Origin of the sequence: Legionella resiliens, from assembly GCF_021344005.1 — a bacterium.
Classification (GTDB): Bacteria; Pseudomonadota; Gammaproteobacteria; order Legionellales; family Legionellaceae; genus Legionella; species Legionella resiliens.
This window is the reverse complement of record NZ_JAJTND010000004.1, coordinates 460,539-518,209: the sequence shown is the minus strand read 5'-3', so window position 1 is coordinate 518,209 and position 57,671 is coordinate 460,539. Positions and strand designations below refer to the sequence as shown.

Here is a 57,671-nt window from a genome sequence, read left to right as displayed (position 1 = left end):
ATAGGCTGGCAAATTAAATAATTGGCGTTGCTTGTTTTCAAAATCTGTTTTTAAAGTAGCCTCTTCCCCTTTTAGTTTATTAAACTGAGTGAAGTTGTCTTGTATGATTAGCCAATAACCCAGAGCAATAATTAAAATACTCACTCCCATAAGAACACAACTTTTAACCACTACCGGCCATTGCCCAACATTTTCCAGAGTTAATTCATTCAGGCTAAGGCTATTCATAGTATTATCCCGATCTGGAATTGAGGAGCAAGCACAAAAGTTAATTTAAATTCATGCAAAGCAGATTGCTGTTTCTTTTTTTCATTACTTTCTTTCTTGATTTCACTCAGAATAGGATTATGAACCCATTCATTATTTTCTATGTTTCTCATTAACATAGAAACAAAAGTATTTGATTCAGTATACCCGGAAACGGTAATAACATCGTTTTTCCCTTCTACCTGAGTTAAATAGACTCCTGACGGGGTTATATTGATCAATTCATCAAATAAATGAACCATTAATGTTCGCGTGGATTGTAAATGCTGGACTACAGACATTCTGGAAATGATCATTTCTCTAGCCTTCTGCAAATTTTTTATTTCTTTTATTTGCGCATCCATAGTATTAATTTCTTTCTGAAGCATTTGATTTCGCGTGACTTGATTGCTCACCAATCCTGAAGCATACGAATTAATTAAAAATACAATAAATCCCGAGGCTACAATGCACACCAGCAGCATCATTGTAAACAGCTTTTTTTCCTGCTCCCGCTTTAATTCTCGCCAAGGAAGAAGGTTAATTTGTGTCATATAGTCTCACTTAATATTCCTTAATGCCAGACCACACGCTACCATGAGTGCAGGAGCATCATTATTTATAGAGTCCAGATTCACCATTTTTCCTGGAGTCATATACGAAAAAGGATTGGCAATCGTGGTACTCATCCCTAATCGCTCCTGAACCAAACTTACTAATCCAGGCAGCTTGGCTAACCCTCCAGCCAGCAAAATATGATCTACCTCTCCATCCTGGCTTGTGGAATAAAAAAACTGCAATGTACGTTTGATTTGCAACAAAATATTTTCTTTAAAAGGCTCCAAAACCTTTTTTTCATAATCTGCAGGTAATTCTCCATTTTCTTTAGCCAGAGCAGCTTGCTCCAAAGACATTTCATAATATTCAGCAATCGAGTCTATTAATTGTTTGCCTCCAAATTTTTCTTCTCTCGAATAAACCAATTTCATGCCTTGCAATACAAATAAATGTGTATAGCAGGCACCAATATCAATGATGGCAATGGTTTTATCTTGTCCCGATGCAGGTAAATCCTTAGCAAGTTGTTGTGCTGCTCTCTCCACCGCATAAGATTCTACATCAATCACTACAGCATCTAAACCTGCGTGAATGGACGTCTCAACACGTTGATTCACATTTTCTGCTCGTGATGCAACAATAAGTACATCTAACATGGTTGAATTTTTTTCAGACTGCCCCAAAATTTCAAAATCAAGGTTAATTTCATCTATGGGATAAGGAATGTATTTATCCGCTTCTGTAACAATGAGTTCTTCCATCTCCTCATCATTTAAACCTTCATTGATTTGTATCACTTTGCTGATTATTGATGAATCAGGAACAGCTAACGCAGCTTGCTTACATGTTGTTTGCAAGCGGTCAATTACTTTTTTAATGCACTGGGAAACAGCATCAACATCTTTAATTGTGTTCCCATCCATTGCATTTGCTGGTAATACTTCCCGTCCATAATTTTCAACAACAAATGCACCTTCCTGACCTGAAATTTCCAAGACTTTAACCGCTGTTGATGTAAGATCTATTCCGAGAATTGAACGATGCTTAGACTGAAACAATTTGAGCATGTTTCTTATTCCTTTGAATCTTCCATGCATTCAAAAAAACTCCTTTAGGATTATATGGTGATGTTAACGTAACCTCTTAAAAAGTTACAATGTTTTTTGCTTTATTAAACTTACCATAATGATGTCAAGTTGTCATTTTCACCATTTAGTTATAACAACTTGCGCCTCCCAAAAACATTTAATATAGTGAAAGACCAACTTGTAAGGGGATTTCGCATTTTATGTATTGAAAAAGGAGATTTTCATGACTAGGTTAGAAGAGTTAATTTATGCATTGACAACCGTCATAGTTCGTTATCATGACAGCCAAGATAATATAGCAACCAAAGATAAACTTGTTGCTGCACTGGAACCTACAACGCGTAGAAAAAAATCTCATGAACGCGCAGTAGAAATAATTCAAGATACAAAGATCAATTTTGCTCCATACTTAGAAGGCAAGATCAATGCGTGCACAGGAGGTTATCAGGCTCGCAAGGAATTCCTTTCTTTCATTTTAAATGAAATTTCCTATCTAAAAGAACAACTCGATAGAAAAACTCCGCTCAATTCTGAAGAGCTTCAGACATTGCAAGAACAATTAACTCAATTATTCATCGATTTTCGCCAATTATTAAATATAAAAAAGGGATTCAAACATTCAGTAACTTTAAATAATTCCAAAGGTTCTCTAACTCGAGAGTTATTTGGTTTATTGAATGATCGGTATGTGGGAGGCAAATATTGTAATTCAGGCCAACTGCTCATCGATGAGGTTCTTTTTGTACTTCATATGACTACCGATGACTCTAATGATGAACTCAAAGATATTGCTACAAACATCTGTTTGGAACAGCAACTATTTCTAGAGTCTCAACGTAATAAATTAAAAAAAGCTACCGAAGAGTCAGGGAAAGATAACTTAAAATTAGAGACAGAAACTCTAAAATTAGAGTCAAGTGTTCAAAAATCAAAATTAGAAGCACAACAATTGGAATTAGAGAGTCAAAAATCAAAATTAGAAGCACAACAATTAGAATTAGTGAGTCAAAAATTAAAAATAGAAGAGCAACGATCAGAGTTAGAACAATTGGCAGATAAACAAAAATCTGGACTAGAACCCCAGTTACAGGAGTTAACCGAAATAAATAAAGTACAGCAGGCAACTATTGAAGAATTAACTAAGGACCTGGAAAAAACTAAAGCGGAATTGCAAAAAGCTAAAGAAGCCAGACGTTTCCCTCCTTACACCCCATTCTATGGAAGTCTTGCTGCATTAAGTATGCTTCAATCAGGAACTAACCCTCGATTTTTTCAACAGCAACCTACGACTACTTCGTCACAAAGTATACCGAAGCCGGAAAATTTTGAGGACAACATGCATAATTTGTCTATAGAATAACGATACAATTACTGTGTTTCATTGAATTTTTCTCTTTAAAATTCAATGAAACACCAAAAATGACCCACTTTTTTGCACAAAACTCGCAATCATACAAAAAATCACTGTATAATACACGCCAAATTTCATTAAAACACTATGAACTCTATGAAAATGGCATACTTCTGGCGTAAAGGTCTATGGGCGCTGATGAGCCTGTTTTTTGTTTTAATCGTGGCAGGTAGTCTATTTTACCTCTATCTTGAAAGCCAACTCCCCAACGTAGATTCGTTGAAAACAGTGCAATTACAGGTACCTTTACAAATTTTCAGCAAAGAAGGTTTACTTATTCAGGAATATGGCGAAAAAAAACGAATTCCTGTTACTTATGATGAAATACCGCCCATGCTGATCCATGCTTTAATTGCTACTGAAGATCAACGCTTTTTTGAGCATCCTGGTGTGGATGTTTTAGGTCTTGGACGTGCTGCAGTTCGTATGGTTAAAACTGGAACAAAATCTCAAGGTGGTAGTACCATTACCATGCAAGTTGCGCGTAATTTTTTCTTAAGTCGTAAAAAAACCTTTTTGCGCAAATTTAATGAAATTATGCTTGCTATTAAAATAGATAGAGAATTGAGTAAGGAAAAAATTCTCGAACTCTACCTTAACAGAATCTATTTAGGTAATCGTGCTTATGGAGTTGGTGCTGCCGCAATGGTTTATTTTGGCAAGTCGCTTAAAGAATTAAATCTGGCAGAACTCGCAATGATTGCTGGACTACCCCAAGCACCTTCAACTCAAAACCCCATTGCAAACCCCTTAGCTGCGAAAAAACGGCGCGACCATGTATTAGAACGCTTGCTGGAAGAGCATTACATCAATGAAGAGCAATATCAAAATGCGATAAACCAACCAATTACAGCGAAGTATCATGGCACTCCTATCGAAGTGAAAGCACCTTATGTTGCTGAAATGATTCGTCAATCCTTATACGATAATTTCGGCCCTGATGCGTATACTAAGGGTTATAAAGTTTACACGACTATTGATGGAAAGTTGCAAAATACAGCCAATGATGTAGTCGAAAAAAATTTAATCTCTTATGACCACCGGCATGGTTATCGAGGACCTGTTGCTACAATTGGTGAAAAAGACAGCAAATCCTTGCACTCAATTCAAAAAAACCTGGAAAAATATCCGGAACTTAACCATCTTCTTCCGGCGGTTATTACCGAAGTCCGGGAAAATGAGGCAACAGCTACATTGCAAAGTGGCCGAACCATTCTTATCCCTTGGGCCGGTTTATCTTGGGCAAGACCAGCACTTAAAAATGGTTGGGTAGGTAAATCTCCATCCAAAGCCATGCAAGTTGTTGCTGTTGGCGATATTATTTATGTTCATTCAATAAAAGACCATTGGGAATTGGCACAAATTCCTGAAGCTGAATCAGCAATGGTGGCACTTAATCCTAAAAATGGTGCCATAGAGGTACTCGTGGGTGGATTCAATTTCCAAAAAAGCAAATTTAACCGGGCAACTCAATCCAGCAGACAACCAGGGTCCAGCTTTAAACCTTTTGTCTACGCTGCAGCTTTGAATAATGGTTATACTCTGGCAACATTGATTAATGATGCGCCTATTGTCGTTGATGATCCAAGTCAGCCAAACTTATGGCGTCCTCATAATGTGAACCTGAAATTTAACGGACCAACACGGTTAAAACAAGCCTTGGTCCAATCTAAAAACCTAGTGTCCATACGCATCCTTGATGACATTGGCATCAATTACACCATCGACTTCCTATCTCGTTTTGGATTTAATAGGAAAGCACTTCCTAGAGGGTTATCCCTGGCTTTAGGCAGTTTATCAATTAGCCCTATGGATCTGACTGTTGCTTATGCTGTTTTCGCAAATGGCGGGTATAAAGTTGAACCTTACCTCATTGATCACATTACTGATACAGATGGCAAGATATTATTGCAAGCCAAACCAACCGTTGTTTGTAATAACTGCGACAACAGTGTGGACCATTCAACGCTAGCTCCGCGAGTTATTCCCGAAGACATTAACTTTCTAATGTATACTGCTTTAAAAGATGTGATTCAGCATGGTACTGCCCGTGCAGCTCGTGTGCTCAATCGCCAAGACATAGCAGGTAAGACGGGTACAACGAATGATCAAGTAGATGCCTGGTTTGCTGGGTTTAATTCCGACCTCGTTGTAACAACATGGATAGGTTTTGATAATCCCAAATCCTTACATGAATATGCTGCGGGGCTCGCTTTGCCATTATGGATCGACTTTATGAAAGTTGCATTGAAAGGAAAACCTGAAAGTGAAATGAGACAACCTGAGGATGTAGTCGCAGTTCGCATTGATCCAAATAGTGGTTTATTGGCGCGTCCTAATCAGGCAAATGGGATCATCGAGTATTTTCGTAATAAAGAAGTTCCTGCGGAAGAAGATCCAACACCTGTCTTTAATGCGAGTAATGATCAGCAACAACTGCCTGCTGTTGAGGATAGTTTATTCTAAATCTTTTGTTTCTACGTCCCGCGGCTTGTCCGCGGGATCCAGCGTCTATTGCAAATTTCCTAGATCCCGCGGACAAGCCACGGGACGTAGTAAGTACATAAAGTATTTCTTGAATAATAGTTCAATACATCTAAATCGCTAATCAAAAAAGTTGACGACACTTCAGGCTTGTCAACCAAGCCTACGGTACTACGAGCCGACCTGACTTAATGTTTCGATTAATAATCTTTAAGGTTAATTAAATTAGCAGCTTTGTTGATAGATAGATTGTTTTAATCGATGTAGCCTGGGTGAAGCGTAGCGTAACCCGGGAATTCCTGGCATAAATTTCCCGGGTTACGGCTTCGCCTCCATCCAGGCTCCAAAACTACGAGGCAATAAAGTTTAATGTTTCATTAATAATCTTTAAGAGTAATTGAATTTGCAGCTTTATTTATACGCTGAGTTGAACGATTAATAAAAAATTTAATTAAATAACCTGGTGCAATTTTCATAAGCCGTTCGAGTAACCAGGAAAGTAAATTACTCTTCTCTTGAGAACGCATTACTTGGGCAGCCTTAATCCCTAATTCCTGATTGAGCTTAACAAAAGGACGCATTTGATTTTCATAATTTTGCAACGCAAGCGGATAGTTACCTTTTGCTGCTGCCAACTCCCCAGCGAGAATGTAAGCACCAATGATAGCCAGACTACTCCCCTGACCCGACATAGGTGAAGCACAATAAGCAGCATCACCCAATAAGACTACCCTGCCCTGTGACCAATGATCCATATGGATCTGTGCTGCCGCATCAAAATAAAAATCCGGTGACTCAGGCATCATTTTCAGAAATTTAGGAATCTCCCAGCCAATCCCTTCATAAACAGTCCTAAGCACTTGGTGCTGCTGTTTTACATTACGAAGATCAACTTTCTCTGGAGAAATAAATCCAAAGCACGCCTTAGCATGCGGCTCTCCTGAAGCGCTCCAAACTGACGCAACTCTACCTAACTCTGAGTATTGCATTTCTAATCGATCCAAATTTAAATAATTGGGAACGGTAAATACACAGAGATATAAACCTAACTCCTGGGAAAAAAGTGATTCGTCACCAAATACAAGCTGTCTTACATTTGAATGAAGCCCATCAGCACCAATAACCAAATCGAATTCTCGAGCTTTATTATTTTGAAACTTAACTTCTAAATGATCAGGAAATTGAGATATCTCTTGAATACTATCCCCAAAAATAAATTCTGAATCAAGCACCTGATCCATGAGAATCTGACATAAAGTTCCACGAATAATTTCCACATCATCGCCAACTCGATGTCCAAACTCATTACCACTCATTTCCTGGATTACTTTCCCATTCCTATCAACCAGCAATGCACCTTGCATATCCGTACTTTCTGCTACAACCCCCTCATAAATATCCATTCGTCGCAGAACATGTAGTGCTGCTCCACGAACATCGATTTTATAACCTCCGGTGAGTAATGCTGGAGCACGCTCAACGATGGTGATCATAAAACCATAGCGTTTTAACCAATAAGCAACGGTCAATCCTGCTATACCCGCTCCAGAAATAAGTACTCTCATATTACTCTCATGCCTAGGAAAGAGAACTTGAGTTTATCAATTTATTGATAAATCATTAACATAAATTATAGGGTAGGAGGGGACGGAAGAGAAAATGTAATCCTAGGTATAATAAAAAACCGGACCACCATGTTAAATAAAAAGGGTCTATTTATAATCAAGGCCTTACGGCCAAGATTGTAGATAGACCAAGTCTAAAGTTTATCGACCCGCCAATGCGATTCCTGCAGGCGTATACTCATAGCCTAAATCACGGGCAACTGCATCAAAAGTAATTTTACCTTGGTGAACATTTAACCCATTAAGTAAATGCTTATCATTCAATAAAGCCAACTTCATGCCTTTTGTTACAATGCTTAAAACAAAAGGTAACGTTGCATTATTCAAAGCAAAGGTTGATGTTCTTGGCACTGCACCCGGCATATTTGCAACACAATAATGCACCACATTATCAACAACATATGTAGGTTCTTGATGTGTAGTAGGTCGGCTTGTTTCGAAACATCCACCTTGGTCAATAGCTACATCCACCAGTACCGAACCAGGTCGCATTGATTTAAGCATTGAGCGCGTCATTAATTTCGGAGCTGCTGCTCCAGGTACTAATACCGCACCAATGACTAAATCAGCGCTGGCTGTATATCTTTCTATGGCATCCGCAGTAGAATAAACGGTATTGATCTTAGATCCAAATTGGAAATCCAACTCGTTTAAACGTTGCAAGGAGCGATCGAGTACTGTCACTCGAGCTTCCATACCCATTGCCATACGTACGGCATTAGTACCAACTACTCCTCCACCAATGACTACGACATTTGCCGCAGCTACTCCAGGAACTCCGCCTAGTAAAACGCCGCTACCACCTTGAGCCATCTCCAAACAATGCGCTCCTGCCTGAATCGACATACGTCCAGCCACTTGTGACATAGGTGCCAGTAAAGGCAGTCCCCCATTGTCTTCAGTCACTGTTTCATAAGCTATAGCAGTAACTCCAGATTCTTTAAGCATACGTGCTTGGTGAGGATCTGGGGCCAAATGCAAATAGGTAAATAAAGTTTGACCTTCGCGAAGACGCTTGCACTCAATGGGTTGTGGTTCTTTTACTTTTACAATGAGTTCAGCTCTAGAAAATACCTCATCCGCGCTATCAACAACCTCTGCACCGGCATGTCGATAATCATCATCAGAAATCCCAATTCCCAATCCAGCACCTTTCTCTACAATAGCAGAGCTGCCTACTCGTATAATTTCCCTAATACTAGAAGGAACAAGACCTACACGATTTTCTTGAGGTTTAATTTCTTTTGGAACACCTACTAACATACTTTCTCCCTCTAACGGTTTTTTAATTGTGCGATTAACTGTGGCACAAGTTCAAATAAATCACCAACCAAACCATAGTCAGCGATTTGAAAAATAGGGGCATCTTCATCCTTATTAATTGCAACAATAATCTTGGAATCTTTCATCCCTGCCAAATGCTGTACCGCTCCAGAAATTCCCACAGCAAAATAAAGCATTGGTGCAACTATCCTTCCGGTTTGCCCCACCTGGTAATCATTAGGAACAAACCCGGCATCTACAGCAGCACGGGATGCTCCAACAGCAGCACCAAGTACATCAGCTAATTCTTCAATCAACTTAAACTTCTCGGCACTTTGAAGTCCTCTTCCCCCAGAAACAACAATTTTAGCGCTTCCTAGGTCAGGGCGTTCAGACTTACTTAGCTCATGTTTAACAAATTGGCTATTTTTTGCAATAAATTCTTTATCGATTTGCTCAATGCAACAACTCGCCTGATTTGTAGTTACTGGATTAAAAGCCGTTACTCTAATCGTCAACACCTTTATTGAATCAAGAACTCGTACAGTCTCTATCGCATTACCCGCATATATTGGATGTTCGAAGGTATCTTTATCGAGAATTTTACTCACATCAGAAACTTGAGACACATCCAGTTGTGCTGCAACACGTGGAGCGATATTTTTACCGAAGGTACTTGCAGGCATTAATATGGCTTTAAATGAATGCGCAAATGAAAGAACTAAATCACTTATTTGCTCTGCCAACGGATGTTCATAACACGGTTTATCAATGCACCAAACAGCATGCGCTCCTGCAAGAATTGCCGCTTGTTCTGCTACCGTTTTGCATTGATGTCCTATAACGAGTAAAGTCGGTTCGCCACCCAGTTCCAATGCCGCAGCTAGAACATTACGAGTAGATGGATGTAATGTTTGATTATCATGTTCAACGAGTACTAAAGTGCCCATCACGTTCCCCTTATCAAAGCACTTTGGCTTCATGCTGTAGTTTATTCAATAACTCAGCCACTGATTCAACTTTCACTCCTGCACTGCGAGCATCAGGTTCAGCGACTTTTAATACCTCAACGTGTTTTTTAAGCGACAGCCCCAGACTATCCAATTCCAAGTTTTCTAAAGGTTTCTTTTTTGCTTTCATAATATTGGGAAGGCTTGCGTATCGAGGTTCATTCAAACGCAAGTCCGTGCTCACTACCGCTGGCAAATTCACGCGAATTGTTTCAAGCCCCCCATCAATTTCCCGGGTTACCTGAAGGTAGTCGCTGCCTGCTTCAATTTTGGAGGCATACATTGCCTGGGGCCAATTTAATAGAGAGGCCAACATTTGGGGTGTCTGATTATTATCACCATCAATGGCTTGCTTACCCATTAATACTAAATCAGGCTTTTCATCATCGACAATTTTTTTTAATATTTTTGCAATATTAAGGCTTTCTAATGAATCTTGGGTGCGAATCAAAACTGCTCTATCAGCGCCTAAGGCTAAAGCATGTCGCAAGGTTTCCTGAGAACTCTCACCGCCAATACTTACTACTACAACTTCTGTAGCCCAGTTTTTTTCACGTAAACGTAATGCTTCTTCAACAGCAATTTCATCAAATGGATTCATTGCCATTTTAATATTTTGTGTTTCAACTCCGGAATGGTCCGATTTGACCCGAATTTTCACATAGGGGTCGATTACACGCTTCACTGCCACGAGAATTTTCATAATTCCTCACTGGATAATCAAAACTTACGCATCTTGCCAGAGATACCCTGCCAAATTCAAGGGGTATTTCAATTTTACCCTGAATTTGACAATGGTAAAGGCCATGAATATAACGCCTAAAATTTAGACATTAAACGAGATACCTGCCTATACAGCTGTTACGTTGTAGAAGGACATACTACTACAGCAAGTTGCATCCCAGAGTCATCTTTGAGCAGACTAATCACACGTTCAGCACGATCAACTGCCAAGGCAGTTTTTCCTCCTTGAGTGTAAACACTGGGATCTTTCTTAACTAATTCTAATGCTTTAGAGGCTTTTGCAATTTTTTCTTCGACTTTCAATTCATCGTCTTTATCAATTACACGCATTCTAAGCAAAAATGCATCTAATGCGCGATGTTTTTCCCCCCCTGCTCTCCAGTTTCTAAAAAATTGCTGTTCTAATAATCCGAGATAGGATTCAATTGGCGCTGCAATCATTTTTAATTCAGGCGTTTTAAAATTATCACTGATACTTTGATTCTGACTTGCAAGAATCAATTCGCGACATAAATTTTCATCTATTGCAGAATTGCCAGATTTCTCCTCTGAAGGGGCACAAAGTAATGGCGTAAGAAGTGTAGAACCTATTTGCAAGCTCATCTCATAGCACTGGCGAGATGCCCAAAAAGTCATTTCAACTAAACGAACTAATAAGGTAGTTGTGGTCGTGGCAGAAACTATAGTGATTTTTTGCAAGGTATTACCCAGCTTTTGCAACTCTGTTGAATTGCTGCCTGCCATAAATTGACCACTTTTCAATAAAGCAAAATAAAGCGCATAAACAGCAAATAATTCTTCGGCAAAGACAAAAGTGCTGAAACTAATAAAAATCATTGGGAGAAATGAAATTAACGCACGAATCCCCTTTGGCTTTATTTTCCCTACTTCATCAAAATATCCGGTAGATTGATCAAGTAATCCCAGAAGACTCACATAGAAATGACGCTCAGTAAATGTCCTGGAAGTATTTTTTAAGTTTTCCAACCATTTTTTAAGATCTTCGCGAGTAGCAATTTCATCAAATTTAATCGGTTTAAAATCCTGAGGCGAAATTAACTTACCATAGCAAAGCGATAATGTTTTAAAACAAGCTCCATCATTGCGCTTTTCAGACAGAGTACTCTCAATCCATTTTGCTTCCGAACTGAATTTTCCCATAAGGTCCGGATGAAAATTTAAAGATAAAATTTTATAATTTTTTTTTATTTTTCCTTTATCCGGACCATCTTTAAGCAATGATTTATTGATTAATTTAATAAAATCGGCGTCCAACCGTAAAAGAGCCTCCTGGTTCAAATCGCTTGTATAACAATCTTTTTCTTTATCATAACTGGCATAGATGCTAACCAGAGTTTTTAATTCAGTCTCTATAGTCATAACCTCTCCCTAGATTGGCTATTTAGGATCGATACTGCTAAAACTCGTTAACTTTCTGAAATCCTAGTTATCGCATAGTACAATCCATTTTATTAAACCAATTCTTCCGTTTAAAATATTCCGTAAAAAAGCCAACAACCAACAGACTAATATAAAATGCACTCATCACATCACTCAAATAATGGAAATATAACAAAATTCTTGAGGCAGCAACCAAAAGAGCAACAACAAGGAACACATAAAAACATCGAGGAAAGAGCACCCCTAATCCTGCTGCTAAACTAATAACCGTTGTCGTATGTCCTGAAGGCAAAGACCAATAATCTGAACTCAACTTAAACCAATAAAATCCAAATTCATTACTGGAAAATAACAACTCAGGGCGAGCACGACTCAACGCCACTTTCAAAATCAAACAAACCAAATTGGCTAAAAGTACACAACCCAGTAAATACCAAGATCGGGTTTCATAAACAGTATTAACTTGAATGTATCGAAAATACAATCCCGCAATAAAAAACAAAATACTATAAATGACCCATTTTCCCAAGGCGGTCAACAGGACCAAAATGGGAATATTGACTCTAAGATCCAACTGGTAAAAATAAGTTGCCAAAGGCTTGTCTACAAAATAATAGGCTAAAATAACCAAAAATGCATAGGGAATAATAACCCAAGGCTTTTTCATAAAATTAAAGAACTTTTCAAATTGCGACATCAATCAAATCCTCATTTTTCACGTAAGTACCATGGAATGGTAATAACAATCACATTAGGATCTCGCTTTAAAAACAGTAAAGCGCGTAATCCTGTGGCATGAATATTGTGTAATAAATGCTCATACCACCTTGGTTCTACTAACTCGGGTATAATAAGAGCAATCAGCCTATCTTTCCTCTCTTTTCTTACTTTATCCACAAAATTTAATATTGGCTTATAAATACGCCTATAGGGTGATTTAATAATTTCTAATTTAGGAATCCCTTTATCGGCTTTTTTAGCAGGCATTTCAATCAGTTCATGCCAAAGTTGTTGCAAACGTTCAACGTCTTCATATTCTGCATCAATAAAAATCGCCGTAATATCATCTGAGAGCAGTATTCCAAATTGAACTGCTCTTTCTGCGATTAAATCCAAACCATGTATTGGAATAATAACCACAGGGGACTTTAAGGAACGAGGATTTATCTTTATCGGATTTTCAATTTTACGAGCAATTTTTTCGTAATGATGTTTAATATGATACATTAAAACTGCTAATGTAGGCGCAAGAACAACAATTATCCAGGCACCTTCTATAAATTTTGTGACAAGAATAATAAAAAGTGCGAGTGCTGTGATTACAGCACCCACCGCATTAACTATTAATTTATATCGCTCATTTCGATTTTCCTTACGCGACCAATACTTTACCATGCCAATCTGAGAAAAAAGGAATGCACTAAAAGAACCAACTGCAAATAATGGAATCAGATTATTCGTAATTCCCTTAAAAGCAATCAGAATGACAGCAGAAAAAATTGCTAAAATGATAATCCCGGCCGAGAAAACCAGGCGTCTCCCACGCTCAGCAAAAAAATGAGGTAAATAATTATCTTCTGCAAGTAAACGACATATTCTCGGAAAGCCTGTAAAACTGGTTTGTGCTGAATAGGTTAGAACAATAAAAATACTGGCAATAGAAATATAGTAAAAAATACCTTTTCCTGTAACTGCCCCAACGAGTTGTGACAATACGGTTTGATAACCTGGCTGATTTTGATCCATGGCTTCAATATGATAAACAGGACAAAGATAACCTATGAATATTAAAAATAGTGCCAGGGTAACAACAATTATAGTCAACGTCCATTGCGCATTTTTAACTTTTGGTTTGCGAAATAAAGAGACTGCATTACTTACTGCCTCAACTCCCGTCATCGCAGTTAGTCCGTAGGAAAAAGCGGTTAACAACATCCAAAATGTTACTGCTTCAGTTGCACTCGTTTGCATTTTCCTGGGAGGATTTAAAGGTTGTGGGTGCCCACTACTAATCCAAGTATCGACTAATCCCATCGATAGAGCAATTAACATGCATAATATAAAAATTACTACGGGAATTAAAAAAAGTACCCCTGTTTCACGAGTTCCTCGCAAATTCAATACAGTGAGCATCAGCAAGATCACGAGACATAAAGTCAGTGTGTAGGGATGCAATGCCGGGATTGCTGACAAGATAGCACCAACGCCTGCCGATATACCGACCGTAACATTCAATAAATAATCAAGCAGCAATGAAATTGCTGCTCCTACACCATATTTCTTGCCCAAATTATCACTCGCAACAGTATATGCGCCACCTTTTTCGGGATATGCTGCAGCTGTTTGTAAATAAGATACATATAAAAACAAAAGAACAACGACAACTAATAGGGAAATGGGAAAAAAATAATGTAACCCGATTATTCCTGCTGGTAATAGCATAACGAGTGCGGCTTCTGGCCCATAGGCCGTTGAAGCTAATGAATCCAATCCAATTGCAGGTACCCCAGTTAATATGGACAATTCTTGCTGCTTCTTGGACTTCAAAGAAAGAGGTTTTCCAAAAATTCTATTTATAAATGACATGTCCTTATAACCTCAAAATTTTTTTCCTATTGTAACGATTCAATAAATCTTAATAAAGAATCTTTATCATAAGATAATTCATTGTAATTAGCTGTCTCGAGCTTAATTTGAAATCATTGATATTGTTGACACTAAAGCCAAGAAGGATAACAATTCAACATTTATTCTTAGCAGCAGGAAGGAATTAGCATGGATTTAACAAAATTTTTCAAGAGGTCAACCCAAGCGCTTATTTTTGCTGCGCTGGTAATTAATGGAGCGTATGCCCAGGATATTACAGTGGTTGGCACTCTGAAGCAGACCTTAAAGCAAGCACCTGCAAATTTGTCGCGCAAAAGTCTTGTGAACGAAGAAAAGAGCATCCAATTACTGCAAGTACATCTTTCTGACGAAGTGAGAAACCTGCTGACCAACCGTGCCCAAGATGCATTAGCACATACCCACCAGTTTGCTTATGCTTCCTCAAATAGAGCAGCCTCACCAATACCTAATCATGTTCAATTAGGTATGAATAATGTACCAGTCTTGGATCAAGGAATACATGGAACCTGTGTCACTTTTGCAGTAACTGCTGCGCTTGATGCCACCATGACCAAAGGTGATTATATTAGTCAATTGTGTCATTTACAGTTGGGTAGTTATTTGGAAAAACACGGTTACGGTTTAAGCGGCTGGGATGGAAGTTATGCGAGTTATGTAATTGACCAGATGGAACAGTACGGAATCGTTAACAAAATAAAACAACTAAAATTCGGTTGTGGTGGCATGAAATACTATCCAACATACACAGATCATGATCCCGAATCGTTTATGGATCCTGAACAATTTAGTTCACTTAGCGAGTTCATCTTTGGCAAGGAAGTCAATTGGTCTGATGTATTTCAAAAAACCGATCCAGCAAAGAACTTAAATGATGTCAAGCAAGCCCTATCTGCAGGTGACCGATTGGTTTTTGCGGTACTTCTTCCACGTACCGATTTAGGTACTGTAGGTGCAGTCGGCAAATATAAAACATGGATATATAAAGATACGTGGGTTTTAACGCCAGAAATAATTGCAGACGTTGATTATGTCGAAGCAGCTCATGAAATGGTCATTACTGGATATGATGATAATGCAGTTGCGGTGGATAATCACGGAGTGAAGCATAAAGGATTATTGTTCTTAAGAAACTCTTGGGGCACCTCTGTAGGGGACGACGGCGAATTCTATATGTCCTATGATTATTTTAAATTATTATCCTTTGATATAACCCGATTTTCTCGAACTTCGATATAGCGGCTAAGAAATCCTTCAAAAAACAACCTGGGGGAAGGCGCAGCCGTAACCCCGGGATCTAGATATAAAACTTCCCGGGTTATGGCTGCGCCTCACCCAGGCTACATTTTAAAACTTGAGTTGTAAACGATAAAAATCAACGGCATTTGTCAATAAAATTTTATTGGCTATACGGTCATCAAAGACATCCAAAATAAGGTTAATATCGTTTTTCTTAAAAGGTTGTGGTGCGCGCGTTGAGGGAAGATCGGTACCAAACATCAACGCATCGGGATTAATCGATGCAATTGTTTTCAGGATGCTTGCGACATCAAAATCAACTCTGCCAAACCCGGATGCTTTGACTTTGATCCCTTGTTCAACAAGCTTAAATAAAACTGGGAGTCCGCTTTTTGATAACCCAAGGTGGTCTATGCTGACTGCAGGTAAACTGAGTAGCAAATCAGTTAATTCCACGAGTTCAGAGGAATCAACATACAATTCTACATGCCATTTGGCAATCTCATAAACTCGATGTGCCATGTCAGTTAAATGCTCCATTTTTTCTGAACCACCACGTCGCAGATTAAATCGAATACCGCGAATTCCTTGCTGATCTAATTCAATAATTTGCTCGTTACTTGCTGTAGTAGGTAATTGAGTCACCCCAACAAAATTTGGGCCCAAGACATGTAACGCATGTACCAAATAGGTTTGATCAAATGCTTGGAAAGATCCCGATACCACTGCTCCACCAAGAATGTGCAGCGGTTTTGTAATTTTTAGGTAATCAACAACCGTAAATTCATCAGGTAAATAAGATTGATTCGCAACCAACGGGAAGCGGTAATCAATAATATGTAAATGCGCATCAAACAGATTAATCATGAAGTCCCTACTTTTATATATTTCCCTGTATTACATTGTAGCCTGGGTGCAACGCAGCGGAACCCGGGTTACTTATCATCAGTTTCCCCGAGTTCCGCTGCGCTGCACCTAGGTTACAAACGATTAACAAACTTCACTTCCTCGACAGGTGCGTGAGATTGCTGCTTTGTGTTTTCGGTAAAGAATCGACAACTTAAAGTATCTTCCTTGACTGATTCCATCAAAGTTGGGGTATCCCTGTATCCACCGAGACAATACCTTTGCCATTGACCATCCAATTCCATTTCAATAAAACAATGATCCGGATTAACATCAATAGATACAGGAATCTCAGGATACAAACGACTCATTTCTTCTTTAAAGGCAATTGCTCTTAAACGGCAACTTGCAACACCTAACTTTCTTGCCTCTTCAAGATACTCCTTGCCATTATGGACGGTAACTCCAATGGAATTGCGTAACTCTCCGCGATCTCTACCATACCTAAGGTATTTCATTAATAAACGATGTATTTCTTGATGCTCAGGGTGTGCGGTTAACGTGCTAAAAACAGGATGTGCCCTATAATGTTTGGGCATGCGTAACAATAAATTGACAAACGCTTCTCTAGGCTCTGCGGCAGGTTCCAGTAAGCGAATATAATACAAATGATTTTTATTAGAATAGTTTATTTCAAAATCATCCTTTTTTAATCCTTGAATTGTGATGTCTCGCAAGGTTTCACCAGGATGCAAGGAAGGTAGGGCTTGCCAATTTTCTGTCAAACTTAACCTTTTTTTTCCTTTAAAAAGGACACGATCGGATTCCTCTTTTCTTTTTTTAATGAGTTCTTCTGTTATTCCCTCAGCATGAAACTCATAGCGACACTTAACCAAGTTCTCCGTAGCATTCATGCCCGCTAATTCAAAATATTGGAATGGAGAAGATGGGTTTTCATGAATTACCAGATCAGGATAAACTTCATCACGATAATACTTAGTTGGTGGAGTAAAAGTCAGTGAATCAACTGGTGTAAATATGGGTTTTCTATATTGTGGCTGAGCGATAAAAGCTTTTGTATCAATACCGCTTTGATACGTTTTTTGTTTTATTTCTTTCTCGCTCATAATGCGTTTTTTTAGGCTTTGCAACTCCAATTGTTCTCTTTCAGTATATAAAGGATTTGCTATTTCAACTTCGAGAATAGCTTGTTTCGTTTGATTCAAATGATACTCGTCCAGTTTGGGCGAGAATATCGACGCTACCTGATTAAGCTGTGTTTCCATGGATTGATGGTCATCTGCCAAGTCTCGACAGACCTTATAATCCAGGAAATGTATCTGTTGTGTATCTAATTGTTGATGTTGTACTTGCTCAAGTACTGTGGCACGCGTTGCCGGTTTTAATTTAGACGCCAGTAAATCATCAAAATCCTCTCCATTTATGGCATTTTGTAAGGACTTTTTGTTCATTTGAACCAATTGTCCATTTTCCCAGGTATATAACGCATGCCCAGCAGCAAGCAATTCAATCATATGCGCTAACATCAACTCACGCTTACTTGTTGACCAGCTGGAAAATGACCAATCAGAAAAAATATAAATTTGACCGGTAGGCACTGGTTCAAGAACCTCAACTACTTCTTCTTGAGCTTTTCCTTGAATACTGGGATTACTCTTTAGTTTCTCTGTTGCTGCACAGATATCTCCATCAAAAATGCCTTGAGTACGAGCAAATGCCCTCAGATTAGTATAAGAAGTTGAGGGAAACCATTCGCCCAAAAATCCTGTTTTTGTTTGCAATGTAGGAAGTAATGTGGCGATAAGCTTTAAAGCCTCATCAACCTGTAATTCAATGGGATAATCCTGGAGTTTGGGATCACGAAAAGGCATAAGAAGTTTTTTCAAATCAAATGCTTTTTTTCTATTCTTTTGATTACTCCACCACCTGGATTCAATGCGCTGAATTTCATTATCTACCACATCTAATAAGGTACGCATCAATTCTTTGCCTGAGACGGGTAAAATTTGTAATTTAAATGGGGGGAGTTTTTGTGCTGCAATCATTGCTTCAAAATCATCGAATTGCTCTTGATCCACAGCATCGTTTGCTTGATTTATATTTTTTGTAGCTTCACGAAGACCGGCCTCCAAAGATTTGGGCAGAACATGTCTTCCTCTATTTACAAGATCGGGATTCACCTGATTTAAAACTTGCATCACATTGTGGGAGCAAAAAGTGTCATTAGAAGGAACGCGCTTTTCTCTATCTTTTTTATCCTGCTTATTTGACCATTGAAAAAGTGATTTAAGTACGGCCCAAAAGCTGGTGCGGCTTTTTCCTTGTTCAAGTAATCTTTTGGTAATATTCACTTGAGCCTTGTATGCTTCAAGGAATTGTTGTCTTTGTTTATTGTCGGTATGTTTGAATACCAACAAACTTGAATTAACTGTCAGTAGAGTTTCTGCTTGTCCCGATGCGCGCCAAAACGTAACCAATAATTGGATTAATCGTTCTTTATTCTCTTTGCATGCAACCAGAAATTGTTTGATGAGATCTTCTGCCTCCTCATTTCCTGTTATTTTGGAAGCCCAAAGTTTCATCCATTTAACGCCACCTTCAAGTGCGTTCTTCATTTGCACGGATGTGAATTCTTTACTGCAATAATTGAGGAGCAGAACCGTTAGTTCCTCTACGGTCTTATCTTGAAGATTTCTAATAAATACATCCGGTGACGAAGAAAGTTGTCGCTCATAATTGTGGCATATGATCCCGTGTTCATTCTTGCCAGTACAAACAAAGACTGTAACAACCTCCATATGCCCATGTTTGTTGCCAGGAGTCGTAATGGATTGAGCGGCCTGTTTTAGACGTATGAAAGGTTTTCTACTACTTGAGACGACAAACACTATATCGCCTGGATCTATAGCACAATCCTTCATCAACAACATGCCGCTCTCCTATTTTTAATTACCAGTGGCCGTGATGATGACTACCACCATAAGATGTCACTGTTGTGTGAGGATGGCCGTGATGATGACCATTATCAGAGCATGTTAACAAAGTTTCACTGGTTACTAATGATGATAAAAGAATCGCCACTAAATCATCATCACCGCCTGCTTGTTCTAAACCCTTAGTTATTTCATCAATCTTACTGGGCTCAAAATCCAGCTCTTTAAGTCGAGATGCAAGATCTCCAGGCTTAGAAAAAGCGAGTATGCCGACTTCAGCAGCATGCGCTTTCAATAAAGGTAAATAAGATTCTTTTTTTGCTTGTAAAACTGACGAGCTAGGGCTTGTTTTTTTAAGCAGATTATATCTTTTAATAACGTCATCAACATATTGGATTGCATTTTGATTATCTCTAAGAGATTCACTTTCGCTTTTTTCACCTAACGCCTCATATCGAGATACTAAATCGTTTATTTTCCCTAAAGCATCTTTAAGCTCGGGCGTTAATTTATTTAATGTTGGCATTTTGTCTCCTAGACTAGTTAAATTTCGGGCAAAATATATCATGCATAGACCAACCAATCAACTTTCTGACTCCAATTTAATCAACAATTAACATACTGATTTGACAAAAAAAATTAAATACATCCATCTGTAAGAAGGACTTTTAATTTCCTTTTTACTTGTTATTGGAAGCAACTATTCGCTAGAATCACGATACCTTCATTACTGCTTAGTTTTTCAATGATAGAATTTACCTTGATCCAAAAAATATGTATTTGGGCTATCCCCATTTTGCTTGCCATTACCCTGCACGAGGCAGCTCATGCTTATGTTGCATATCGATGTGGCGATACGACGGCAAAAATGTTTGGTCGATTAAGCTTAAATCCTCTTCGTCATGTGGATCCCATAGGTACCATAGTCATGCCTCTACTAATTGGTGTGCTAACACAATTTAATTTTGTTATAGGTTATGCAAAGCCTGTCCCAATTAACGCGAACCAATTTCACCATCCCCGGCGCGACATGATCCTGGTCACTCTTGCCGGACCATTTTCCAATCTTTTCATGGCATTTTTATGGGCTGCTTGCGACAAACTCGCACTCATTCTCAACCCGCGCACATCGATGGCTATACTTTTTCTTTATGCTACCTCCCAAGCAGGAATATTTATTAATTTGATTTTGGCCGCATTAAATTTACTTCCTATTCCACCTTTGGATGGTAGTCGAGTAGTCAGTAGCCTTTTACCTCCAAGACAAGCTATGGCTTATGCTAAAATAGAGCCTTTTGGATTTTTTATCCTTATTATTTTAGTGTTTACCGGAGTTTTAGGCATGATATTAACTCCGATAATTAATCTGGGACTCATCACACTCAGTGCCATTTTTAAAATATGAACGTCAACTTATTATGAATATCCTTGCTGATGCCTCTCTTCCAGGATTAGATCAGGCTTTTCCTATGCCCTTTCGCCTAACGCGATATCATCATTTTGATGAGATTGCGGGATTACTTGTGGGACAAGATGTTCTGCTTTGCCGTGCTAATCTAAAAGTAAACCAATTTTTATTAAAAAATCATTGTTTGCGCTATGTTGCTACTGCAAGCAGTGGAACGGATCATCTGGATCACTTTTGGCTAAATTCTCAAAACATTCAAATTATTGATGCAAAAGGCTCCAATGCACGAGCTGTTGCTGATTATGTCGTTGCCTGTCTTGCTTTTCTGGAGCAACAACAACCTTTTAGTGGGAATAAAGCAGGCATTATTGGCCTGGGAAAAGTAGGAGCTCAAGTTGCTGTACGTTTGCAAGCAGCTGGTTTTGAAATCTTAACTTACGATCCACTCAAAGCAGAACGTGATCCCGCTTTTCAAAGTTGTACTATCGAGGAATTGTATTCGGTTGATCTGCTGTGCATCCATGCTGAATTACATAATAGTCCCCCCTATCCCAGTGCTCATTTGATTAATCAGGATTTTCTTGCTCGATTAAAATCAGGCTGTGTCATTGTGAATGCCGCTCGTGGTGGAATTGTCAATGAGGAAGCACTCCTCCATTCCTCAAAACCATTAATCTATTGCACCGATGTGTATCTTAATGAACCGGATATCGATACACGGATTATTAATCAATCCACAATATGCACCCCTCATATTGCAGGTCATAGTGTTGAGGCAAAATACTCTGCGGTTGCTATGGTGAGCGTCGCTTTGCACCAAATTGCTGGTCTGACTCCCCCACAACTTGCAGTCCCCGCACTGCCCCGTGACTTGGTCTTGGAAAAAGACAACTTATGGCATGAGCTTATATTAAAAATTTATAACCCTCTTGAAGAAACATTATCCCTAAAGCATGCTTCAGATAAAAAAGTCGCTTTCTTAAATTTGCGTAAAAATCATCAAACACGTCACGATTTCTCTCAGTATTTCGAGGAGTCAATGTTGAATTATAAAACTAAATTATTATTGGGTATGTAAGAAATAAGACAACCAAATAATTTCAAATTGTTTACATAATAATACGCTTAAATCCAGTGCTTCTTTACACTTAGCAAGCTTGAGTCAAAATGGCCCAGGTTTTCGAGCATTGGAGCATGGAGAATCAGGATGGTTTGGCCAAGATAGCAGGAATGTAAATAGGTCCTAAACTTGTCCCATTGTAAATTAGTAAATCAAATGATACTCTTTTTCCGATTTTTACAAAAAAAACAAAGGAGTATGTAAATGTCTTTAGGAGTAAAATTTTCTACCTTTACAGTAGCATTGGTTCTTGCTGGTTCTGCCTTCGCAAATAATACCTGTCCCGATTTGAGTGATCTTCAAGCAGAAGGAATCTCAGAGGCTCAACAGATTGGTAATAACTATTTCATGGGATTCACTATCAGTCAATTCAATTCAGCTACCTGGGGCTTTGCTATCGGACCAGTAAAAGCAGATGCAGAAGATGATGCATTAGATGCGACAAATGCAATTTTAAATAATATGGCTACTCCTGGATTTCCTTTGGAACTGGATCATGACACATTGATTTGTTTGTATGACACAGGCAATCCCTATATTTATTCTGTTGCCATTAGAGATTACGCAATTAGCCCAATGAAATTAAAACAACACTTGCTAAAAGCTCATAAGTAAAAATAGATATTTGCTCGGTCTGGATAAAAAAATCCAGCTCGGGATCAACTTGGAATAATTAGATTTAACAAGGAGTTTTATTATGTCTTTAAAAACCAAATTAATTTCTTTTGCAGCTGCAATGGTCCTCACAGGATCTGCTTTTGCTGATGAACCAGTCTGTCCTAAACTGAGTGATATTCAAGCTGTAGGCATCACGATGGCTTCTCAACTCGCTTACAATTATTATATTGGCTATACAGTCAATAACTACAATACTTCTTCCAGCTGGGGATTCGCTATTGGGCCGGTAGAAGCTGACTCTGAAGAAGATACAATCGATATCACCAATGATATTTTAGCTGATTTAACATCCCCAGGGATTCCTGAGTCAGGTAAAGGCGATGATGATTTAGTTTGTATCTATGAGACAGGCGATCCGAATTTATTTGCAGTAGCAATCAAAGGCTATGAAGAAATGTCACCGATGAAGTTCAAACGATATATACATAAATAGAATGTAGCCGGAGAAGCATTCTGAATCTCCTACACATCGCTGAAAAACCAGTCCCGCGGACTCCGCGGGGCGTAGGCAGTGATGTGATCAAAAGACACGAGAAGAATCGCGGATGCCGGAACAATGTGTAACCATAACACCTCGTTTATAGTTTATCTAGGGTCTACAGGTAATTCGCTGGATTGAGCTAAATAATGCGTTTTAGAGTGCATGAAGTATGGGAGTATCTCAGCGCTTAAAATCCCACCATTTTGGCCAAGATAGTAGAATTGCCTCCAGATCTTATTTACCTCTGCATTAATTTTTTTACTACATCCTGATCTGAAAAAGCATGTTTTATCGTGCCAATTTGTTGATAGGCCTCGTGTCCTTTTCCTGCAATTAAAATAACATCATGTTCCTCTGCTTTATTTAAAGCATATGCAATTGCTTCTTCACGATTAACCAGTTGAATGACATTCGATGAATTTGAAATACCCTGTGCTATCTCATCAACGATAACCTGTGGATCCTCTGTACGTGGATTATCACTAGTAATGACGATTTGATCAGCAAGTTTACTTGCAACCTTTCCCATCACCGGCCTCTTGGTCTTATCCCTATCGCCACCACAACCAAATACCACCCATATTCGACCTTTTTTTAATTGATTTAAGGTAATTAAAGCATTCTCTAGAGCATCAGGAGTATGTGCATAATCAACAAGCACATAGGGCGCATTGGCCACAATTTCCATTCGCCCAGGAGCTGCTTTTAATTGAGTCATCACTTCGACAACCTGGGCAGGTGCATAGTCAGAAGCCAATAAACTGCTAAATATGGCCAAGCTATTATATATATTAAATTGGCCTAGGGACTTTATCCTGAATTGATGCTGTCCCCAAGGTGAATGCACTTCAATTTCGGTACCTTTTATATCCATAAGCCAATTTACAGCTTTCACATCACAATCTTGATGTATCCCATAAGTTAACTTTTTAGCATGGGACTTAACAGCAGCAGACATTATTTTTTGATATTCATCGTCTTGATTAATAATTGCCCATTTTAATGATTCTCTAGCAAATAATAATGCCTTGGCATTCGCGTAATTTTCCATATTGAGATGGTAATCCAGATGATCAAGCGTTAGATTCGTAAATATAGCCTGCTTAAATTCAACAGCATCTACGCGATGTTGTGCCAGTGCATGAGAGGACACTTCCATGCATACTTGTCTCAGACCTTGATTTTTATAGTGATGTAATAGCTTTTGTAAACAAAGTGAGTCAGGAGTTGTATTATCCAATAATTGAAGTTTATCAACATTGCCTTGACCAATAGTGCCTATGTAGGCTGCTCCCTGTCCTAATAAATGATGAGCCTGAGCTAATTGATAGGCGATGGTTGTCTTCCCATTGGTTCCAGTCACTCCAGTTACAGTTAAAAAACGACCAGGATCTTCATAAAACTGTTTTGCAATGGGTGCAAGTTGTGTCGCTAAGTCAGGGACAGGAACACAAGGAACTGATTCGGGTAATACGCAACTCTTGGGAAAATGGATAGGATCATAAGCAACAGCGACCGCGCCTGCAGAAACAGCCTTATTTATAAATAAACGACCATCAGCTGCTGCACCAGCATAAGCTACAAACAAATCCCCTGGTTGAATACGACGACTGTCATTTTCTAAACCGGCAATAGTACAATCTGAATTAATGTGTTGCATCCATGGTTTCAATAATTGTGAGAGTTTCATCACTTGATTCCTAATAATTCTAAAAATAGCCTGGGTGAAGCGCCTGAATCTTCTACACATCTCTGAAAATCCAGTCCTGTTCTGCTCTCCTACGTCCCGCGGCTTGTCCGCGGGATCCAGGAGATCTGCACTAAAACACTGGACCCCGCGGACAAGCCACGGGGCGTAGGCGGAGATGCGCTCAAGAGACAGGTGAAGCGCAGCGGAATCCGGAGATGCAGTATTTCCGAACCCGAGTTCCGCTGCGCTTCACCCAGGCTACATTATAACAAAACCTTTACCTTATGATCGAATTTTATCCTACCAACTCATCAGTTGGTATATTAAACAATCGTAAAGCTCCTGACATAACTTTAGCAAACAACGGAGCTGCAACTGCTGCAGCATAATAACTTTTACGAGAAGGTTCATGAATGATAACGACCACAACAAATTTTGGTTTTGAAACTGGCGCAATTCCTATAAAACTTGCGGTATATTTTCTATCTTTGTAACCATCTTTTCCTGCTACACGTGCCGTCCCTGTTTTTCCTGCTACACGATAACCAGGCACTCTTGCTGATTTTCCAGTACCATCTTTACCTAAAACAGCCTCCATCATGGATAAAACCTGTTGTGCTGTTTCGGGTTTCATTACCTGCACGCCTGGAGTTGGTGGATCATTATGCAGTAACGTTACTGGAATCAATTTGCCTAGATTTGCAAAAACCATATGCGCTTTGGCTAATTGTAACGCGGTTACCGACAAGCCATAACCAAAACTCACAGTAGCCAACACAAAAGGATTTGCATCTTTGACATGAACGATACCCCCTTCACTTTCTCCCGGACAAGTACTTTCAGTTCGTTGTCCAAAACCACAACGCTGCAGCAATCCAATTAATTGCTCTGGAGGACTGGCTAAAACCATTTTTGTTACCCCGACATTACTTGAATGTTGTAATACACCAGTTACATCAAGGATACCGTAATTATGAACATCACGAACTGTATGACCATGAACAATCATCCAACTCGGATTCGTATCAATAATCGTCGATGGTGTAAATAGACCGGTTTCCAAAGCGCTGGCGATACTAAATGTCTTAATGACTGAACCCGGTTCAAACGTATCGGTAACCGCCCTATTTCTATAAGTATCTTTATCGTAACCTCCCCGCGAATTGGGATTATAGGATGGAACATTCGCCATAGCTAAAATCTCGCCATTTTCCGTGTCAACAACTACAACAGAACCCGATTTTGCAGCAAATTCTTCAACTGTTTTAGTGAGTTCGCTATAGGCCAAATATTGTAAACGGCGATCAATACTTAAAGTCATATCACGCCCAGGGCGAGGTTGTTTTATTACACCTAATTCCTCAATAACTCTTCCTAAACGATCTTTAATTACCCTTTTCTTGCCAACAACACCCTTCAACCAATCTTGATAAGCAAACTCAACTCCTTCCAAGCCTTGATCATCGACATTGGTAAATCCGACTAACTGAGAAATACTGTCTGAATCAGGATAATAACGTTTGAATTCTTTTTGAAAGTTAACGCCTGGGATTTTTAATGCTTTTATTTTTTTAGCTAATGGAGGCGGTAATTGTCTTTGTAAATAGAGAAACTCTAATTCTTTATTTTCTGCATCTACTATTTTTCTGCTTAGCTGCTGGGGAGTTAAATTCAGATATTCTGCCAAGGACATAAATTGTTCTTTATCGGGTGAAAACTCTTTGGGATTTACCCACACCGATTCCACAGGAGTGCTAATTGCCAAAGGGGTACCATTCCTATCCATAATCATTCCTCTATGAGCAGGAATGTCTACAACACGTAAACTACGAGCATTACCTTGGCCTTGTAGAAATTGACGATGGAGTACAGTCAGATCCACCATACGCCAAATCAAAATGAATAAGAGCAATAAAAAAAAAGTAGATACTACAATCAGTCTGTTTAAATGAGTTGAGTTTTTCATGGATATTTATCCATCTGTAGCCAGGGTGGAGGCAAGTACCATAACCCAGGTTATATTGCACAAGAACTCCCAGGTTATAGCCTTGTCTCCACCTAGGCTACGTTACTAAAACTAAATGGCAATGGTACTCGTTTAAAACAAAAACTTCTACTGCTGTGCTTGTAACCAATAAGTATTTTTAGATGTTGGCAAAAGCATCTGTAATTTTTCAGTGGCCAGCTCTTCTACGCGCGCCGGTCTAGCCAGGCTTGCTTGTTCTAGAAGTAACTGCCCCCATTGCAGCTGTAAATAGTGTGTTAACTGTTCTTGTTGTTCCACCTTATTTAAAGTCACCCGATATGAGTTGGTACTGTATACAACCGCCAAAGCACTCACTAATACAGCAACTAATAATATAATCAGCATGTATAATGATTTTGACATATGCATATCTGCCAGTTGACCATTAAATAAAGTACCTTGATTGATTACTCTCGCTGCAGCGTTCATGCTAATTTCTCCCCTATTCTAAGTACAGCACTTCGAGATCTGACGTTCTCTTTTACTTCTATTTCTTGTGGCATAATCGCCTTACCTATTCTTTTAAAATTTGTCTTTAGGGCTTCGTAACGAATGGGCACCTCAGGAGGGGGTTTGGCTCCCTGTTCTTTATCGCGCATAAATTGTTTGACGATGCGATCCTCAAGGGAATGAAAACTAATCACCGCCAATCTTCCTTTGGGAGCCAGAACATTAACGCATTGCTCCAGACAACTCTTTAAATCGTTTAATTCTTGATTTATATAAATGCGTATTGCTTGAAACACGCGTGTTGCTGGATGTTTGTGTTTTTCCCATTTGGGATTTGCTTCCTTCACAATTTCTGCCAATTGCAACGTTGTAGAAATAGGCGCAATGTTTCTGGCAGCAACAATTGCCTTTGCAATACGTCCTGCAAAACGTTCTTCCCCATACAGCTTGAAAACAGAAGCCATTTCTTCTGCTTCGGCTTCATTAACAAACCGTGCAGCACTTATGGGTTGAGATAAATCCATACGCATATCCAAAGGTCCTTGCTGCATAAAACTAAAACCTCTTTCTGGATTATCCAATTGTGGTGAAGACACGCCCAAATCCAACAAAATACCATCTACTTTTCCCAAGACACCCACTTCAGTAGCAAACTCCTGAATTCGTGCAAATGAACCTTGAAATATATGAAAACGCTTATCTTGACTAAAATGATCTCTGGCGTAGGCAATCGCTTCCACATCTTTATCTATGGCATATAAACGACCTTGATCATTTAAATGTCGCAAAATTTCTCTGCTATGGCCTCCACGACCAAAAGTGCCATCAAAATAGATCCCACCGCTTTTAATGGCTAGACCTTCTATTGATTCATGAAGTAATACTGATTGATGCGTTGCCATTTTTGTTTCCATTACAAAGAAAACGTTTTCATTTCATCGGGTAACCCACCAGTTCCGGAACTTTCCTCAGCCAACCATTGCTCACGTCGGGTTTCCCAAAGATCCTTACTCCATACTTCAAATTTATTACCTTGACCTATCATCACTACATCTTTTTCCAATTGCGCATAATTTCTTAAAACTGTGGGTAATAACACCCGGCCATTTGCATCCACTTCAACATCGGTCGCATGACCAATTAGTAAACGCTGTATTCTGCGTGCCGCAGCATTAAAGCTAGGTAATTTTTGCAAATTATCTTCAATGATCTGCCACTGAGCTGCGGTATAGAGAAGCAAACATGTTTCCTCAGTATCAATAGTCACTACCAAAGGAGTTTTTTCTTCAGCTCCCAGCGCGGCTCGATAACGCGTAGGGATAGCTAAGCGCCCTTTAGTATCAATGGTAATGGCATTTATTCCACGAAACATGGTTTTCTTTTATGCGGAAGTTTTTATCTTCCACAATTCTCCACTTTTTTATTATTTTACCCCACTTTTATACACTATAGAAACACATTTCTCCATGCGTCAAGATAAAAACCCACTTTTTAGATAATTTATTTAAGGCGCATGGGAAAAATGATTAAAAACAGATCTTTATTTAAAAATAATGAACATATTTTGAAAGGCTTTTCGAAACTCGCTGGAATGAGCCAAGTACGAGGCGTCTGCGTATAAAGTACATTTCTTATGTTTTGTAATTTAATTTTTTTGAAATTATCTGTAACTTACCCAAGAAAAGAATAAAAAAGAAACAACAAAGATGAGTTTTCTTTCTGCTGATAATCTATTTAAAATTAATTATTCATTAAAGCAGCCAATCTTATCCCTTGCAAAACCAAATCAGGAACGAGGCGATCATATAATTCCTGTTTTTCAAATAAGGAAGCAAATCCACCTGTTGCCAAAACCAATGCTTTCTCCGCCTCAAAAGCCTCCTGATTCAAGCGTTGAATCAATTCGCGGCAAGCACCAATAGCACCGTAATAAACACCCGATTGAATGCTCTCTATGGTCGAGCGTCCGACTGAATTTTCAATTTTTATGATTTCTACAGCGGGTAACTTCGCTGTATTTTTGGATAAAGCATCGACTGAAAGTCTAACTCCTGGCAAAATAGCGCCTCCCATATATACTTTCTGTGCGCTAATGACACAAAAAGTAGTTGCAGTGCCAAAATCAATAATAATTACGTTTTGGTTTGGATAGATATGTGTTGCTGCAATTGCATTTGCAATTCTGTCAGCACCCACTTCTATGGGATTACGATATTTGATATTTAGACCCGTTTTAACTCCCGCCTGTAACAAAAAAGGCTCTAAAGAAAAATATTTAACACAGGCTGCACGCAATGAATAATCAATTTGAGGGACAACAGAACAAATACCAATTTGTTTAATTGCTTCAGGAGAACAATTATTTTCTCGCAAAACACTTTTCAAAAAGATGCCCAATTCATCAGATGTACTTATTTTAGATGTATGACGAAAACGAAGCTTGATCTCTTCTCCATCAAAAACTCCACCATAGATATGAGAATTTCCAACATCAATACAAAGAATCATAATGCCAAGCATCCAGTTTAAAAAACATGATAGTAAATTGCGATGTTCATATTAGCAAGTTGTTCGCTAGAAAAAATGAAATTCGCAAATTAAAAATTTTAGTAAAAAAAGAAAGTGTTTTGATTTAGTTCTACAATAGAATTTAGATGGGTAAGTTTTCTACGTGAGTGGCTATTGTTGCTGTTCCATATTAAATTGTTTGTCTTCTTCCGGCGATGCATTGTCTTGTTTTGGTGAAACTAAAAAGCTTAAATCGGTCAGTCTTTTACTTTGTTTTAAAATAGCTATTAAAGGTTCAGAAGCATATAAGGCAGCTTTTTCTTCTTTTGATATGATCAGCGTACCCTCTTTTACTTCATCAAGCGCTTCTTCAAGTAAGGGGAGTACTTTATCCATGCTAGAAAATTTGTCGAATAAACATCTTAAATCACCATGAGGACATTCCTCCATTTGGGCAATTACTGCTAAATTTTGAAAAAATTTTAAAGTTTCTCGATGATTCTGAGTTTCAACGATTGCTGATAATCGAGTATCTAGTTTTTCCATCTCAAGGGCATCGTCTTTTAATTCTTGCAACCTCTTGCTTGCGTGTATTCCAAATAGTTTCCTCGTTGCTTTTAAAGTAGAATCCTCATTTTTTGCTTCAGCTGATGGAGAAGTTTCATTATTCATAGGACCTTTGTATTCATCTGTTAATGATAATGAGGATTGATTTTCTAATGAATCGTCTGGGTTAAGAGAAGGCTCCGGGGATTCCTCATTTTCATTTGTTTTGGAATTCCACAGCCCTAGTTTTTTTATTTGGGAACTAACTATTGGAGCAAGCAGGGAAACAGCAACCCGCCCCACTACATAAAGAGCACCTAACCCTGCACTGCCAGCAACAATACCAAGACCAACAGGAGGGAAAAATAGACTCAGTGCTAAACCAATAATAGCCACGGAAGTAAGGGCTGCAGTGACACCTCTATCCATAAATGCAGCAGTTCCCAGACCTTTAAGTGTTTGCTCATCCTCCAGCTTTTTATTGTAAAGCTCCTGTAGTTCGTCTTTTGCAACCTGATGCTTAGCATTTAAGTCTTCAATCTCTTTACAAATAGCCTTGGCCCTTTCCTCATAATCCTGAGCATTTTTATCCAGCTTTTTTAATTTCAAGATCAACACTTGAGCATTTTTCCGCATATCCTCTAAATAGTCCTCCTTGGTCTTTATTTTTTCTGTAGTTTCTCGTAACGATTTTTGAATGGTGTAACGTTTATAAATCATATGCCCTATAGAAACCAAACTAAGTATCAAAGTTAAACTGGCCATAGCCAAGGCAATAGGAGGGGCTGCTGCAGGAACCAAAATAGCAGTTAAGGTCAAACCCAATAATAAAGCGGAATAAGCCCAACGCGCATTATTAGATAGCGTAAAAGGCGGGCGCTCTCTAGCAATAAGTGCAAAGAAATAAATCAAAGGAATACGAACAAAATTAACAGCTGCAACTCCTAGGCCGGCATAGTGGAAGCCAGCACTCGCTCCCTGCAAAGCTTGAGACGTATCACCCAGACTTTTGATTAGAGCTGTAGTTGCAGTCCCGGAACTTCCTAAACTTTGTAATAAACCAGAAAGCAATGGAATCTTCTCTATAAGTAATCTAAGTATAAATTTTTTTTGTTCCGGGGCCTCGGGCGTAATCTGCACTTTCTTTGACATTTCCTCTGCAAGATTTTGCCCTCTAAGAATCCTTTCTATCAAATCATCTGGTAATTTTTCTGTGCTCATTTTGATTTTACTTTATATGACTGTTTCTATTAAATATAGCTCAAATATTATGGCCCCATTAAATTACGATATAATTGATTTTCAGTTAGGATTTTATTTTTATTATTAAAAATTGGCATCGTCAGAGTATCTTTATAAAAAAAACCCTGCAAATGCAGGGCAGTAGTGGAGATTATCACCTTTATTAAGGTCAATTTTGCATCAAAAATTACTATCTAATGTCAAATTGACTAGTAAGGTTTAACAATAACTGTAGTACCAATATCAGCAAAATCCTGGTTTAACCATTTTGCTGCACTGGGTAAAACACGGATACAACCATGGCTTGCATTGTAGTTAGGTACTTCGTACGCTGCATGAATAGAATAACCTCCATGGAAATGCATACAATAGGGCATTTTTGCACCGCCGTTTGTTTCTAATGGATAAATACTGGAAGTACATTCTTCACCTTTTTTAGAATAGATGCGGAATGTTCCAGTTACCGTACGACAGGGTTTACCTGCATCTTCGCAAAAATCTTTACCCCCCGAAGCACTACCGGTATTTACCCTATTACCTTCTTTATCGTAAGCCGCCCACGCCGTTGCTCTAGGATCGAATACAATCACTTTTTTCCCTGTTGCTGGTCTTTTCGCAGGAAAGTAATTAGAACCCTTGTGGTCAGACTTCATACTCATCGTATAATGCGTGTGTCCTGCATCATCAACGATAGGGACTGATCTATCCATGGAAGCACAGGATGTTGCTAAAGCACACACTGGAACTAACACTAGATATTTTTTCACTTTATTTCTCCCTCTTTTTTTTATATTTATCGGGAGATTTAAAAATAGGTTTAGGTTTTTTTATAAATTTTTTTTACATTGTGTATTTTTTATTTACTCAGCGCTTATTTAATGATTACTTTTTTGGTTGTTTTGGGAGCATAAATTGGATAGCATTCATTAACTGTGCATCAGTACATTCAAAACATCCTCCCCGAGGCGGCATCGCGTTTAACCCCTCATCAGTATGTTTAAAGAGCGCGTCCATTCCCTGTTTTAAACGTATTTTCCAATCTGCTTTCTCACCAATTCTAGGAGCTCCTATAGGAATTAATGGTTTGCTCGCATGACAATTGACGCAAAAATGATTGTAAATTTGTTCGCCTTCATCTTTGGTACCACTAATTGCTTTCAAGAACTCTTGGGGGTGATGGCTTTCTGCATGAACCGGTGATTGGAATATCAATAAAATCACGGCATATACAATGAAATGAATCATCATGGAATACTCTCCTGAAAATTGGCATAATATTTGCAGTTGGAAGAAGTCATTTAAAAAGGAATTATTTGTGAAAAAGTGCATACTAAGTGTTTTACTATTTTTTGCAAGTACAGGATTACATGCTGAAGCAATGCAGTCTCCTGAAATACTAACGAACAAAATAGAACAATACATACGTAATGAGCTTTCTTCCTATAAAGAAGGAATAATTCGCGTTACAGCGGATAAAATTGATTCCCGTTTAAATCTCAAAGCGTGTGCTGATGAGCAATTAGTAGTTTTTAATCCCTACCAATCTCCTATTTTAAATACCCGTACTATGGGAATAAAATGCCAAGAAAATGACAATCATTGGTCTTTATACGTTCCTGTTAAAATAACAGTATTAAAAACGATCTACGTAGCAAAACGTGCTCTTATTAAAGGAACCCGACTGGCTAAAGATGATATTTATCAAGCAGAAATGGATGTACAAAGATTAAATCATGGCTATTTTACTAACCAGGATTTATTAATAGGACAAATATGCAAACAAAATATTGGCCCCAATAACCCGCTTAGCCCATATAATATAGAAGCAGCGAAATTGATTAATAAAGGAGAACATGTTTCTATTGTTGCTAGTGATAGCAATTTAACTGTAAGTATGGATGGTATTGCTTTGGAAGAAGGCTCGCTGGGTGAAACCATTAAAGTACGCAATCTTTCTTCTAAAAAAATTATTGAAGCTCAGATTACTGACTCAAAGAAAGTAAATGTTATTATTTAATAACTAGGGACCATTTGCATTTTGGTAGCTTGAGTAAAATGGGCTGATTCTGATCGTTGTAGCACACATGCGTGTATGAAGCAGCTGAGCACAAAAATCAGGAGAGTTTCGCCGAGATATTAGTAACGCAAACGTGCCCTTTATAATTAAAATTTACTAAAGATTTTTACAAAATAGCCGATACATTTAGAAGTCGAACGTGATTGAGGATAAATTATGTTTAATCAAATCAGTGATGCAGTTCCTGTAAAAACTCTAGAAACAGAAAATCGTTTAAAAATGAAACATCAAGAAAAAATCCAAAGTTTGATTGACGATCCCGCATCACATGTCAACATTAGTGATACGTCAAAACAATTAGAAGCTATAAAAAACTCCCTTAAGGAAGTTTCTGAAATCAATGAGGCTCGAGTTTTATATTTTAAATCTGAAATAGCGCTCGGAAACTATCAGATTGATAGTGACAAAATTGCCATGAAAATGTTAAATGTAGAACCTGCATAAATTCTAAGGGCAATTATTATATGGATCATAAGATAAAAACATTGAGTAGCCACCTGGATCAAGAAATTAATTGGATAGAATCACTCAATTCTTTGCTGGCCGAGGAGAAGGAAATACTAACATCTCGGGAATTTAATAGACTTGAAGAATTTGCCAATAAAAAACAGGAATTATCAAATAAGTTAGAGGAAAGTGCCAAACAACGCTTACAACTTATTAACTATACGAATCCTAATCAAGATATGAACTTAGTTTTAACTGAGTTTCTTAAAGAGTGTACCGTTGAGGAAACAAATCAAATCAATCAATTAAATACTAAGCTTGCTGAACTATTAACACGCTGCCGTGAATTAAATGCAGTAAATGGACAAATAATAGCCAACAACCTTTATGTTCGTCAAGAAATTGTCAATACACTGTCAGGAAATCAAGCGAATGCAATCAGTGTTTATACTTCCAATGGAACGATTCAATCAGCAAAAGAGAATACACATCATCAAGAAACTTAAAATCTTCAAAAACTCACCCCCTAAGGGATCGTCAGTTTTTTGATGAGAAACCTCCACTAATTTTTTCGCCTACGTACCGCGCTTTATGCGCGGTATCCAGGGATCTTGCTATAGAAATGCCTCAGCGGCATCTTAAAGATCGTTCTGGATACTGCGCATAAAGCGCGGTACGTAGAGATATTTAAAATGAAATAGTGACGATACCTCAAGTCGAACGACAACTACTCGTTGAAACCCCATTTAAAAATGAATGGTTACCTCATGCGAAGAGCACCATCCAAACGAATCACTTCACCATTTATCATTCCATTTTCAATAATATGCGCCACTAACGAAGCAAATTCATCGGGCTTACCAAAACGCTTGGGAAAAATCATGGTTCCCACCAGATTATCTTGTACTTCTTGTGGCATGTTCAACAGCATTGGTGTCGCTATTAATCCAGGTGCAATGGTATTGACGCGAATGGCAAACTGAGCGAGCTCTCGCGCAGCGGGTAAGGTCATGGCCACAACACCACCCTTGGAAGCACTATATGCGGCTTGACCAATTTGTCCCTCAAATGCTGCAATAGAGGCTGTGTTAATAATCACACCGCGCTCCTGGGAACTATGTACTAATTCCAAAGTACTCATTGCATGCGCTGCAACTCTCATCACATTGAAAGTACCAATAAGATTTACATCAATCACTTGTTTAAAGGCAGCCAAAGGCATAGCACCATCTTTCCCAACAATACGCTTAGCTGGAGCAATGCCTGCACAGTTGACACAAACTCTCGGTGCTCCTAATTGCTCTATTGTTTGTTGCATTGCCTTTTCGACCGATTCATCACTGGTTACATCACAACTGATAAATAAATCAGCGTCGCTTTGGTCCTCTGTATGCTTATCCCATACCACAACCCGCATTCCACGCTTCTGTAAGTATTGAGCACTTGCTTTTCCCATACCAGAGGCACCGCCTGTAATCAAGGCGATTTGATTCGTAAAATTCACTATGATTCTCCCTAAAATTATAGATTTGAAGCCTTGGGTTGTTTACATTTCGCTGGCTTGAGCCAAAATGCGCTGATTTTTAAGTACCGAAGCGCAGCATACATGAAGTATGTGAGCATCGGAACGCAGATAATCAGGGCAGTTTGGCCAAGATAGTAGAAATGTAAGCAGACCCTAAAAAAACTCCTTGCTCAATTGCTTGAATTCAGAAGTCCCTGCCTTTCTTAACCATTCGAAAAACACCATTTCTGTGGTAACCAAATGAATCCCTGCTTGTTTCATTCGTTTCAATCCATATTTCATATTTTGTTCACCACGACAACTTACTGCATCGGCAACAACAAAAACATCATATCCAGCATCTTTCATTTCCAGCGCAGTTTGTAAGACACAAACATGAGTTTCAATGCCGATAAGAATTAATTGTTTTTTATGAAATTGTTTTAAGCGCTCCACATATTTAGGCTCACCCATACAAGAAAAGTTTACTTTATCAACAACACCATTTTGTTGATTAAAATAGGATTGAAATTGGTTCAAAGTTGCACCAAGACCTTGGGGATATTGTTCACTCACTAGAATGGGAACATTCATTCGCCGAGCTAATTTTAAAAGCCATTCACAACGTGCAATAAACGCTTCACTATCTAATACGGCTGGTGTTAATTTCTCTTGTACATCAATTAATAATAAGAGTGAATCCTCTTTATTAAGTAACATCCTTATTCTCCTTGGTGAATAATTTGAACATCTTGAATTTAAAGCATAGGGTCTGTCCCATTTCGCTTCCTTGAGCCCAAATGCATAATTTTCGTGTACCCGAGCGCAGCAGCGCAGAAAAATCACAGCAGTTTGGCTAAGATAGTAGCAATGCAAACAGACCCTAAGAAAAAATTACAGCCTGAGTGAGATGAATCACAAACCAGGCTGTAAGTACATCAGCAGAGGAATTTCACAGTAAATCTCTAAACCCCAGCGATATCAATCGTTTTCATTTTTACATCCATCTGCTTGTTATTTCGCTGAATGGATACCGTTATTTGCTCCCCAACTTTTATATCAGTTAGCATATTGTATAAAACATCATAATTAGGAACCGCATGTCCATTCAAAGCAACAATAATATCACCTAACTCGATATGCCCCCAAGCATCTCGGTGAGTACCCCGCAAATGAGCTTTGTCTGCAGGGGTATTGCGTATAACATCTGCAATTAATATTCCTTTGCGTATACCTAATCGCTGAGCAATACTCGGTGGAACACTTTGAATCCCAATCCCAGACAATACGACTCGCCCATTTTTAATAATTTGCGTCACGATACGATCAATATCATCTGCAGGAACAGCGAAACCAATTCCGGCAGACGAACCTGATTGTGAATAAATCATCGTGTTCATACCAATTAACTGTCCAGCACTATTCAATAATGGACCACCTGAATTGCCCGGATTAATTGGCGTATCTGTTTGAATCATATTACGAATTGTAACTCCGCCGATGCCAGGAACTTTTCTACCCAAAGCAGAAATCACCCCCTTAGATAAACTATGATCAAGACCAAAAGGGTTACCAATCGCAATTGCCTTTTGTCCTACCATGAGATCATTAAGATGTACAATTTCAAACGGTTTAAACTCTTTTAACAGAGCCAAAGCTTGCGGTGATTCAATCTTTAATACAGCAATATCTTTACGTGGTTCTGCTCCAACTACTTTAGCGGGTACAGTCAATTTACCTAAAGTAATTGCCAACTTATCTGCACCCTTAATCACGTGAAAATTGGTAACTATATACCCATTGTTACTCCAAACAATTCCAGAGCCGGCCCCATCAGGAACTTGTCTTTTCTGTAGCGAACCTCTATTGGTTACTGTTGTTAATCTGTGAACATAAACTACTTTTGGGGAAGCCTCATGAAAAACTTGTACCGTATTTTGTTCATCAGGAAGTAGTGAATTTACACTTGTACTATGTCCTGGTAAAGCCAGAATTGAACATAGCATAAAAGTAATAAACCATAAAAACCGTTGTCTTTCCATCAATATATCTCCACAAGTTAGGACCATAATCGTGCATTCCTCCCAAATGCAAGCGAATTGTAATATATAACCACAAAAATGTCATCAAATGAGTCAAAAGAATAATTTTCAAGCAAATGTCATTGAATTAGTTTTCTCATGATCTTTGTCTTTTTCCTCTTGATGAACATCATCATGCTGGTCCTCTTTGTGTACTTTATTTGACGGCTTAGCCTCTTTATGCGCTACATCTTCTTGTTTCTCAGGTACTGGATCATTTATTTCATGTTGAACTTTATCTACGTTTGCTCGCGCCACATTTTCTACTCGCGTTTGAATCAGCGAAATTCCGGGAGTTACTGATACTCCAAAATATTGCATCAAAAATTGTATTGGCATCATGAGCATGTCTTTAAAAGTTATGGTTGATGCTTCCATGCTTTTGACGGCCACAATTTCAGTATCATCGATATGACGTAAATATACTTTTTCTAAAAGTGCTGAATGCTGTTTGTATACACTATCCAAACTGGCATTTCGTGACTTTTCCTGGTTTAAAAGATATCTTTGAAAGTCAGTATGCGCATCCCATAGAGAACCTCTTCTTTCCTGTAATTCCTTGAGTTCACTATCATAGAATGCTATTTCACGATCTATTTCTTCTCTTAATCGATCACAGACGGCTTTACGCTCGGATGAAACTGCCCCGCTGACTATCGAGCCTGACTCTTTAACAATGACTTGGGCATAACGCTCAACCAACTCTGTTTTTTTGTGTAAAATCTCTTCTATTTTAGTATCTATATATCTAATTGCATCTTTATTCGCTCCTAGCACTTGGTAATGCGAATCAAATCGCTTCTCATTTTGCATTTGTGCGCGGATTTGCTCCAGTTCCTTTACTTCTTGGGTCAATGCCTTACTTTGTGCCTTATCATTTAACTGCTTGTCTCGGCTTAACAGGATTTGTCTTATAAACGCAGCCAAAATAACAACAGTTCCCAATGCTGCAGTACAAATAAGCGCTATACTGACTGGCTCCATAGTCAACTCCTTTAATTAGACAAATGAATCAATTGAGTATGAATTTCAATAGAAAAATACTGGCTAAAAGTTTGGAGTGAATCCATCTTTGGCCATTGATCGGGCTGACTTGACATGCGACTCATCGCTGCTGCAAAAATGGAAATATAGTTTTCTTTGATAAAAGGTTTTATGTCGGTTAAATTAGAAAAATTTTTCACCAAAGCAGTAGCATTTTCCTCCAGATGCGATAACTCTACTTTTTCAATAACACCAACCAAATTATCTTGGTCTTCCATGGTTTTTTTAATCCAGCTAAGTAAAGCCACACGCGGTTTAATGAACAATAATTGATGGCTTGTTTCTATTGAAGGATCCATCAACACAATATGGTTGTGCAATTCAAATTTAAAACAACAAAGAAAATCAAGAAATTTGGTTTCTATTTCATTGCGTGCTTTATCGCCTAGCCAACGACAAATTTCATGACGAAACATTATTGAAAAATGCTTTTCTATTTCATCCAGAGTTGCATCATCAGAGTTTTGTTTGTGCAACAGATATGCAGTGTTATCAATTTGCAATAATCTAAGATCCGGTAACTTGGTTTCAGGCAATTGCGAAGCAAGAAATGATAAAAAGACAGCTGTAGGTTTTAATACCACGATTTCATGTTGGCCGTAGTGCATCGATCTCTCCTTGATTTGACCTAAATCACTCACCAACAAATTACAGCACGCACTCATATGCATTGAACCTGCAAGCTTTTTTAAGATCTATTTTTCTTTGTGGCATTTAATTCTGGAGGGCTGTTACGTTTCTACTATATGAAAACCGCCCCATTTTTAGATTAAAAAAATCTTAAAAAAACTCACATCGTCAATGCATTAAGTGAATTCGCTACAATATTTAGCAAATGATTCAGCTGATTTTACTCATCCTGAGTACAGAAAGGACCCCTATTTAAAACGATAGACCATATATCGGCACTTAGCGAGTCAACTTTAATTTTTTCATAATATACATAAAGTTCATGGGCTATCTTTACCATCCATTTTTTATTTCATGGCAACACCGCATGAAAATCTTTGTCTCATCATTGAATTAACTTTCCATGTAACAACACACACCATCTTCGCAATTATTTTTCCACGAAAAAAGATACTCAAGTATTTAATTAGATTTAATTTAGATCGCTGTGTTTAATTTATGCGCCGACTGACATATAATATCCCCACTTGTTGGATTATTGGGGTTCACAAACATGCAGAGCAAATTACAAACAACTGATCAAATTGAAGAAAATCAGAAAAAACGAGTTCAACTTTTATCAAAAGTCAAACAACTACCGACTCAGGAATTAAATGAATGCTTTGCATTTTGGTTAGGAAATGATCCCATTAAAGAAAAAGATCTGGAACCGTATAAAACAGACAAGCCTTTTGTTTTTGTAGGAACTTCTATTTTTGGCGCTATTGCTTTGGCCTGTGATTTAGGAGAAAAAGTAAATAGTGTACCGCAAGTAATTATCGTCGACCTAAGTCCACAAGTTGCAGACTGTTGGACTTTAATTAAAACCTATTTTGCTTCAGATAGCGAAACTAATCCAACATCATTTGTCGATGGCTTTATTGACTTTTTAAAGAAAAAAAATATAAATCAATTTTCTATGGATATTTATGATGATGAATCATTTCAACAATTGCATGATTTACTTATGAATCTAATGAAGAAATATGGGCTTACACGTGTTAAAGAGATGATCAATGATGCAATCATTCTAAAGCAAAGCTGGGCGCATAAGGAAACGTTTCAACAAATTCGTGAAGTCTATGCTGATACAAATATTTATGCTTATCCTTCTAATATTATTCATAGTATTAGGGATTTAAAAACTCAAAAGGACGTTGCACAGTGTATTGAAATTCTGAGGCCGGTTTTATCAATTCAAACGAATCTAGATAATGGGGAACCCACAAAATCTCATTTGATTGAAAATAACACCGTATTATCAATTATGAGAGCATTGGGTCCTGGTATTTTTGTGAATGACGAGGAAAGAGTACAATTTAATAATGAGTTTTACACTACTGACCCAAGTTCTTTCTTTTATCAACCAGCCAAGAAACAAGAAACTGGACATTCTCCTCAACTCTCTGCACAAAACTAAAGATTCTGAATACAATACTGAGGTCAGACCACGAGTGCGGATCATTTAAATGGATATTAATGAACGCTACTCATTGACCTGCGCCATTACTTTTTTTACAGTACGCCAACAATAAACCATCAAGAATTACGCGCGTGGATAAACAAAATTTATACAAAAAAATGAGTCAACCCTTACTGCAGTGGTATGCCCTTTATGGACGGAATAATCTTCCCTGGCAACTTCCTCGAACACCTTACAGAGTATGGATTTCTGAAATTATGCTTCAGCAGACTCAAGTACAAACCGTTATCCCTTATTTTGAACGTTTTATGCAACGATTTCCTAATATAAATGCTTTGGCGAAAGCACATGATGATGAAGTACTTTCTTTGTGGTCAGGGCTTGGTTATTACAGCCGCGCCAGGAATCTTCATCAAACAGCAAAAATAGTGATGCAATCCCATGGTGGTGTTTTACCTGATGATTATCAATTATTAAAAGAGTTGCCAGGAATTGGCCCATCTACTGCAGCAGCCATTGTATCCCAAGCTTTTAATCAACCTGTCGCTATTCTTGATGGAAATGTAAAACGTGTTTTAACCCGTTTTTTCATGATTAAGGGGTATCCCGAACAAGCGCAAGTAAAAAAAACATTGTGGGAACTGGCAAATTCATGCATGCCACAGGAAAACTGCGCTGATTACACCCAAGCCATTATGGATTTAGGTGCCATGTGTTGTACCCCTAAAAATCCAAATTGTCCTAATTGCCCCTTACAGAATAATTGTCTGGCACTGAAATATGAAGAACAACATCTGTATCCCACGAAAAAAGTAAAAAAAACCATCCCCGTTCAAAACCAACAGTTCCTGGTTTTATACAATGAACAAGACTCCATCTATTTAGAAAAAAGGCCTCCTGTAGGGTTATGGGGTGGTTTATGGTGTTTACCCAGTGTGGACGAAGAAGATTGTCCACTTGACTTTATACGTCTGAACTATGATTTATCAGGAGAGCCGCCTCGACAACTCATGACATTTAAACATCGCTTTAGTCATTTTCATTTGCAAATTAATGCACTCAGCATAAAAACTAAAGCATTAGGTAATACATTGTCTGAGAAACAGGGGCAGTGGTTTGCAAAAGAACAAATAAATTCTTTAGGCTTAGCTCAGCCCACCAGCAAAATATTAACATTTCATTACAACATTGATGTAAAAAATGAGTGTTCCGTGAGATAGCTTTTAAACTGGAAGTCATGTGGCATTAACCCTATCTCAAACTGCTAAAAGACACCACACTAATCTGGGTTTCGCTATGCTCCATCCAGGCTACAAATTCATTTAACTTAATGAACCACCACTAGCTAATATTTGAATCGCTACTTTTGCATCGGGTTGGCCTAAATTAGCAGCGGCGTTGATCCAAAACCACGCTTTTTTCCGATCTTCTACTACTCCTTTGCCGTAATAATACATATAACCTACAGCGTATTGCGCATCAGGCTGCCCTTTCTGAGCTAATGGTTTTAAGCGAATAAAAGCCCTACGGTAATCTTCAACCCTGAAACTATCAATCCCTTCACGCAAATTCATCGCGCTAGTAACAGCACATCCAGCTAGAGCAGAAATAAAAATTACAACGATTAATCGATTAAATAAACGTCTCATAAATTTTTATTCCCCTTCCAAAGGCTTTGCTACTGGTTCAAAGATTAATTCATTTTTGGGTAAACTTAAACTCTCTAAATTACCATTACGTTCAACTAAAATCCCAGCAGCCATAATACGTTTGATCACAGCCCCCCCAGGTATCGTATCACCTAATTTATAAGTGCTTTCCTCCCCATTCGCAGAACGAATGATTACTTGGGAGTCTTCTATCTTATTAGCAAATAAGATCCCTACTAAAGTAACATTCAACATGGATTTTTTAATACTGGATAAATTATTTGAAACATACACACCGAATAAGGAAGAATGTAAAATCGCATCAAAGGAATTCTGTTTTGCTATCACCGGTATCTCTTTTGTGGTTTCAGGTACCGCTTGACGAGTTATAGGGGAAAAGATTAAAGAAGCGTACTCAGCGATAATCAGTATGGAAAATAGTGAAATTAAGGCAATAATAATCCATTGTGCGTATTTTGCTGAAAATAAAGCTTGAAGATCAAATTTCATTGTCAAAACGACCCCTGACACATTAATTGCCTGTACATGAACACTTCGCTATACCCTTTCTATACCCGCAAAAGTAGAACTTGCCTATACATACAACCCCCACTAGAATATCCTACATAAACCACTCTGAACAGATCACTTTATAATAAATGGAAGAAAGTAATCGACATAAGAAATTCACAGCCCTTAAGGATAGTCCAATGAAAAAGCATCACTTTGAAACTCGAGCCATTCATGCTGGCCAGGAACCCTGTCCAAGTACTGGTGCGGTTATGACCCCCATATATGCAACATCTACTTACAAACAAATTGCTCCAGGTGAACATCTTGGCTATGAGTACTCCAGGACACATAACCCTACGCGTGGAGCCTATGAAGGGTGTATTGCCAGTTTGGAGTCAGGTGAACGTGGTTTTGCTTTTGCTTCTGGAATGGCTGCAATCAACACAATTATTGATTTATTAGATGCCGGAGATCATGTCGTTGCCATGGATGATCTTTATGGAGGCACATTTCGTTTATTTGATAAGGTGAAAACTCGTACATCTGGATTATCCTTTTCTTTTGTAGACATGTCGGATACTCGCAATATAGAGGCCGCAATTACCCCAAAAACTCGTATGATCTGGGTAGAAACGCCTTCGAATCCCATGCTAAAACTGGCTAATTTACGTGAAATAGCAGTGATAGCCAAACGTCATAATCTCATAGCAGTTGCAGACAACACTTTTGCGACCCCCTGGATTCAGAAACCTATAGAATTAGGGTTTGATATAGCACTGCATTCAGCAACTAAATACCTTAATGGTCATTCAGACGTAGTCAGTGGGGTCGTAGTGGTTGGTGATAATCCTAATTTAGCGGATAAAATTGCTTTCCTGCATAACTCCTGCGGCGGAATTGCAGGTCCATTTGATAGTTTTCTTGTTTTAAGAAGTCTGAAAACACTTTCCTTACGAATGGAAAGACATTGCGAGAATGCGCATCATTTAGCAAATTGGTTGAGCACGCAATCCAGAGTAAAAAAAGTTATTTATCCAGGCCTTACAAACCACCCCCAGCATGGATTAGCTAAAGAACAAATGCACGGGTTTGGCGGCATGATTTCCATGGTAATTGATGGTGGTATCGATGGAGCCAAGCGTTTTCTTGCACGTTGTGAATTGTTTACTCTCGCCGAAAGTTTAGGTGGTGTGGAAAGCTTGATAGAGCATCCAGCGATTATGACCCATGCGTCTATACCTCCAGAAAAACGAAAGGCTTTGGGTATAGAAGATGGATTTATTCGACTCTCAGTAGGTATAGAGCATGTGAAGGATTTACAAGCTGATTTGGAATATGCGCTTGCATATTAAAGCCAGGATGCAATTGGGATCCTGGGTGCAGCGCAGCGAAACCCGGGCTCAACTGATTAAGAATTCCAGGGTTTCACTGCGCTGCACCCAGGCTACAAAAGATACAGGAAAAATAGATGCAAACCTTACAAACTCTAATTGAACAAGCTTTTGAGCAACGCCAAACATTATCAATTGATAATGCATCTCCCGAACTTACTGCGGCGGTGAATGAAGTACTTTCTTGTCTGGACAACGGCCAGTACCGGGTAGCAGAAAAAATAAATAATGAATGGGTAGTTAATCAATGGATAAAAAAAGCAGTTCTTTTATCTTTTAGGCTTTATCCCAATCAAGTGATTGATTCCGGTTTCTGTCAGTTTTATGACAAAGTACCTCTCAAATACAATAACTATACCGAAGAACAATTCAAACAAACAGGGGTGCGCGTGGTACCCCATGCCATGGTTCGCAAAGGGGCGTATATTGCAAAGAACTGTGTTTTAATGCCATCTTATGTCAATGTGGGCGCATATATTGATGAGGGCGTCATGGTTGATACCTGGGCAACTGTGGGTTCTTGCGCCCAAATCGGTAAAAACGTGCATCTTTCAGGCGGAGTAGGTATAGGTGGTGTTTTGGAGCCCTTACAAGCCAACCCCACCATTATCGAAGACAATTGTTTTATCGGAGCCCGCTCCGAAGTCGTCGAAGGGGTGATCGTAGAACGAAATTCCGTATTGTCTATGGGGGTATACTTGGGACAAAGTACTAAAATATATAATCGGCTCACGGGAGAAATTACTTACGGTCGTATCCCGGCAGGATCAGTGGTAGTCGCTGGTAGCCTGCCCAGTGAAGACAAAAGCTACAGTTTGTATTGTGCAGTCATTGTGAAGCAGGTAGATGACAAAACAAGAGCAAAAGTAAGCATTAATGAACTATTAAGAGCGAGTTAGCATGGCTGGGCAGAAAAATAGAGTATCACCAAATTTGGAGGCAGACTTACAAGAAATATTAACAAAACTTGTTCATTTTCCCTCTATTACACCTGAAGATGCAGGCTGCCAGGAGTTTATGATCCATTTTTTGGAACAAGCAGGATTTACTTGCCAACGTATGAATAAAGGGCCTGTTTCCAACTTCTTTGCTTCTTATGGAGAATCGGGCCCTTTTCTCGTATTCGCTGGTCATACCGATGTAGTTCCTGTGGGTGACGTAACAAAATGGTTATCTGATCCTTTTACAGTGGAAAATAAAAATGGAATGCTCTTTGGGCGTGGTGTTGCTGACATGAAAGGTAGCCTTGCATGCATGCTGCTTATGGCAAAACGATTTATAAACACTTATCCCAAATTTCAGGGAAGATTAGGTTTTCTTATTACCAGTGGTGAGGAAGGTAATGATTATGATATGGGCACACCCTATGTCATGCAACTCCTGGAGAATCAAGGCATTCACATTGATTATTGCATTGTCGGGGAGCCATCAAGTACTCATCGTGTTGGTGATGTGATCAAAATTGGCAGGCGTGGATCATTGAGCGCCCAAATTACCTTACATGGAAAACAAGGGCATGTGGCCTACCCCCATTTGGCGGACAATCCAATCCATAAAATTAGTCCCGCACTAGCAAATCTGACCGCAACGCTCTGGGATCAGGGTAACAATTATTTTCCGCCAACATCCATGCAAATTACTCACCTCCAATCAGGAGGTCATGCTGCAAATATAATTCCGGGAGAATTGATTTTACATCTAAATTTTAGATACTCAACAGAACACACACACCACTCATTAAAAGAAAAAGTGATTACTACTTTTCAAGAGCACGATCTGAATCCTATTATTGAATGGCGTTTAAGTGGTGAGCCTTTTTTGACATCCCAAGGTACCTTACTGGAACGCTGTAAGGAAGCAATACTCGAACTTATTGGAAATTCACCGGAACTTTCTACCAGTGGCGGAACATCTGATGGCCGCTTTATCGCACCCTATGGTGTTGAAGTAGTAGAACTTGGGCCTGTGAATGCCACAATTCATCAAGTGAATGAATGTGTTTCCTTAAACGATCTGTACCAATTAGAAATTTTATATTTTTCGATTTGTGAAAAATTATTAATTAATTAATTAATGTTGTAGTCTATACTTTGATAAAGGCAGTTGAATTTATTGCAATTTTGTAGCTTTGTAGCCTGGGTGCAGCGAAGCGAAACCCGGGTTTAGTAAATAAATTCCTGGGTTTCGCTCGCTGCACCCAGGCTGCGGTTTTTATAGGACGATACTATAAAAAGGAGACGAGCATGAAAGGTTGCAAATTAAGCCCTGTAGCTCTTGGCCTTGCACTTGGGGTTCTCTGGGGAATATCTATTTTAATAATAGGATTAATTGCTTACTATTATACCTATGGACATGGCTTTGTAACTGCTGTAGGTAGTTTATATCCTGGATATGAGCCTTCGATAATGGGAAGTTTATTGGGAGGTGTTATAGGTTTCATTGATGCCTTCATTACAGGTTTTCTGATAGGCTGGTTATACAACTTATTTAGTTGCTGCAAATGCGTCTGTTGTGATAAGAAAAAAGATGGGGAAGTAGAGGCTGTGGAAGTAAAAAAGACTAAAAAAGTAAAATAGTTGTTGTAGGCTGGTGCTGAGCTTGCGAACCCCAGCACGAAGCTCGAAGAATCTGGGCTGGGCTATGTTTAGCCCAGCCTACATAGGTATACGTGGTTAGTTTACCACATGCCATGTACCATCTGGCTGACGACATGCACTACCACGTAATGTTTGTGGTCTTCCATCAATGATTGCCTTAGTTAGATACTCACGGCAAGGCAAACGCTCACGATAATAAGTACGAGTAGGTTGTACTGTATAACTATTTCCAGTGTCTGGATTTGACCAATGTACTGATTTGCCAGTAGGTGCAGTTTCTAAGGCACGTTGCATTTCCATTCTATCCACTTTATCCATATATTTACCAATTTGACCACCTAAATAAGCACCAGCAATAGCACCACCTGCTGTTGCAGCCAATTTCGCTGCTGGGCCACCTCCAAATTGGCTTCCAATCAATCCGCCGATAACTCCCCCTGAGATAGTACCTACGTCTTCATGATTCATTGATGCACAACCAACCAATAATAAAGACAATGATGCAACAGCTATTTTTTTCATAACATATCACCCAATTAAAAGGTTATAGAAATCGGTTGTAATTCTAACATCACGCTCAGTTATTATCCATAGTTAAAGAAAATCTAAATATTTTAGCCTGGATGCAGCGAAATGAAACGCAGGTTTATGATAAATAAATAAACTTTCTCAATCCTAATTCCGCATCATTATGCCTTGGTACAATGCGTACGGAGTGCAATCAAAAACAATTCATTTAATCGTGACGCACTCGCTCTGAAATCTGACATAATAATTCATAACCCGTAGTTCCTGCTGCTTGTGCGATTCGCTCAACTAAAATATGCGTACCCCAAAGTTCCACAGGCGCTCCAGGTTTTACTTCCGGATGCTCCGTTAAGTCTACAGCAAGCATATCCATTGATACTCTCCCAACAATAGGAACCTCTTTGCCTTGAACCCAAACTGGGGTGTTTGCCGCAATATGTCGTGGATAACCATCACCATATCCCGCAGCAACAATACCAATAATGGAGGGCTTTTCACTTTTCCAAATACCGCTATACCCAACTTGAGCCAAAGGAGGATTATGATGAACGGCACTAATTGCTGAAACAAAACGCATTACAGGAAGTAAACCCAAATCAATTGCAGTCTGATTGGCAAAAGGTGATACACCATAAAGCATAATACCAGGTCTGACAACGTCCATATGAGTTTGCGGAAAAGAAATAATGGCAGCGGAATTGGCAATACTGCGTTGACTATACCCTGAGGCAGAAATACGTTCAAACAAAGAAATTTGCTGAAGATTTTCTATGCGTTCAGGCTCATCAGCACAAGCTAAATGGGTCATCAAGCCGATCTCTTTATCCACCCAAGGACAAGAGTGCAATGCATCCATTACTCCTTGCAGCTCATGAGTTTTAAAACCCAAACGATGCATGCCAGTATTTACTTTAACCCAGAGTTTAATTGGCGTATCTAGAGGAGTATTTAAAAGCCACTGTACCTGATGCGGTTGATGAACAACGCATCCAAATTGATGCTGTGCTACCGCCTTAAATTCATCAGGGCTAAATATACCTTGAAAAAGAATACAATGAGTCCGTATTCCTATTTTACGAAGAACCAGGGCCTCCTCAATACAAGCTACACCAAAAGCATCTACGTGTCCTTCCAATATGGGTGCTACAATATGTACCCCACAACCATAGGCATTAGCCTTAACCATAGCAATTATTTTCGTGCCTGGAGCAAAATGTCTTATTCGCGTTAAGTTATGATGCAAAGCGCTTGGCTCTATCACCAGTTTGGTAGGTCTGGACACCTTAATCTACCCCTTGATAACCATTATAAGCTAAATCTTCAAAACGAGTGTATTTACCAATAAAAGCTACACGAACCTTACCAATTGGACCATTTCTTTGTTTGGCCACAATGATTTCGGCTGTTCCTTTATCAGGACTATCTTCATTGTAGACTTCATCTCGATAAATAAAACAAATTAAATCAGCATCTTGCTCAATCGCACCCGATTCACGCAAATCAGACATAACAGGACGTTTATCTGAGCGTTGTTCCAAACTTCGGTTCAACTGGGATAAAGCAATCACTGGTACTTGTAGTTCTTTTGCAAGCGACTTAAGACTGCGTGAAATTTCAGATATTTCCGCCGTTCTATTATCCGCTGAAAACCCAGGCACTTTCATTAATTGTAAATAGTCTACCACAATTAGCCCCAAGTTACCTTGTTCCTTGGCCAACCGCCTGGCTCGTGCACGCATTTCACCAGGACTTAAAGCGGGTGTATCATCTATAAATAAAGGGGCTTCCGAAAGCATATGTACTGCAGAGGTCACGCGAGGCCAATCATCATCATCCAGTTTACCCGTTCTAATCTTATGCTGATCGATGCGCCCTAAAGAGGACATCATCCTCATTGCCAAAGAATCTGCCGGCATCTCCATAGAAAAAGCCAGTACGGGTTTTCCAGATTTAATCGCGGCATGTTCTGCCATATTCATGACTAAAGTCGTTTTACCCATGGAAGGACGACCAGCAACAATAATTAAGTCAGAAGGTTGCAATCCTGAAGTCATTTCATCCAAATCAGACAAACCTGTAGCAAGCCCGGTAATTGCATCACCATTGTGATAGAGTGCATCAATTTTTTCTACCGCACGAACCAAAATTGATTTTATATTTTCAGGTCCGCCATCACCGCCTGTTTGCTCACCTATAGCAAACACTTTAGTTTCTGCCATATCAAGAAGTTCAGGCACTTGCCTGCCTCCAGGATTATATGCTGAATCAGCAATTTCGGTGGCTACAGTAATAAGCTGTCTCTGTACCGACTTTTCCCGAACTATATCGGCATATGCAGATACGTTAGCAACACTGGGGGTATTATTAGCCAGTTCGAACAAATAGGCTTCCCCACCCGCATCATCTAATTCGTTATAAGACTTTAAGGCATCAAGCAGAGTCACTACATCAAAAGGTTGATCTTTTTTTACCAAATTGGAAATTGTTCGAAATAAAATTCGATGCTCGGTGCGATAGAAATCGGTTTCACATAATTTATTACTGACTTTATCCCAAACCTGATTGTCCAACATTAATCCACCAATAATGGATTGCTCTGCTTCCACAGAATGAGGGGGACGTTTTAATGGATCAACTGTTTTTTTGGAGTTTTGCAGATCGTACATGGTCGTGATGTAATGAGAAATTTGGAACGAGGTATATTGTAATGTTCTTTTACATGGATGTCATCCCGAACAAAGCTGTTCGGGATGAATTATACTGATAGGCTATTGTTTTCTCCAAACTTGGGTACGTCCTAATAAAGAAATACCCAGATATCCTCTGACTAAAAGTTTATTTCCTTGGGCAGTGATTTTGGCGCGATAGATTTTCCCTGACTTAGGATCTAAAATAGAGCCACCACCCCACTCGTTATCTCCTTCCTTCTTCAATCCCCACATAAAAGTCAATCCTTCAACCTTCTTTCCTTTAAACATCCCAGGACAATTCTGGCAAATACCAGTATCACCAGGTTGCGGAAATACCTTATTAATAACCGCACTTAAAGTACCTCCAGATTCACTAATGGTGACAACAGCTCTTTTCTTACCCGTTTTATCATCAGTTGTGACCCAGGTACCTACTGGCGATGCGGCAAGTGCTGTAGGTAAATAAAACACAGCAACAAAAAAACCACAAGCTAGCTTCCATAAGTTCATAATTTTCTCCATGTTTACAATCATTTAATAGCTTATGCTATGATTGAAAACTATGCTAGCCTTAAGAAGTAATTTTTTATAAATGGGATAACCCGCTGCAACCCCAAGGTCTGTTTACATTTCGCTAGTTTGAGTCAAAATAGCCTTTCGAGTACCCAAGCGCAGCATACATGAGTATGTGAGTATCGGAACGCAGAAAATCAGGGCAGTTTGGCCAAGATAGTAGAAATGTAAGCAGACCCTAATCTAGTGGCGTAAAAAACTGCTCCACATCTTCTTCACTTAAAGCCATTGCTTTGGCCGGCTCAGCAGATAAAACGCCTTCAACTAATAGTCTCTTTTTGTCTTGCATTCCTAAAATAGCTTCTTCTACTGTACCCGAAGTAATTAGCTTATAGACAAACACGGGATTTTCCTGACCTATTCGGTGGGTTCGATCTGTAGCTTGGTCTTCTACTGCAGGATTCCACCAGGGATCATAATGAATTACCGTGTCGGCGCGCGTTAAATTAAGTCCAGTACCGCCAGCTTTTAAACTGATAAGAAAAATTGGAATTTTTCCTTCCTGGAATTTTTCTACCATTGCTTGCCGATGTACGGTTTGACCCGTTAACTTTAAATAATCATAACTTCTGGCATGCAATTCTTCTTCGATTAATTGCAACATGGAAGTAAATTGTGAGAAAACCAGGACCCGTCTTCCCTCGCCTACCAAGTTATCCAACAAATCCATTAATGCCTCTAGTTTTGCAGAAGTACCATGCGCAATCGTTGCTTCAGGCAAAGACAATAATCTTGGATCACAACAAACCTGCCGTAATTTCAGTAGTGCATCCAACAAAAGGATATGGCTTTTACCCAGGCCCTGTTTTGCAATCGCATCACGAACTTTTTTCTCCATACTCATACGGATTGCTTCATATAGATCGCGCTGCGGGCCAATAATTTCTATGGTACGTGTCATTTCTGTTTTAAGAGGTAATTCACGAGCCACCTGATTTTTTGTTCTTCTCAATATAAAAGGCTGTACTCTCTTCGTCAGCACCTCTCGTCGATTCAAATCGGCATATTTCTCAATAGGCGTGCGGAACCAGAGCCTAAATTGCTTTGCATCACCTAATAGACCAGGCATCAGAAAATGGAACAAAGACCATAACTCGCCTAAGTGATTTTCCAAAGGCGTTCCTGTCAGACATAAGCGATGGGTAGCCTGTAATTGCTGAATAATTTGCGTCGTTTTCGTACGTGCATTTTTAATAAATTGTGCTTCATCCAAAATCAGATAATAAAAAGAATAAGTGACAAATTTCTCCTTATCTCGATGAATTAGTCCATAAGTAGAAACCACGATATCATAGTCATTAAAATTATCCTGATGACGCTCGGAACCATGATAAACCAAAACCTTTAATGATGGAGTAAATCGTTTGGCTTCAGCCTCCCAGTTCCCCACAAGACTAGTTGGCGCAACAATTAAGGTTGCTGCATTAATACGACCTTGTTCTTTTTCATATTGCAAATGAGCCAAGGTTTGTATTGTTTTACCCAATCCCATATCGTCAGCTAGAATGCCACTGAAATGGCTTGTTCGCAAAAATTGCAACCAGTTTAAACCATAGCGTTGATAATCCCTTAGTTGAGCATGCAAGCCAGCGGGTGGTGGTATTTCAGGAATATGGGTTAATTGAGACAATTGTCTTATTTGATCTCTTAAAGTTTCAGCGCCTTGCCAACGTGTTCTGGTTGCCGCAATAGCTAATTCAGCTTCACGCATTAAAATAAGTTGATATTTGTTAATTTGTAAATGTTGATTTTCATCTATATGGCGTACGCCAAATTGAAATAAAAGACGAACCAAAGGTTTAATTCGCCCCATTTCTAACTGCAAAGCACGTCCGTCATGTAAAGGCAGCTTGACTAATTGTGTGTCAGGAAGATTATCCAAATCATTACCACTATAACGATGAATTAAATCTGCTACCAAAGGTACTATACTGACTGGTTTACCCTCAACCAAAATTCCCAATTGATATGAGAAAAAATCGGTTGCATTTTCATGCAGGTCTGAATACCACTCTACATCATCAGCGCGAATCACTTCGTGATACATTGGACTAATGCATTCGACCCGCCAACCGCGGCTCTTTAACTCGGGTATCAATTGACTGCAAACAAATTCCAAATCTGCCAAAATATTTATATTCCGCAAAACAAAATCAGCCTGTTTTACTTTTTTCCATTGATCATTTTCCCAGGCTGTGGGTGTTCTTAACGGAAGTATTTCCTGCAGCTCATCCCATTTTGATTGCTCAAAATTCTTATGGCGTGGGTATTCAATTAAAAGTTCTTCCTGCTGACATACGACGGTGTTACATTCTTCAGAACCTGCAATCATTAAACCTGCATAATCAAAAAGAATACGCACCGTAAATAAAGCATGCAGTTCTTCTTCAGTGTCATAAAGCCAGGAAGATTCATTATCCAATTCATTAATGGCATCTAGAATAAGTACAGGTACTGGCGTAACTTGTCGAACCTCTCGCTTTACAAAAATCTGCGGCACGGGAAATTCAGGACATGTTTTAGCCATTTTGTTTGCTAGTAATTCTGCCTGTTCTATTGGAATTGGAGGCGCTTTCAACAAATAACTCAATTGTTTTATTGGATATGAAGTAATTAAACGTCCCATTTCTTCTTCGGAACGATTAAAATACCAACTTTCATCCAACAGCAAAGGTTCAAGTACCTTCCCTTCATGCATTAACAATAAATTTTGATTACCATTATGAGATAACACCCATTCACAAGTCCCTTGAATAGCTTCTCCCAAATGAATTGGCTCGTCCTGGTTTTGTATAAAAAAAGCGCGTCCAGTTGCGATGATTCGTTCTAATAATTCACTATTGCGAATGGTTAATGTATCAAACCAACCTGAAATACCGCATTTAAACAGAAGGAGTGCTACCAAATCATTATCGTCGCCAATAAAATGCTGTTTTTTAGAATCAGCGAGACTATTAAACGGGATCATTTTTCCATAACCACCACGCTTTAATAGCTTGGCTAAAGCTAACTTAATCGCGATTCGATGCTCATAGCCATCGAGCCTTAGTTCTATGAGATAGACTAAATGATGGGTCACTTCGGGCGCTTTTACAATTGCAGCTTCTTGGGCACGCAAATTTTTCAGCCAGCTATCAAGCCTTTTATCTAATTTATTACCCGCAAAAGAAGGAGAGCTTACTTTTTCTCTATCACGTAGGGCAAATAGACACGCAGCGGCATGTTTGCAATTATATTGATAATTACAAGTGCAATGCGCGAGTTTTTTTGGCCAGAGTTTCAAATCCATATGTACATCATAAATTTGACTCGAACTTCCTTTAACTCGACCTTTTAATAGACCGTCACTAAAACGGATATTGAGCACATGTCCATTTTCAAAATATTCTTGGCCTCGCAATAATATTTTGGCATCAAAGACCTCTGGCATTTTTGAGAGTGCTTCATTTAACATAGGCGTGCTTTTTACTGGACAAAGGATCTATTTTAGTCAATTTTTAAATTAATTAACATTTTTATCTTTAAATTAATGGTTTTTTATATTTAGGAGCTGTTGAACAATTCATTAGATTAAGACAAAATGACCTGATTTTCGCGTACCGAAACACAGGGTTATAGATAAAGTGTTGAGATCATCGGAGCGCAGTAAAATCAGGACAATTTGGCCAACATAGTAGAAAATGGAAACAGTTCCTGGTTTATCACACCTTGGAGTCTTTTAGAGTATATATCATGCAGAACAAGCTTACTGTACTTATGGCACAAATCAATCCCACAGTAGGTGCTTTGGCATCCAATAGGGATCAAATAATAGAGGTTATAAAAAGCAACCAAGCTGATCATAATGTAATACTCTTTCCAGAATTGGCTTTAACAGGTTATCCCCCTGAAGATTTGCTCTTTCGCAAGGAATTTCAACAAGCAGTTACTGAACATTTAAAACAGATCCAATCCGTAACAAACGATTGCTATGTCCTTGTAGGACACCCAAGTCAAAAAGAACAATGCCTGTACAATAGCGTGAGTATTTTTTATAAAGGACAAAAAGTTGCAGAATATCACAAGCAATATTTACCAAACTATCAAATTTTTGATGAAGCACGTTATTTTACCCCCGGTGAAAAAAATCCATGTATTTTGAACGTAAATCAATACAAAATAGGCGTGATTATTTGTGAGGATTTATGGTATCCAGGTCCCGCAGAAGATTTAATTGAGAAAGGAGTTTCTGTCTTACTTGTTTTAAATGCATCTCCATTTGATTACAGTAAATATCAAAAACGAGAGGACCTCTTAAAATCATACGCAAAACGCGGCATATCCATAATCTATGTAAATCAAATTGGGGGTCAGGATGAACTGTTATTTGATGGTCAATCGTTAGCAATTGATTCACAAGGCAGGGTGTGTGCGCGCTCCCCTGCATTTAAAGAGGATTTACGTACCGTAACGATCCAAGCAAATCATGTTGAAGGAGCATTGTCTCCCCTTCTTGAGTTTGAGCCATTAATCTATGAAGCATTAATGTGTGGTACTCGAGATTATGTGAATAAAAATCATTTCCCCGGAGTTCTGATTGGACTTTCAGGAGGTATTGATTCAGCATTAACGTTAGCTGTAGCAGTGGATGCTTTAGGAGCAGATCGAGTACATGCGGTGCTTATGCCTTCACGTTACACCGCGCAAATGAGTAATGAAGATGCTTTAACGCAAGTAGAAAAATTGCACGTATCACATTCCACCCTATCGATTGAATCTGCTTTTAATGTCCTAATGACCACTCTTGAACCAGTATTTAAAGGGCGAGGCCCCGATACAACTGAAGAAAATATTCAGGCACGAATTCGTGGTGTGTTGATTATGGCATTATCTAACAAAACGGGCAAAATGGTACTTACCACTTCGAATAAAAGTGAATCTGCCGTAGGCTATGCTACGTTATACGGAGACATGGCCGGTGGATTTGCCGTATTAAAAGACGTACTTAAAACTCAAGTTTATGCTCTTGCGCGCTACCGTAATAGTCGTTCTGAAATCATTCCAGAACGCGTTCTAACCCGGGCTCCATCAGCTGAATTAAGACCCGATCAGACCGACCAGGACAGCTTGCCTGACTATACAACATTAGATGCAATCATTGTGGCCTATATGGAGAAGAATTTAACTCCCGAAGAAATAATTCAGCAAGGCTTTGCCGCAGAAACCGTAACTAAAGTAATTCACTTAATTAAACGCAACGAATACAAACGCCGCCAATCCGCACCAGGAATTAAAATAAGCCCAACCGCTTTTGGGAAAGATTGGCGTTACCCAATCACCAATGGTTTTTAAATTTTGCGGTATTGTCCTTTAGTTAAGGTCCAATCTTTTGCCCTACGTCCTGCCCACAACCCCGCGCAGAAGCCTTGGGGACGGGACGTAAGGAAAAGATTCAAAATAAATCACTAAAATGCAGCATTGCTTTGCGTCGGAACATAAGACATTAACAAAGACCTAAAGATTTAGTTTCACATACTTCTGATTGTTCTTCAGCAACTTTGCGTTGTTGCCAGAATGTAGGTAATTGTGAAAGCGCCGCATACCTGCTTTTATCTAACTTTTTAGGAAGATCTTGGATGGGTTCTTCAACGACTTCCGGTTTAGATAGAGTAGGTTTATCAGTGGCTGCTTTTTCTAAACGGGCTTTCATATGTTGCTCGATCAAGGCAAATTGTTTTAGGTCTATTCTGCCTTTAGATTCCCGGGTTTTATCAACCACCGGATTTCCCTGCTCGTCTTTCCTTTGCAACGTTTGAGATAACATACTGTTTGCTTGCAACACATGAGATAACTTGTTATTCATTTCATGCAGTTTCGATGTAGCAATTGAGTGAGCAGTATTTAATTGCAGTAAATAAGCTTTTAATTGTAAAACATCTGCTTCATTTAATGCAGCTTTATGATCAGCTAACCAGGAGTTCAGTTTTGAATGAGCAGTTAAAGTAATGTTATGCGGCACTCCTATACTATTTATCCAGCAAAGACTTGTTTCACTCTCTGAGTGTCGTAAAACAAAAGTTGATGTCTTCCTATTTGCTATAAGCTCCTCGTTAGTCAAAGCACCGTGAGTTTTGGGATTTTCTGGATTGATTTCTAATTGAACTTTAGCGAGATATTGTTCTCTTGCTTTGAGACACTCTCGTTTAATCCGTCTTAAATGTACTGTATTTAATTTTTCTACATCTCGGTCTTCTAATGTTGCCAGCTTCTGTGCTAACTCGTCGCCTGGAGTAAGCGGATAAACGTCACCTGTTACATCGACCCAAGAAATATGCCATTGATCATTTTTATAACTTACAGAAAAAACAATTTTACCTTGTTGCGTGGATTGACATTGTTTCGCAGCAGCTAAGTTATTAAAAACCAACACGTTTTCAGTTACTTGACGTGCGCTTTCGCGAGCTGCTTGACGCTCAATATCTCGGATTTTCTTATCTTCTAATGTAGCCTTATATTGAGCCATAAAGCTATTAATCTCTGTCAATACTTCGTCCTTCAGATCCATGATGAAGCTAGGCATTAAATGATCTTCCAAAGGCTGGTAATCCGGGACTGCGTCAATCAATTCAAGAAAGAGAAAATAATTATAGGAGCTTTTAACATTCCACTCACCATCACTAATCATGAGCTTTAATTCCTGCAACCGAGTATAAGCATCAGGAAAGTCTTTCATCACATTAATTGAGTGGCCTATTTTTTCACCACGAGTTCTAGTGTATTGATAAACCCAACCTGTTATCCATGATTTCACAGGTTGTTCGTATTTTTTTTCTGCTCTTTGAGCAATGGCAACTATTCTTTTG

The 57,671-nt window shown here is 38.8% G+C and carries 52 protein-coding genes (2 of these 52 cut by a window edge); 17 read left to right on the top strand and 35 right to left on the bottom strand.

Features of this window, described 5'->3' with window-relative positions:
* The 3 genes in view from LXO92_RS07735 to LXO92_RS07725 are tightly spaced (at most 6 nt apart) and all read right to left on the bottom strand, a layout consistent with a single transcriptional unit that may run on beyond the window.
* Nucleotides 1–228, bottom strand: the start of a protein-coding gene (locus LXO92_RS07735; RefSeq protein WP_182352089.1) for a type IV pilus inner membrane component PilO. The gene continues 372 nt to the left of window position 1, outside the view; only the first 228 of its 600 coding nucleotides appear in the window; the start codon lies at nt 226–228; its stop codon lies off the left edge, out of view.
* Nucleotides 225–800 (bottom strand): PilN domain-containing protein, encoded by a 576-nt coding sequence (locus LXO92_RS07730; protein WP_182352088.1) that lies wholly within the window; start codon nt 798–800, stop codon nt 225–227. The genes LXO92_RS07735 and LXO92_RS07730 overlap by 4 nt, the downstream gene beginning before the upstream one ends.
* Before the next feature lie 6 nt (nt 801–806).
* The gene (locus LXO92_RS07725) at nt 807–1,871 is read right to left on the bottom strand and encodes a pilus assembly protein PilM (protein WP_182352087.1); all 1,065 of its coding nucleotides are present in this window, start codon (nt 1,869–1,871) and stop codon (nt 807–809) included.
* Nucleotides 1,872–2,115: 244 nt separating this feature from the next.
* Here LXO92_RS07725 and LXO92_RS07720 point away from each other — a divergent pair, with 244 nt between their 5' ends.
* Nucleotides 2,116–3,252 (top strand): coiled-coil domain-containing protein, encoded by a 1,137-nt coding sequence (locus LXO92_RS07720; RefSeq protein WP_182352086.1) that lies wholly within the window; start codon nt 2,116–2,118, stop codon nt 3,250–3,252.
* Nucleotides 3,253–3,399: 147 nt separating this feature from the next.
* Nucleotides 3,400–5,769, top strand: coding sequence for a penicillin-binding protein 1A (locus tag LXO92_RS07715; protein ID WP_182352085.1), 2,370 nt, complete (start codon nt 3,400–3,402; stop codon nt 5,767–5,769).
* Nucleotides 5,770–6,164: 395 nt separating this feature from the next.
* Here the strand turns inward: LXO92_RS07715 and LXO92_RS07710 are convergent, their stop codons facing one another.
* From LXO92_RS07710 to LXO92_RS07680, 7 genes are all read right to left on the bottom strand, one after another.
* A complete protein-coding gene (locus tag LXO92_RS07710) occupies nt 6,165–7,352 on the bottom strand; it encodes an FAD-dependent monooxygenase (protein ID WP_232890726.1) in 1,188 nt (395 codons plus the stop codon).
* A gap of 201 nt (nt 7,353–7,553) precedes the next feature.
* Entirely contained in the window at nt 7,554–8,675 is a 1,122-nt protein-coding gene (gene ald, locus LXO92_RS07705) for an alanine dehydrogenase (RefSeq protein ID WP_182352083.1), read from the bottom strand.
* An 11-nt stretch (nt 8,676–8,686) separates the two neighbouring features.
* Nucleotides 8,687–9,625 carry an electron transfer flavoprotein subunit alpha/FixB family protein gene (locus tag LXO92_RS07700; RefSeq protein ID WP_182352082.1) on the bottom strand — a complete coding sequence of 313 codons (939 nt, stop codon included), beginning with the start codon at nt 9,623–9,625 and terminating at the stop codon, nt 8,687–8,689.
* Between the two features lie 13 nt (nt 9,626–9,638).
* On the bottom strand, nt 9,639–10,388 hold the full coding sequence (locus LXO92_RS07695; protein WP_182352081.1) for an electron transfer flavoprotein subunit beta/FixA family protein: 750 nt from the start codon (nt 10,386–10,388) through the stop codon (nt 9,639–9,641).
* A 158-nt stretch (nt 10,389–10,546) separates the two neighbouring features.
* Complete coding sequence (locus tag LXO92_RS07690) at nt 10,547–11,809, bottom strand: J domain-containing protein (protein ID WP_182352080.1); 1,263 nt, start codon at nt 11,807–11,809, stop codon at nt 10,547–10,549.
* A gap of 67 nt (nt 11,810–11,876) precedes the next feature.
* Nucleotides 11,877–12,527 carry a phosphatase PAP2 family protein gene (locus tag LXO92_RS07685; protein WP_182352079.1) on the bottom strand — a complete coding sequence of 217 codons (651 nt, stop codon included), beginning with the start codon at nt 12,525–12,527 and terminating at the stop codon, nt 11,877–11,879.
* 11 nt (nt 12,528–12,538) lie between these two features.
* Entirely contained in the window at nt 12,539–14,416 is a 1,878-nt protein-coding gene (locus LXO92_RS07680) for an APC family permease (RefSeq protein ID WP_182352078.1), read from the bottom strand.
* 189 nt (nt 14,417–14,605) lie between these two features.
* Here LXO92_RS07680 and LXO92_RS07675 point away from each other — a divergent pair, with 189 nt between their 5' ends.
* Entirely contained in the window at nt 14,606–15,694 is a 1,089-nt protein-coding gene (locus tag LXO92_RS07675; protein ID WP_182352077.1) for a C1 family peptidase, read from the top strand.
* A gap of 108 nt (nt 15,695–15,802) precedes the next feature.
* Here the strand turns inward: LXO92_RS07675 and LXO92_RS07670 are convergent, their stop codons facing one another.
* The 3 genes from LXO92_RS07670 to LXO92_RS07660 all read right to left on the bottom strand — a co-directional run bounded on the left by LXO92_RS07670 (nt 15,803) and on the right by LXO92_RS07660 (nt 20,020).
* Nucleotides 15,803–16,561, bottom strand: coding sequence for an amidohydrolase family protein (locus LXO92_RS07670; RefSeq protein ID WP_232890725.1), 759 nt, complete (start codon nt 16,559–16,561; stop codon nt 15,803–15,805).
* Between the two features lie 113 nt (nt 16,562–16,674).
* On the bottom strand, nt 16,675–19,491 hold the full coding sequence (locus tag LXO92_RS07665; protein ID WP_232890724.1) for a hypothetical protein: 2,817 nt from the start codon (nt 19,489–19,491) through the stop codon (nt 16,675–16,677).
* 19 nt (nt 19,492–19,510) lie between these two features.
* Nucleotides 19,511–20,020: a coiled coil protein gene (locus LXO92_RS07660; RefSeq protein WP_182352074.1), complete on the bottom strand. Its 510-nt coding sequence runs from the start codon at nt 20,018–20,020 to the stop codon at nt 19,511–19,513.
* Between the two features lie 219 nt (nt 20,021–20,239).
* Here LXO92_RS07660 and LXO92_RS07655 point away from each other — a divergent pair, with 219 nt between their 5' ends.
* The 4 genes from LXO92_RS07655 (at nt 20,240) to LXO92_RS07640 (ending at nt 23,133) form a co-directional block, all read left to right on the top strand.
* Entirely contained in the window at nt 20,240–20,899 is a 660-nt protein-coding gene (locus LXO92_RS07655; RefSeq protein WP_182352073.1) for a site-2 protease family protein, read from the top strand.
* Between the two features lie 13 nt (nt 20,900–20,912).
* The gene (locus LXO92_RS07650) at nt 20,913–21,980 is read left to right on the top strand and encodes a 4-phosphoerythronate dehydrogenase (RefSeq protein WP_232890913.1); all 1,068 of its coding nucleotides are present in this window, start codon (nt 20,913–20,915) and stop codon (nt 21,978–21,980) included.
* A gap of 246 nt (nt 21,981–22,226) precedes the next feature.
* Nucleotides 22,227–22,637: a DUF4949 domain-containing protein gene (locus LXO92_RS07645; protein ID WP_232890723.1), complete on the top strand. Its 411-nt coding sequence runs from the start codon at nt 22,227–22,229 to the stop codon at nt 22,635–22,637.
* Nucleotides 22,638–22,719: 82 nt separating this feature from the next.
* Nucleotides 22,720–23,133 (top strand): DUF4949 domain-containing protein, encoded by a 414-nt coding sequence (locus LXO92_RS07640; protein ID WP_232890722.1) that lies wholly within the window; start codon nt 22,720–22,722, stop codon nt 23,131–23,133.
* 286 nt (nt 23,134–23,419) lie between these two features.
* Here the strand turns inward: LXO92_RS07640 and LXO92_RS07635 are convergent, their stop codons facing one another.
* The 9 genes from LXO92_RS07635 to LXO92_RS07595 all read right to left on the bottom strand — a co-directional run bounded on the left by LXO92_RS07635 (nt 23,420) and on the right by LXO92_RS07595 (nt 32,891).
* A complete protein-coding gene (locus LXO92_RS07635) occupies nt 23,420–24,871 on the bottom strand; it encodes a UDP-N-acetylmuramoyl-L-alanyl-D-glutamate--2,6-diaminopimelate ligase (RefSeq protein ID WP_232890721.1) in 1,452 nt (483 codons plus the stop codon).
* Nucleotides 24,872–25,166: 295 nt separating this feature from the next.
* Nucleotides 25,167–26,837 (bottom strand): peptidoglycan D,D-transpeptidase FtsI family protein, encoded by a 1,671-nt coding sequence (locus LXO92_RS07630; protein ID WP_182352069.1) that lies wholly within the window; start codon nt 26,835–26,837, stop codon nt 25,167–25,169.
* 147 nt (nt 26,838–26,984) lie between these two features.
* Complete coding sequence (gene ftsL / locus LXO92_RS07625; RefSeq protein WP_182352068.1) at nt 26,985–27,326, bottom strand: cell division protein FtsL; 342 nt, start codon at nt 27,324–27,326, stop codon at nt 26,985–26,987.
* Nucleotides 27,323–28,249 carry a 16S rRNA (cytosine(1402)-N(4))-methyltransferase RsmH gene (gene rsmH, locus LXO92_RS07620; protein WP_232890720.1) on the bottom strand — a complete coding sequence of 309 codons (927 nt, stop codon included), beginning with the start codon at nt 28,247–28,249 and terminating at the stop codon, nt 27,323–27,325. The genes ftsL and rsmH overlap by 4 nt, the downstream gene beginning before the upstream one ends.
* A gap of 11 nt (nt 28,250–28,260) precedes the next feature.
* A complete protein-coding gene (mraZ, locus tag LXO92_RS07615; RefSeq protein ID WP_058388522.1) occupies nt 28,261–28,719 on the bottom strand; it encodes a division/cell wall cluster transcriptional repressor MraZ in 459 nt (152 codons plus the stop codon).
* 368 nt (nt 28,720–29,087) lie between these two features.
* Nucleotides 29,088–29,855 carry a type III pantothenate kinase gene (locus LXO92_RS07610; RefSeq protein WP_182352066.1) on the bottom strand — a complete coding sequence of 256 codons (768 nt, stop codon included), beginning with the start codon at nt 29,853–29,855 and terminating at the stop codon, nt 29,088–29,090.
* A gap of 171 nt (nt 29,856–30,026) precedes the next feature.
* Nucleotides 30,027–31,622 (bottom strand): hypothetical protein, encoded by a 1,596-nt coding sequence (locus LXO92_RS07605; RefSeq protein WP_182352065.1) that lies wholly within the window; start codon nt 31,620–31,622, stop codon nt 30,027–30,029.
* Nucleotides 31,623–31,852: 230 nt separating this feature from the next.
* Nucleotides 31,853–32,410 (bottom strand): L,D-transpeptidase, encoded by a 558-nt coding sequence (locus tag LXO92_RS07600; protein WP_182352064.1) that lies wholly within the window; start codon nt 32,408–32,410, stop codon nt 31,853–31,855.
* Nucleotides 32,411–32,525: 115 nt separating this feature from the next.
* Complete coding sequence (locus LXO92_RS07595) at nt 32,526–32,891, bottom strand: c-type cytochrome (protein WP_182352063.1); 366 nt, start codon at nt 32,889–32,891, stop codon at nt 32,526–32,528.
* A 67-nt stretch (nt 32,892–32,958) separates the two neighbouring features.
* On the opposite strand from LXO92_RS07595, the gene flgA reads away from it, so the two are divergent.
* The 3 genes from flgA to LXO92_RS07580 all read left to right on the top strand — a co-directional run bounded on the left by flgA (nt 32,959) and on the right by LXO92_RS07580 (nt 34,673).
* Nucleotides 32,959–33,660, top strand: coding sequence for a flagellar basal body P-ring formation chaperone FlgA (gene flgA, locus LXO92_RS07590; protein ID WP_182352062.1), 702 nt, complete (start codon nt 32,959–32,961; stop codon nt 33,658–33,660).
* A 216-nt stretch (nt 33,661–33,876) separates the two neighbouring features.
* Complete coding sequence (gene flgM, locus LXO92_RS07585) at nt 33,877–34,164, top strand: flagellar biosynthesis anti-sigma factor FlgM (protein WP_182352061.1); 288 nt, start codon at nt 33,877–33,879, stop codon at nt 34,162–34,164.
* 20 nt (nt 34,165–34,184) lie between these two features.
* Nucleotides 34,185–34,673 (top strand): flagella synthesis protein FlgN, encoded by a 489-nt coding sequence (locus LXO92_RS07580; RefSeq protein ID WP_182352060.1) that lies wholly within the window; start codon nt 34,185–34,187, stop codon nt 34,671–34,673.
* A gap of 254 nt (nt 34,674–34,927) precedes the next feature.
* On the opposite strand, the gene LXO92_RS07575 is transcribed toward LXO92_RS07580, so the two are convergent.
* From LXO92_RS07575 to LXO92_RS07555, 5 genes are all read right to left on the bottom strand, one after another.
* Nucleotides 34,928–35,671 carry an SDR family NAD(P)-dependent oxidoreductase gene (locus LXO92_RS07575; RefSeq protein ID WP_232890719.1) on the bottom strand — a complete coding sequence of 248 codons (744 nt, stop codon included), beginning with the start codon at nt 35,669–35,671 and terminating at the stop codon, nt 34,928–34,930.
* Between the two features lie 174 nt (nt 35,672–35,845).
* Nucleotides 35,846–36,391 (bottom strand): hydrolase, encoded by a 546-nt coding sequence (locus tag LXO92_RS07570; protein WP_182352058.1) that lies wholly within the window; start codon nt 36,389–36,391, stop codon nt 35,846–35,848.
* 245 nt (nt 36,392–36,636) lie between these two features.
* The gene (locus LXO92_RS07565; RefSeq protein WP_232890718.1) at nt 36,637–37,713 is read right to left on the bottom strand and encodes a S1C family serine protease; all 1,077 of its coding nucleotides are present in this window, start codon (nt 37,711–37,713) and stop codon (nt 36,637–36,639) included.
* A gap of 108 nt (nt 37,714–37,821) precedes the next feature.
* Nucleotides 37,822–38,736: a hypothetical protein gene (locus LXO92_RS07560; protein WP_182352056.1), complete on the bottom strand. Its 915-nt coding sequence runs from the start codon at nt 38,734–38,736 to the stop codon at nt 37,822–37,824.
* Between the two features lie 11 nt (nt 38,737–38,747).
* The gene (locus tag LXO92_RS07555; protein WP_182352055.1) at nt 38,748–39,404 is read right to left on the bottom strand and encodes a hypothetical protein; all 657 of its coding nucleotides are present in this window, start codon (nt 39,402–39,404) and stop codon (nt 38,748–38,750) included.
* Between the two features lie 575 nt (nt 39,405–39,979).
* Here LXO92_RS07555 and LXO92_RS07550 point away from each other — a divergent pair.
* The gene (locus tag LXO92_RS07550) at nt 39,980–40,885 is read left to right on the top strand and encodes a hypothetical protein (protein WP_182352054.1); all 906 of its coding nucleotides are present in this window, start codon (nt 39,980–39,982) and stop codon (nt 40,883–40,885) included.
* 134 nt (nt 40,886–41,019) lie between these two features.
* On the top strand, nt 41,020–42,108 hold the full coding sequence (gene mutY, locus LXO92_RS07545) for an A/G-specific adenine glycosylase (RefSeq protein ID WP_232890717.1): 1,089 nt from the start codon (nt 41,020–41,022) through the stop codon (nt 42,106–42,108).
* A 102-nt stretch (nt 42,109–42,210) separates the two neighbouring features.
* Here mutY and LXO92_RS07540 read toward each other — a convergent pair whose 3' ends face one another.
* Together LXO92_RS07540 and LXO92_RS07535 are read right to left on the bottom strand one after the other, a co-directional pair.
* Entirely contained in the window at nt 42,211–42,537 is a 327-nt protein-coding gene (locus LXO92_RS07540) for a tetratricopeptide repeat protein (protein ID WP_182352053.1), read from the bottom strand.
* A gap of 6 nt (nt 42,538–42,543) precedes the next feature.
* Nucleotides 42,544–43,047, bottom strand: a complete 504-nt coding sequence (locus LXO92_RS07535) for a type II secretion system protein N (RefSeq protein ID WP_182352052.1) — start codon at nt 43,045–43,047, stop codon at nt 42,544–42,546.
* A gap of 200 nt (nt 43,048–43,247) precedes the next feature.
* Here LXO92_RS07535 and LXO92_RS07530 point away from each other — a divergent pair, with 200 nt between their 5' ends.
* The 4 genes from LXO92_RS07530 to LXO92_RS07515 all read left to right on the top strand — a co-directional run bounded on the left by LXO92_RS07530 (nt 43,248) and on the right by LXO92_RS07515 (nt 47,017).
* Nucleotides 43,248–44,402, top strand: a complete 1,155-nt coding sequence (locus tag LXO92_RS07530; RefSeq protein WP_232890716.1) for a trans-sulfuration enzyme family protein — start codon at nt 43,248–43,250, stop codon at nt 44,400–44,402.
* A 116-nt stretch (nt 44,403–44,518) separates the two neighbouring features.
* Nucleotides 44,519–45,340, top strand: coding sequence for a 2,3,4,5-tetrahydropyridine-2,6-dicarboxylate N-succinyltransferase (dapD, locus tag LXO92_RS07525; RefSeq protein WP_182352050.1), 822 nt, complete (start codon nt 44,519–44,521; stop codon nt 45,338–45,340).
* A gap of 1 nt (nt 45,341) precedes the next feature.
* Nucleotides 45,342–46,511, top strand: coding sequence for a succinyl-diaminopimelate desuccinylase (dapE, locus tag LXO92_RS07520; RefSeq protein WP_182352049.1), 1,170 nt, complete (start codon nt 45,342–45,344; stop codon nt 46,509–46,511).
* Between the two features lie 173 nt (nt 46,512–46,684).
* Nucleotides 46,685–47,017: a bacteriophage holin gene (locus LXO92_RS07515; RefSeq protein WP_182352048.1), complete on the top strand. Its 333-nt coding sequence runs from the start codon at nt 46,685–46,687 to the stop codon at nt 47,015–47,017.
* 96 nt (nt 47,018–47,113) lie between these two features.
* Here LXO92_RS07515 and LXO92_RS07510 read toward each other — a convergent pair whose 3' ends face one another.
* The 5 genes from LXO92_RS07510 to LXO92_RS07490 form a co-directional block, all read right to left on the bottom strand.
* Nucleotides 47,114–47,560 (bottom strand): RT0821/Lpp0805 family surface protein, encoded by a 447-nt coding sequence (locus tag LXO92_RS07510; RefSeq protein WP_182352047.1) that lies wholly within the window; start codon nt 47,558–47,560, stop codon nt 47,114–47,116.
* A gap of 214 nt (nt 47,561–47,774) precedes the next feature.
* The gene (alr, locus tag LXO92_RS07505; RefSeq protein WP_182352046.1) at nt 47,775–48,848 is read right to left on the bottom strand and encodes an alanine racemase; all 1,074 of its coding nucleotides are present in this window, start codon (nt 48,846–48,848) and stop codon (nt 47,775–47,777) included.
* 1 nt (nt 48,849) lies between these two features.
* Nucleotides 48,850–50,232, bottom strand: coding sequence for a replicative DNA helicase (dnaB, locus tag LXO92_RS07500; RefSeq protein WP_182352045.1), 1,383 nt, complete (start codon nt 50,230–50,232; stop codon nt 48,850–48,852).
* Nucleotides 50,233–50,334: 102 nt separating this feature from the next.
* Nucleotides 50,335–50,766, bottom strand: a complete 432-nt coding sequence (locus LXO92_RS07495; protein WP_232890715.1) for a DUF2147 domain-containing protein — start codon at nt 50,764–50,766, stop codon at nt 50,335–50,337.
* 241 nt (nt 50,767–51,007) lie between these two features.
* Nucleotides 51,008–54,283 carry a DEAD/DEAH box helicase gene (locus tag LXO92_RS07490; RefSeq protein WP_232890714.1) on the bottom strand — a complete coding sequence of 1,092 codons (3,276 nt, stop codon included), beginning with the start codon at nt 54,281–54,283 and terminating at the stop codon, nt 51,008–51,010.
* A 278-nt stretch (nt 54,284–54,561) separates the two neighbouring features.
* Between LXO92_RS07490 and LXO92_RS07485 the strand changes: the two genes are divergently transcribed.
* Nucleotides 54,562–56,160, top strand: a complete 1,599-nt coding sequence (locus LXO92_RS07485) for an NAD+ synthase (protein WP_182352042.1) — start codon at nt 54,562–54,564, stop codon at nt 56,158–56,160.
* A 151-nt stretch (nt 56,161–56,311) separates the two neighbouring features.
* Here the strand turns inward: LXO92_RS07485 and LXO92_RS07480 are convergent, their stop codons facing one another.
* On the bottom strand, nt 56,312–57,671 hold the 3' portion of the coding sequence (locus tag LXO92_RS07480; protein WP_232890713.1) for a hypothetical protein. It continues 86 nt past the right edge of the window; 1,360 of the gene's 1,446 nt are visible here — the last part of the coding sequence; its start codon lies off the right edge, out of view; its stop codon occupies nt 56,312–56,314.

Bases quoted from the DNA above. Each gene is read 5' to 3' on its own strand.
- LXO92_RS07685 (WP_182352079.1), bottom strand. From the start codon at position 12,527: ATGTCGCAATTTGAAAAGTTCTTTAATTTTATGAAAAAGCCTTGGGTT.
- rsmH (WP_232890720.1), bottom strand. From the start codon at position 28,249: ATGGCAACGCATCAATCAGTATTACTTCATGAATCAATAGAAGGTCTA.
- LXO92_RS07535 (WP_182352052.1), bottom strand. From the start codon at position 43,047: ATGAAATTTGATCTTCAAGCTTTATTTTCAGCAAAATACGCACAATGG.
- LXO92_RS07570 (WP_182352058.1), bottom strand. From the start codon at position 36,391: ATGTTACTTAATAAAGAGGATTCACTCTTATTATTAATTGATGTACAA.
- LXO92_RS07720 (WP_182352086.1), top strand. From the start codon at position 2,116: ATGACTAGGTTAGAAGAGTTAATTTATGCATTGACAACCGTCATAGTT.
- LXO92_RS07700 (WP_182352082.1), bottom strand. From the start codon at position 9,625: ATGGGCACTTTAGTACTCGTTGAACATGATAATCAAACATTACATCCA.
- LXO92_RS07560 (WP_182352056.1), bottom strand. From the start codon at position 38,736: ATGGAGCCAGTCAGTATAGCGCTTATTTGTACTGCAGCATTGGGAACT.
- dnaB (WP_182352045.1), bottom strand. From the start codon at position 50,232: ATGTACGATCTGCAAAACTCCAAAAAAACAGTTGATCCATTAAAACGT.
- LXO92_RS07510 (WP_182352047.1), bottom strand. From the start codon at position 47,560: ATGAAAAAAATAGCTGTTGCATCATTGTCTTTATTATTGGTTGGTTGT.
- LXO92_RS07715 (WP_182352085.1), top strand. From the start codon at position 3,400: ATGAAAATGGCATACTTCTGGCGTAAAGGTCTATGGGCGCTGATGAGC.
- ftsL (WP_182352068.1), bottom strand. From the start codon at position 27,326: ATGAACGCTGCAGCGAGAGTAATCAATCAAGGTACTTTATTTAATGGT.
- LXO92_RS07730 (WP_182352088.1), bottom strand. From the start codon at position 800: ATGACACAAATTAACCTTCTTCCTTGGCGAGAATTAAAGCGGGAGCAG.
- LXO92_RS07515 (WP_182352048.1), top strand. From the start codon at position 46,685: ATGAAAGGTTGCAAATTAAGCCCTGTAGCTCTTGGCCTTGCACTTGGG.
- dapE (WP_182352049.1), top strand. From the start codon at position 45,342: ATGGCTGGGCAGAAAAATAGAGTATCACCAAATTTGGAGGCAGACTTA.
- LXO92_RS07550 (WP_182352054.1), top strand. From the start codon at position 39,980: ATGCAGAGCAAATTACAAACAACTGATCAAATTGAAGAAAATCAGAAA.
- LXO92_RS07635 (WP_232890721.1), bottom strand. From the start codon at position 24,871: ATGAAACTCTCACAATTATTGAAACCATGGATGCAACACATTAATTCA.
- LXO92_RS07595 (WP_182352063.1), bottom strand. From the start codon at position 32,891: ATGATGATTCATTTCATTGTATATGCCGTGATTTTATTGATATTCCAA.
- LXO92_RS07555 (WP_182352055.1), bottom strand. From the start codon at position 39,404: ATGCACTACGGCCAACATGAAATCGTGGTATTAAAACCTACAGCTGTC.
- LXO92_RS07530 (WP_232890716.1), top strand. From the start codon at position 43,248: ATGAAAAAGCATCACTTTGAAACTCGAGCCATTCATGCTGGCCAGGAA.
- LXO92_RS07670 (WP_232890725.1), bottom strand. From the start codon at position 16,561: ATGATTAATCTGTTTGATGCGCATTTACATATTATTGATTACCGCTTC.
- LXO92_RS07580 (WP_182352060.1), top strand. From the start codon at position 34,185: ATGGATCATAAGATAAAAACATTGAGTAGCCACCTGGATCAAGAAATT.
- LXO92_RS07490 (WP_232890714.1), bottom strand. From the start codon at position 54,283: ATGTTAAATGAAGCACTCTCAAAAATGCCAGAGGTCTTTGATGCCAAA.
- ald (WP_182352083.1), bottom strand. From the start codon at position 8,675: ATGTTAGTAGGTGTTCCAAAAGAAATTAAACCTCAAGAAAATCGTGTA.
- LXO92_RS07665 (WP_232890724.1), bottom strand. From the start codon at position 19,491: ATGTTGTTGATGAAGGATTGTGCTATAGATCCAGGCGATATAGTGTTT.
- LXO92_RS07565 (WP_232890718.1), bottom strand. From the start codon at position 37,713: ATGGAAAGACAACGGTTTTTATGGTTTATTACTTTTATGCTATGTTCA.
- LXO92_RS07655 (WP_182352073.1), top strand. From the start codon at position 20,240: ATGATAGAATTTACCTTGATCCAAAAAATATGTATTTGGGCTATCCCC.
- LXO92_RS07495 (WP_232890715.1), bottom strand. From the start codon at position 50,766: ATGAACTTATGGAAGCTAGCTTGTGGTTTTTTTGTTGCTGTGTTTTAT.
- LXO92_RS07540 (WP_182352053.1), bottom strand. From the start codon at position 42,537: ATGAGACGTTTATTTAATCGATTAATCGTTGTAATTTTTATTTCTGCT.
- LXO92_RS07660 (WP_182352074.1), bottom strand. From the start codon at position 20,020: ATGCCAACATTAAATAAATTAACGCCCGAGCTTAAAGATGCTTTAGGG.
- LXO92_RS07630 (WP_182352069.1), bottom strand. From the start codon at position 26,837: ATGAAAAACTCAACTCATTTAAACAGACTGATTGTAGTATCTACTTTT.
- LXO92_RS07485 (WP_182352042.1), top strand. From the start codon at position 54,562: ATGCAGAACAAGCTTACTGTACTTATGGCACAAATCAATCCCACAGTA.
- mraZ (WP_058388522.1), bottom strand. From the start codon at position 28,719: ATGTTTCGTGGAATAAATGCCATTACCATTGATACTAAAGGGCGCTTA.
- dapD (WP_182352050.1), top strand. From the start codon at position 44,519: ATGCAAACCTTACAAACTCTAATTGAACAAGCTTTTGAGCAACGCCAA.
- flgM (WP_182352061.1), top strand. From the start codon at position 33,877: ATGTTTAATCAAATCAGTGATGCAGTTCCTGTAAAAACTCTAGAAACA.
- LXO92_RS07640 (WP_232890722.1), top strand. From the start codon at position 22,720: ATGTCTTTAAAAACCAAATTAATTTCTTTTGCAGCTGCAATGGTCCTC.
- LXO92_RS07650 (WP_232890913.1), top strand. From the start codon at position 20,913: ATGAATATCCTTGCTGATGCCTCTCTTCCAGGATTAGATCAGGCTTTT.
- LXO92_RS07725 (WP_182352087.1), bottom strand. From the start codon at position 1,871: ATGCTCAAATTGTTTCAGTCTAAGCATCGTTCAATTCTCGGAATAGAT.
- LXO92_RS07680 (WP_182352078.1), bottom strand. From the start codon at position 14,416: ATGTCATTTATAAATAGAATTTTTGGAAAACCTCTTTCTTTGAAGTCC.
- LXO92_RS07710 (WP_232890726.1), bottom strand. From the start codon at position 7,352: ATGAGAGTACTTATTTCTGGAGCGGGTATAGCAGGATTGACCGTTGCT.
- LXO92_RS07675 (WP_182352077.1), top strand. From the start codon at position 14,606: ATGGATTTAACAAAATTTTTCAAGAGGTCAACCCAAGCGCTTATTTTT.
- LXO92_RS07610 (WP_182352066.1), bottom strand. From the start codon at position 29,855: ATGATTCTTTGTATTGATGTTGGAAATTCTCATATCTATGGTGGAGTT.
- LXO92_RS07690 (WP_182352080.1), bottom strand. From the start codon at position 11,809: ATGACTATAGAGACTGAATTAAAAACTCTGGTTAGCATCTATGCCAGT.
- LXO92_RS07605 (WP_182352065.1), bottom strand. From the start codon at position 31,622: ATGAGCACAGAAAAATTACCAGATGATTTGATAGAAAGGATTCTTAGA.
- LXO92_RS07695 (WP_182352081.1), bottom strand. From the start codon at position 10,388: ATGAAAATTCTCGTGGCAGTGAAGCGTGTAATCGACCCCTATGTGAAA.
- LXO92_RS07645 (WP_232890723.1), top strand. From the start codon at position 22,227: ATGTCTTTAGGAGTAAAATTTTCTACCTTTACAGTAGCATTGGTTCTT.